This is a genomic window from Streptomyces sp. MS191, assembly GCF_008042125.1.
In the GTDB taxonomy this organism is placed as follows: Bacteria; Actinomycetota; Actinomycetes; order Streptomycetales; family Streptomycetaceae; genus Streptomyces.
The window spans coordinates 308,638-350,367 of sequence record NZ_RDBI01000040.1; the positions used below are offsets into that span (position 1 = coordinate 308,638).

The following is a 41,730-nucleotide window of genomic DNA, read 5'->3' on the forward strand; positions in this document are numbered from 1 at the left end:
GCCACCCTGCGCCAGGTCGAGCGGGCTTGTCCTGGGGCGTGGCGGGTCCCGCCGCGGGCTTCTCGGCCTGCTGCTCGGGCTTCGCGGCGGAGAGTGGCTGGGCCTCGTCTGGCAAGAGCGCTCCTCGTGCGGTACCGGGTCCCCGGTCAGGCCCGGAAAGCCCATGGTATCGACCCGGGAGCCGCCGTGCTCACGCGCGCGGTCCGTGAGACGCCCGCCACGTACGGGAAGGCCGCACACCGGGACGAACCGGGCGAACGACAGGGGCGCCCCGGGAGATCTCCCGGGGCGCCCCGTTCCGTACGGCGTCGCCGCCGCACGGTGTCAGACCGTGATCAGCGCCTCGAGCGGGGCACCGCGCAGGGCCGGTTCCAGCCGGGCCCGGCCGGGCAGGAAGCCGAGCTCCATGAGGACCGCGACACCCGCGACCTCGGCGCCGGCCCGCCGGATGAGCTCGATGGACGCCTCCGCCGTGCCACCGGTGGCGAGGACGTCGTCGATGACCATGACGCGGTCGCCCGCCGCCAGGTCCTCGGCGTGCACCTCGATCTCGGCGGTGCCGTACTCCAGCTCGTACGCCTGCTTCAGCGTCGCGCCCGGCAGCTTGCCGGCCTTGCGGACCGGGATGAAGCCCAGGCCCGCGCGGACGGCGACGGGCGCGGCGAGGATGAAGCCGCGTGCCTCCAGGCCGACGATCTTCGTCGCACCGTGCGTGGCGCACAGCGTGGCGAGGGTGTCGGTCAGGAGCGTGAACGCCTCCGGGTCCGCGAGCAGCGGCGTGATGTCCTTGAACAGCACACCCGGCTTCGGGTAGTCGGGGACGTCACGGATCCGGCTGAGCAGCAGTCCGGCGGTGTCCTGGAGACCGGCGGTCATCCGCGGTGCTCCGGGGCGCGGCCGCCGCGACGGGCGCGCTGGCCCACGACCGCGGCCTCGTCCTCGAAGTCGTCGCGCTCGTCGACGTCCAGGGGCTCGCCCTTGGCCGCGGCGTTCGCGCGCTTGGCGAGCACCCGCTTCTTGAGCGCCTTCATGGCCGGCTCGCGCTCCTTGAGGTCGGCGACGAGCGGGGTGGCGATGAAGATCGAGGAGTAGGCACCGGCCGCGAGGCCGACGAACAGCGACAGCGAGATGTCGTTCAGCATGCCGGCGCCCAGGACGCCGCCACCGATGAACAGCAGGCCGGCGACCGGGAGCAGGGCCACGACCGTCGTGTTGATCGAACGGACCAGGGTGCCGTTGATCGAGCGGTTCGCGATCTCGCTGTACGTCCAGCGGGTCTGCTTGGTGATCCCCTTCGTCCCCTCCTTGAGGGAGTCGAAGACGACCACCGTGTCGTAGAGCGAGTAACCGAGGATGGTCAGCAGACCGATCACCGTGCCGACCGTGACCTCGAACCCGACGAGCGAGTAGATGCCGACGGTGATGGTGATGTCGTGGATGAGCGCGACGAGCGCCGCGACCGCCATCCGCCACTCGAAGGCGATGGCGAGGTAGATCACCACGAGGATCATGAAGACCGCGAGGCCCGTCCACGCCTTGGCGGCGATCTGCTCGCCCCAGCTGGGACCGACCAGCTCCGCGGCGATCTTGTCCTCGGTGACGCCGAGGTCCTTGGCCAGCTCCGTGCGGACCTGGTCGGACTTCGCGGTGTCCAGGCCGCCGACCTGGATGCGCAGGCCGCCGTTGCCGAGTCCCTGGACGATCGCGTCGTGGCCGGAGGCCTCTTCCGCGTACTCCTGGGCCTGGGAGACCGAGACGGAGGTCTTCGGGGTGGTGAAGACCGCGCCGCCCTGGAACTCGATGCCCATGTTCAGACCGCGCACCGTCAGGCCGAGGATGGCCGTGATGGTGATCAGGATCGACAGGCCGTACCAGATCTTGCGGTTCCCGATGAAGTCGTAGCCGACCTCACCACGGTGGAGCCGGGCGCCGAGATTGCCGAGCTTCGACATCTCACGCCTCCTTCGGGTCGATGGGGGCGGAGGCACGGCGGGCGCGACGCAGCGGCGGCTTGGCGCCGAGCCGCTTCGGGTCCAGGCCGGACCACGCGTGGCCGTTGCCGAAGAACTTGGTCCGCGCCAGCAGCGTCATGACCGGCTTGGTGAACAGGAACACCACGACCACGTCGAGCAGGGTGGTCAGGCCGAGCGTGAACGCGAAGCCCTGGACCTTGCCGACGGTGACCACGAAGAGCACGGCGGCGGCGAGGAACGACACGAAGTCGGAGACCAGGATCGTGCGACGGGCACGCGGCCAGGCGCGCTCGACGGCCGGGCGGAGCGTGCGGCCCTCGCGGATCTCGTCGCGGATGCGTTCGAAGTAGACGATGAACGAGTCCGCGGTGATACCGATGGCCACGATGGCGCCGCAGACGGCCGGCAGGTTCAGCGCGAAGCCGATGGCCGGGCCGAGCAGGGCCATGATCACGTAGGTGAGGATCGCCGAGACCAGGAGGCTGAGCAGGGCGATCAGCGACAGGCCGCGGTAGTAGACCACCAGGTACAGGACGACCAGGGCCAGACCGATCGCACCGGCGATCAGACCCGCCTCGAGCTGCTCGCCACCGAGGGCGGCGGTCACGGTCGTGACGCTCTGGGTGTCGAAGGACAGCGGCAGGGCGCCGTACGACAGGATGTTGCCCAGGTCCTGGGCGGACTTCTGGGTGAAGCTGCCGGAGATCTCGGCGCTGGCGCTCAGCGTCTGGCGCACCGAGGGCGCGGAGACGACCTCGCCGTCCAGGACGATCGCGAACTGGTTCTGCGGCTCCTGCTGCTGCGAGAGCTTGCCGGTGATCTTCTGGAACTTCTTCGAGCCGCTGCTCGTGAAGTCCATGTTGACGATCCACATGCCGCGCTGCTGGTCGAAGACGCCCTTGGCGTCGTCGACGTCCTTGCCGTCCACCTCGGCCGGGCCGAGGATGTACTTCTCCCACTGGCCGGCGCTGTTCTTGCCACAGGCGACCGTGGTGTCGGTCGGCAGGACGCCCTCACCCGCGGCAGCGCGCTGCTTGGGGTCGAGGCAGTTCAGGGTCGCGAACTTCTGCTGGAGAGCCGCGGTCGCGGGGTCCGCCGGGGGCGTGGCCTCGGGGCTCGCGGAGGTCTTCGGCTTCGACGAGGCGGACCCGCTCGGCGTCGGCGTGGGGCTCGGGGCCTTGAGGGCCTCGGAGACCGCGCGGCCCTGGGTGGAGGCGCTCGACGAGGGAGTGGCGGACTTCTCGTCCTTCTTGCCGTCGTCCTTGCCCTTGTCCGCGGTCGCACCGGAAGCCGTGGGCTTCGGGGACGCGGAGGAGCTCGCGCTCGGCGCCGGCTGCTCGGACGGCGCGTAGGTCAGGACGGGCCGGAAGTACAGCTGGGCGGTGGTACCGACCTGCTCACGGGCCTGCTTCTCGTCGACACCCTTGGGGATGTTGACGATGATGTTCTCGAGGCCCTGGGTCTGGACCTCGGCCTCGGAGACGCCCAGACCGTTGACACGGCGCTCGATGATGCCGACCGCGGTGTTCATGTTGGTCTCGTTGACGGCGCTTTCCTTGCCGGGCTCCGCCTTCGCCTTGAGCGTGATCGAGGTACCGCCCGCGAGGTCGATGCCCAGACGCGGCGTGGTGTGACCCGACCAGAACATCCCGCCCGTGAGCGCGACCATGGCGATCAGGATCAGTGCCAGGGCACGCCCCGGCCTCCCCTGTCCCCCCGCCGGCCTTCGGCCCTTCTTCGGTGCTGCCACCTTGTCGTTTCTCCCTGTCCAACCGGACCGCGCCGGGTGTGCGCGGTGCGGCCACTGAGTATGTGTGGGGACCTGCCCCCGCAGACGTGGAACCGTCCCGGGGATCGCGGACGCCGGTGGGCGTTCACCGCGATCCCCGGCCGCGACTACTTCGCGTCGGTCTCGCCGTCGGCCTTGCCGTCCTTCTTGACCTCGGTGTCGGCCTCGGCCGCGTCCACCTTCTTGGTCAGGTCGGCCTTGGCGGTCTCGTCCGTGGCGGCGGCCTCGGCCGCCTCGTCGGTCTCGTCCGCCTCGGTCAGCGAGGAGGCGTCGTCCGGGACGACGGTGTCGTCGTCGCCGTGGACGATGCGGTTGTACTCCGCGTCCTCGAGGACCGCGCCGATCGCGTTCTTGGCGTAGACCGCGTGCGTGCCCGGCGCGATCTCGAGGAGGACGGTCTCGTCGCCGATCTCCTTGACGGTGGCGTACATCCCCCCGATCGTCCGTACGCCGGTGCCGGGCTGCATCTCATTGCGCATCTGCGCCGCCTGCTGCTGCTTCTTCTTCGCAGAGCGGGTCATCAGGAACATGGCCCCGATGAGGACGATGAAGGGGAGGAGGGTCACGATGCTCACGGGACGGGTTTCCTTCGCACGGTCGCGGAGAAACCGCGGCCTGATCTTCGGGGGTGGGCGCGCCGACCGGAAAGGGCGGCATCGGCGGAGTCTAGGCGAGTCCGCATCGATGGAACAACGTCCAGGATCGCACCGTGGTTCCTCCCCCGGCGAGTATGCGCGCCGTCACGCCCCGAAGAGCCCCTGTTGTCCGCTTCCCGACGCTCCCGTGCCCCCGGCCTGCGGCGGAACGAGTCCGAGATGCGCCCATGCCGCGGGAGTGGCGACCCGGCCACGGGGCGTACGCGCCAGTAGTCCCTCGCGTACGAGGAAGGGTTCGGCGACCTCCTCGACCGTCTCGCGCTCCTCCCCGACCGCGACCGCGAGGGTGGAAAGACCGACCGGTCCGCCGCCGAAGAGCTTGAGGAGTGCCTGCAGGACGGCACGGTCGAGCCGGTCGAGTCCGCGCCCGTCGACCTCGTACACGCCGAGGGCGGCGGCGGCGATCTCGCGGGTGATCACGCCGTCCGCCTTGACCTGGGCGTAGTCCCGGACGCGGCGCAGGAGCCGGTTGGCGATGCGGGGCGTTCCCCGGGAGCGGCCGGCGATCTCGGCGGCGCCGGCCGTGTCGATCTCGACGTCGAGCAGTCCGGCGGAGCGGTGGACGACCCGTTCGAGTTCGGCGGGCTCGTAGAACTCCATGTGGCCGGTGAAGCCGAAGCGGTCGCGCAGCGGGGGCGGCAGGAGGCCGGCCCGGGTGGTGGCGCCGACCAGGGTGAAGGGCGGGAGTTCCAGGGGGATGGCGGTGGCGCCGGGGCCCTTTCCGACGATCACGTCGACCCGGAAGTCCTCCATCGCCATGTAGAGCATCTCCTCGGCGGGCCGGGACATGCGGTGGATCTCGTCCAGGAAGAGGATCTCGCCCTCCTGGAGGGAGGAGAGGATCGCGGCGAGGTCGCCGGCGTGCTGGATGGCGGGGCCGGAGGTGATCCGGATCGGGGCGTTCATCTCGGCCGCGATGATCATCGACAGGGTGGTCTTGCCGAGGCCCGGGGCACCGGAGAGCAGCACATGGTCGGCGGTGGCGCCGCGCTGGCGGGCGGCCCTGAGGACCAGGTCGAGCTGCTGGCGGACCTTCTCCTGGCCGACGAACTCGTTGAGGTCCTTGGGGCGCAGAGCCGCCTCGACGGCCTGGTCGTCGCCTTCGGCCGAGGCGCCGACGATCCGGTCCTCGGCTGCCGGTGCCGTCTCGTCGTCCCAGTTCACGGTGTCTGCCTTCTCGGTGTCGTGCGGTGGTCTGTCGGCGGTCGTGGGGGCGCGCGGCGCCGCCCGTCGCGCGTTCCGCCCGGTCGGCGGGTGGCGCGGGCCGTCGAGGCTATCGGGCGCGGTTGAGCGTCTGCAGGGCCGCGCGCAGCAGCTGCGGGACGGGCGCCGACCCGGACTCGGCGAGGGCGGCCTCGGCCTGCGGGGTCACGGCCGTCACCGCCTCCTCCGCCTCGCGGGAGGCGTACCCGAGCCCGATCAGGGCGGCGGTCAGCTGTTCGGTCCACGGCGGCGGGCCGGAGGCGGCGGCCCGCTGGGTGCCGACCAGGCCGCTGCTGCCCAGCGGGGCGCCGAGCTTGTCCTTGAGCTCCAGCAGCAGCTTCTGGGCGCCCTTCTTGCCGATGCCGGGGACGGTGGTCAGCGCCTTCTCGTCGCCGGTGGCGACGGCGAGGCGGAGGGCGTCGGGGCTGTGCACGCCGAGCATGGCCTGGGCGAGGCGGGGGCCGACGCCGCTGGCTGTCTGGAGGAGTTCGAAGACCTGCCGCTCGTCGTCGTCCGCGAAGCCGTAGAGGGTGAGGGAGTCCTCGCGGACGACCAGCGAGGTGGCGAGGCGCGCCTCCTGACCGATCCTCAGCTCGGCGATGGTGTTCGGCGTGCACTGCACGGCCATGCCCACGCCGCCGACCTCGATCACGGCGGTGGTGGGGGCGAGGGCGGCCACCGGGCCGCTCACAAAGGCGATCATCGGGTGCGGCCTTTCAGTGCGGAGGCGTGCTGGGCGACCGCCTGCTGGAGGCGGTTCTGGGCGGGGGCCCGCCAGATGTGACAGATGGCCAGGGCGAGCGCGTCGGCGGCGTCGGCCGGCTTGGGCGGGGCGGAGAGCCGCAGGATGCGCGTCACCATGGCGCCGACCTGGGCCTTGTCGGCCCGTCCGCTGCCGGTGACGGCGGCCTTGACCTCGCTGGGGGTGTGCAGGGCGACCGGGATGCCGCGCCGCGAGGCGCAGAGCATCGCGACGGCGCTGGCCTGGGCCGTGCCCATGACCGTACGGACGTTGTGCTGGCTGAACACCCGCTCCACGGCCACCAGTTCGGGCGAGAAGCGGTCGAGCCACTCCTCGATGCCGCGCTCGATGCCCACCAGCCGGACGCCGATGTCCGCGTCCGCCGCGGTCCGCACCACGCCGACGCCGAGCATGGCCAGGGGCCGGCCGGCGACGCCCTCGACGACGCCGACACCGCACCGGGTCAGGCCGGGGTCCACCCCGAGAACGCGCACGCTGCCCCTCCCTGGACCCGTCTTCGCTGATCTGTTCGTGCAGGCTATCGGCTCGCACCGACAATGCCGCACGAACGGCGACGGGCCGACGGGGGTGTGTCCCCGTCGGCCCGTGGTGGCCGGCCTCCGGATCGGGCGTCGAGGCCCGGATCCGGTGTCGATCCCCGGATCAGGCGTCGACCTTCTCCATGACCTCGTCGCTGACGTCGAAGTTGGCGAAGACGTTCTGCACGTCGTCGCTGTCCTCCAGCGCGTCGATCAGCTTGAAGATCTTGCGCGCGCCCTCTTCGTCGAGCTCGACCTGCATGGTCGGGACGAAGTTGGAGTCGGCGGAGTCGTAGTCGATCCCGGCCTCCTGGAGGGCGGTGCGGACCGCGACCATGTCGGTGGCCTCGCTGATGACCTCGAAGCTCTCGCCCAGGTCGTTGACCTCCTCGGCGCCCGCGTCGAGCACGGCGCCGAGGACGTCGTCCTCGCTCAGCTCGCCCTTGGGCAGCACGATGACGCCCTTGCGGTTGAACAGGTACGAGACCGAGCCCGGGTCGGCCATGGAGCCGCCGTTGCGGGTCATGGCGACGCGGACGTCGGAGGCGGCGCGGTTGCGGTTGTCGGTGAGGCACTCGATGAGGACCGCGACACCGTTCGGGCCGTAGCCCTCGTACATGATCGTCTCGTAGTCGACGCCGCCCGCCTCGAGACCACCGCCGCGCTTGACCGCGGAGTCGATGTTCTTGTTCGGGACGGAGCTCTTCTTCGCCTTCTGGATGGCGTCGAAGAGCGTCGGGTTGCCGTCGATGTCGGCACCACCGGTACGCGCGGCGACCTCGATGTTCTTGATCAGCTTCGCGAAGAGCTTGCCGCGCTTGGCGTCGATCACGGCCTTCTTGTGCTTCGTCGTAGCCCATTTAGAGTGGCCGGACATCTGCCTGTCTCCTTCGCGTAACCCATTACTGAACGAACCCCAGAGATCCTACCGGGGCCGAGTCACCCTGCCGCGCGCACCATGTCGACGAAGAGTGCGTGAATGCGGTGATCGCCGGTGAGTTCCGGGTGGAACGAGGTCGCCAGGGCGTTGCCCTGCCGCACGGCGACGATGTGGCCGCCGTGCTCGGCGAGCACCTCGACCGTGGCGCCGACGGACTCCACCCAGGGGGCGCGGATGAACACGCCCTCGACGGGTCCGTCCTCGATCCCGGCGACGGAGACGCCGGCCTCGAAGGACTCGTTCTGCCGCCCGAAGGCGTTGCGGCGGACGATCATGTCGATGCCGCCGAAGGTCTCCTGACCCGAGCGCGGGTCGAGGATCTTGTCGGCGAGCATGATCAGGCCCGCGCAGGTGCCGTAGACCGGCATGCCGGCGGCGATGCGCTCACGCAGCGGCTCCATGAGGCCGAACAGCTCGGCCAGCTTGGAGATGGTGGTGGACTCGCCGCCCGGCAGGACGAGGCCGTCGACCTCGGCCAGCTCCTCGGGGCGCCGGACCGGCCTGGCCACGGCGTCGGCCGCGGCCAGGGCGATCAGGTGCTCCCGTACGTCGCCCTGGAGTGCCAGGACCCCGATCACGGGAGTGGTCATCACCAGCCCCGGTTGGCGTAGCGCTCGGTCTCGGGGAGGGTGTCGCAGTTGATGCCGACCATGGCCTCGCCCAGGTTGCGCGAGGCGTCCGCGATGATCTTCGGGTCGTCGTAGAAGGTGGTGGCCTTCACGATGGCGGCGGCGCGCTTGGCCGGGTCGCCCGACTTGAAGATGCCGGAGCCGACGAAGACGCCCTCGGCACCGAGCTGGCGCATCAGCGCGGCGTCGGCCGGGGTGGCGACACCACCGGCGGAGAACAGCACGACCGGCAGCTTGCCGAGCTCGGCGACCTCCTTGACGAGCTCGTACGGGGCGCGCAGCTCCTTGGCGGCGGCGTACAGCTCGTTGTTGTCGAAGCCGCGCAGCTTGGCGATCTCGTTCTTGATCTGGCGCAGGTGGCGGACGGCCTCGACGACGTTGCCGGTGCCGGCCTCGCCCTTGGAACGGATCATGGCCGCGCCCTCGGCGATGCGGCGCAGGGCCTCGCCCAGGTTGGTGGCGCCACAGACGAAGGGGGTCGTGAACGCCCACTTGTCGGAGTGGTTGACCTCGTCGGCCGGGGTGAGGACCTCGGACTCGTCGATGTAGTCGACACCGAGGGACTGCAGGACCTGGGCCTCGACGAAGTGGCCGATGCGGGACTTGGCCATGACCGGGATGGACACCGCGCCGATGATCTCTTCGATCATGTTCGGGTCGGACATGCGGGCGACGCCGCCGTCCTTGCGGATGTCGGCGGGGACGCGCTCCAGGGCCATGACGGCCACGGCGCCAGCGTCCTCGGCGATCTTCGCCTGCTCGGCGTTGACCACGTCCATGATCACGCCGCCCTTGAGCTGCTCGGCCATACCGCGCTTGACGCGCGAGGTGCCAATCGCCGAGGACTCTGCGGACTGCGGGCTGTTGGGAAGCGTGGTGGACACGACTGCGACCTCACTCGGGAAAGCGGTGCTGAGACAAGAGAGAGGAAACAGGGCGCCGGCAGTCCACAGCAAGGGCCAATATTCAGCCGGTGGATCGTTTTCCCAGGCCGGGCGGCTCAGGCGGGACGATCGGCAAGGGCCACGGGCGGTTCGTCGTCCATTTCGAAGGCCAGCGGGAACGGCGCGTGTCCCGCGAGCCGGAACCAGCGCACCTTGCGGTGGCGCCGCAGCGCCCGGGCGGCGCGCACCGCGTCGTTGTGGAACCGGCGGGCCATGGGGACCCGGCGGACCGCCGCCGCCAGTTCCCCGGCGGCCTCCTCGCCGCCGGGCGCCCGCCGTACGGCTTCGACCTGCTCGGGCTCCCCGAAGACGGCCCGCAGCGCCTGGCTCAGCTCGCTCTCGGCCACCTCGCGGTGGTCCTCCTCGGACTGGCGGGCCGCGTGCGCGGCCTCGTACAGCACGATCGAGGCGGCGGGGTCGAGCACGCCGGAGGTGGCCAGTTCCTGGGCGACCGAGGCCCGTCGCAGCAGCTGGGCGTCGAGTGCGGCGCGGGCGGCGTCGATGCGGGAGTGCAGCCGGTCGAGCCGTCCTGCGGTCCAGCTGAGGTACATGCCGATCGCGATGAGCGCGACGACGGTCCAGATCAGGGTTTCGGTCACGGGCGCACAGGCTACCGGGGCGGTGGCAGCACGCCTTCGCGGCGGGCACGGTCGTGCGCGAACAGGACGGACGCGGGCCGGCCGTCGGCGAGCTCGGCGAGCCGGTCGAGCCAGGGGTGGTGCGGGACGCCGAACTCGTGGGCGAAGTCGTACGCCTGCCCGGCGAGGACGGTCACCCGGTCGCCGTGGTCGACGAGGAGGGACTGGTGGCCCTCGGTGTGGCCGGGAGTGGGCACGATCCGGATGCCGGGCGCGATCTCGTGCTCGCCGTCGATCTCCTCGTGGTCCACGCCGTCCAGCAGCGCGTCGATGGTGTGGCCGCCGGCCCGGGCGGTCGCCAGCTCCTTGCGCTGGACGAGGACGGGCGTGCCGGCGAGGGCGGGGTTGCCGCCGATGTGGTCGAAGTGCAGGTGGCAGTTGACGACCAGGTCGACGTCACCGGGGCGCACGGGCAGCGGCCTGCGGACGGGCCGGTAGTGCGCGTCCGTCTCCGGGGATCCGGCCCCGATCCCGGTGTCGAAGAGGAGGGTGCCCCGGGCGTGGCGCACGAGATAGGCGAGCACGGGCTCCACGCGCCCGTGGGCGCCGCCCCACTCGTGCGCGGGCCGGGTGAGGTGGCCGAGGTCGAGGAGTCGCACGGTCGTCGTGGTCATGCCCCGYGCCTGCCAGGCCCGGGGGCCGGCCGCGGCCGGCCCCCGTCGTTCGCGCCCCGGCTCAGTCGCGGGCGGCCAGGCCGAACCGCGCCCGCAGGCCGGTGCGTTCGTCCGCGGCCACCGAGGCCGCGCCGTCGGTGACGGTCTCGTACACCGCCAGGATGTCCGCGCCCACGGTCGACCAGTCGAACCGCCGGACGTGCGCGCTGCCCCGCGTCCGCAGCTCCGTCCGCCGCTCCTCGTCGCCGAGCAGCCGGATCGCCGCGTCGGCCAGCGCGTCGGCGTCCTCGTTGGCGAACAGCTGGCCCGCCGCGCCCTGGTCCAGGACCTGGGCGAACGCGTCGAGGTCGGAGGCGAGGACGGGCGCGCCCGCCGACATCGCCTCGACCAGGATGATCCCGAAGCTCTCGCCGCCCGTGTTGGGCGCGACGTACACGTCGACGCTGCGCAGCAGCCGTGCCTTGTCCTCGTCGCTGACCATCCCGAGGAACTCGACCCGGGCCCGCATCTCGGCCGGCAGCGAGGCGACCGCCTCCACCTCGTCACCCCGGCCGGCGATGAGGAGCCGGGCCTCCGGCCGCTCCGTGAAGATCTTCGGAAGGGCGCGCATCAGCACCGGCAGGCCCTTGCGGGGCTCGTCGATGCGTCCGATGAACCCGAGCGTCTCGCCCTGCCACTCCTTCTTGGGTTCGGCCCGCGCGAAGAAGTCGACGTCGACGCCGTTGGGGATGACGACGGCGTCGCCTCCCAGGTGCTCGACGAGCGTGCGGCGCGCGTACTCGCTGACCGCGATCCGCGCACTGATCTTCTCCAGCGCCGGCTGGAGGATCGGGTACGCGGCGATCATCGCCCGGGAGCGCGGGTTCGAGGTGTGGAAGGTGGCCACGATCGGCCCGGACGCCGCCCAGCAGCTCAGCAGACCGAGCGAGGGGGAGGCCGGTTCGTGGATGTGGATGACGTCGAAGGTGCCGTCGTGCAGCCAGCGCCGCACCCGGGCGGCCGACAGGAAGCCGAAGTTCAGCCGGGCGACGGAGCCGTTGTACGGCACGGGCACGGCTCGGCCGGCGGAGACGACGTACGGCGGCAGCGGCGTCTCGTCGTCGGCGGGAGCGAGGACGGAGACCTCGTGCCCCAGCCGGATCAGGTGCTCGGCCAGGTCGCGGATGTGGAACTGGACGCCGCCCGGCACGTCCCAGGAGTAGGGGCAGACGATGCCGATCCTCACGCCGGTCCGTCCTCCCCGCGCGGCTCCAGGTCCGCGAGCCACAGTCGTTGCAGCATGTGCCAGTCCTCCGGGTGGTCGGCGATGCCGGTGGCGAAGGCGTCGGCCAGCGCCTGTGTCATCACGGACGTCTTCTCGGCCCGCGTCCCTGTCTCGGGGACGTCGACGGGAGCGTGGATCCGGCCCTTCATGACCGGGGAGTCGTCGTACCAGAGCGTCACGGGGAGCAGCAGCGCGCCGGTCTGCTGGGCGAGTATCGCCGGCCCCGCCGGCATGCGCGCCGTGTCGCCGAAGAAGGTGACCTCCGTGCCGTTCGCCGACAGGTCGCGGTCGGCGACCAGGCAGATCAGGCCGCCGGCCCGCAGCCGCCGGGCCAGGGTGCCGAAGGCGGAGCCCCCGGTGTGCGGCAGGACCTCCATGCCCAGGGACTCGCGGTAGGCCACGAACCGGTCGTAGAGCGTCTCCGGCTTGAGGCGCTCGGCGACGGTGGTGAAGGGCACGCCGAGCGAGCGGGTCACCCACACGCCCGCCAGGTCCCAGTTGGCCAGGTGCGGCAGCGCGAGGATGACGCCCCGGCCGGAGGCGAGACCCTCCTTGAGGTAGTGGACGTCCTTGATGTCGATGCCGTCCTCGACGCGTTCCCTGCTCCAGGTGGGGAGCCGGAAGGACTCCATCCAGTAGCGCATGTACGAACGCATGCCGGCCTGCGACAGCTCGGCCAGCCGCTCGGGCGTGGCGTCCGGCACCACGCGCGCGAGGTTGGACTCCAGGCGCAGCACGCTCTTGCCGCGCCGCTTCCAGGCGAGGTCGGCGATCCGCCGGCCGAGGCCGACCGCGACCGGTTCCGGCAGCTTCTTGACGGTCGCCCAGCCCAGCCCGTACAGACCGTCGGTCAACCGGTCCCTGATCCCGCTCATGACGTCGCCTCGCTCCCCCGGGCGGCGGCCGCGTCGGCCTCCGCGGCCTCACGCCGTACCGTCACGACACGCTGTCCCAGCGTCACCGCGGAGCCCACCGCGACGATCCACAGGGCGATCGGCAGCAGGATCTGGATCCCGGGCACGCCGAACGCGTGCAGTCCGGCGAGTCCGGCCGCCACCAGCGAGATCACGAGCCGCTCGGCCCGCTCGACGAGGCCGTTGACCGCGACGGGCAGGCCAATCGATTCGCCACGCGCCTTCGTGTACGAGACGACCTGGCCGCTGGCCAGGCAGAAGATGGAGACCGCGCACAGGATGTCGTTGTCGCCCGTTCCCGCGTACCAGAGAGCGAAGCCGCCGAAGATGGCGCCGTCGGCGACCCGGTCGAGCGTCGAGTCGAGGAACGCGCCCCAGCGGCTGGAGATCCCGGCCTGCCGGGCCATGTTGCCGTCGACGAGGTCGGAGAAGACGAAGAGGGTGATGACGATCGTGCCCCAGAAGAACTCGCCCCTGGGGAAGAAGACCAGCGCCCCCGCCATCACTCCGGCCGTGCCCACGAGCGTGACCGCGTCCGGGCTGACGCCCCTGCGGAGCAGAAACGCGGCGAACGGTGTGAGGACACGCGTGAAGAATGCACGCGCGTACTTGTTCAGCATGGCCTTCCCGAGGTTCGGTGGCCGCGCGGCCCCTATGACCACCGGCTCACCCATCGTAGCCAGGACCACCCCGCCGCACCGTCGGCACCCGCCCCGCCGCGTCGCGACCCCGCCGGACGCCCTCGCACGTACGACGTATGGACGCACCGTGACGACGGTGCAAAGCTCGAAGGACCACCGCGGGCACCGCCGGAGCCCTCCGCGACACGCCGCCGCCACTCCCCCGCGCCCGCGCCCCCACCTCACCGTGCAAGCGATCGGGAGGAACATCATGGGCGACAAGGCGAACACCCACCCCGGAGCCGCCGGCAGGGCCCCGACGGCCGACCGGCCCTCGGACGTACGGAACGTGGTACTGGTCGGCCACAGCGGATCGGGCAAGACGACGCTCGTCGAGGCACTCGCGCTGACCGCGGGAGCGGTCAACCGGGCCGGCCGCGTCGAGGACGGCGGGACGCTCTCCGACTACGACGAGATCGAGCACCGCCAGCAACGTTCCGTACAGCTCTCCCTCGTCCCGGTCGAATGGGGCGGATGCAAGATCAACATTCTCGACACACCCGGATACGCCGACTTCGTCGGCGAGCTGAGGGCCGGTCTGCGCGCCGCGGACGCGGCCCTCTTCGTCGTCTCGGCCGCGCAGGAGGCCGACGCCGTCGCCGGCGCGACCCGCATGGTCTGGGAGGAGTGCGCGGCCGTCGGCATGCCCCGCGCGATCGTGGTGACCCACCTGGACACCGCCCGGACCGACTTCGCCGAGCTCACGGCCGTCTGCGGCCGGATCTTCGGGGGCGACGACCCCGACGCCGTGCTTCCCCTCTATCTGCCCGTGCACGGTCCCGAGGCGCCCGACGGGCACACGCACACCACCGGCCTCGTGGGGCTGCTCTCGGAACGGATCTTCGACTACTCCACGGGCACCCGGCAGGAGAACCCGCCGGACGAGGCGCAGCGCCCGCTCATCGCGGAGGCCCGCGCCCGGCTCATCGAGGGGATCATCGCCGAGAGCGAGGACGAGTCCCTGATGGACCGCTACCTCGGCGGCGAGCAGATCGACGTCAAGACCCTCGTCGACGACCTCGAGAAGGCGGTCGCCCGGGGCACCTTCCATCCCGTCCTCGCCGCGGCCCCGGCCGCCGACGGCGGGAAGCAGGGCCTCGGCACCGTGGAACTCCTGGAACTGATCACCGGAGGCTTCCCCACACCCCTGGAGCGCCCGGCCCCCGCGGGCCGGGCGCTCCAGGGGTGTGGGGAAGCCTCCGGTGATCAGTTCCAGGAGTTCCACGGTGCCGAGGCCCTGCTTCCCGCCGTCACCACACCGGACGGCACCCCCCGTCCCCCGCTCACCTGCGACCCGGACGGCCCGCTCGTCGCCGAGGTCGTCAAGACCGCCTCGGACCCCTACGTCGGCCGGATCTCCCTGGTCAGGGTCTTCTCCGGCACCCTGCGTCCGGACGAGACCGTCCACGTGTCCGGGCACGGCCTCACCGACCGGGGCCACGAGGACCACGACATCGACGAACGCGTCGGCGCGCTGACCTCGCCCTTCGGCAAGCAGCAGCGCTCGCTCGGCCACTGCATCGCCGGCGACCTCGCCTGCGTCGGCAAGCTCGGTCACGCGGAGACCGGGGACACGATCTCCGCCAAGGACGATCCGCTGCTCATGGAGCCGTGGCCGATGCCCGACCCGCTGCTGCCACTGGCCATCGAGGCGCACAGCAAGGCGGACGAGGACAAGCTGTCGCAGGGCCTGGCCCGGCTGGTCGCCGAGGACCCGACCATGCGTCTCGAACAGAACCCGGACACCCACCAGGTCGTCCTGTGGTGCCTGGGCGAGGCCCACCGGGAAGTCGCCCTGGAGCGGCTGCGCAACCGCTACGGCGTCCAGGTCGACGCCGTGCCGCACAAGGTGGCGCTGCGCGAGACCTTCGGCGGGCCGTCGGCCGGGCGCGGCCGGCACGTCAAGCAGTCCGGCGGCCACGGCCAGTACGCCATCTGCGAGATCGACGTCGAACCGCTCCCGGCGGGCAGCGGCATCGAGTTCGTCGACAAGGTGGTGGGCGGTGCCGTGCCGCGCCAGTTCATCCCGTCCGTCGAGAAGGGCGTACGGGCCCAGGCGGCGCGCGGGGTTGCCGCCGGGTACCCGCTGGTCGACGTGCGGATCACGCTGCGCGACGGCAAGGCCCACTCGGTCGACTCCTCGGACGCGGCCTTCCAGACGGCGGGCGCGCTGGCCCTGCGCGAGGCGGCGGCCGAGGCGAGCATCCAGCTCCTCGAACCGGTGGCCGAGGTGCAGGTGCTGGTGCCGGACGAGTACGTGGGACCGGTGATGAGCGACCTGTCCGGCCGGCGGGGCCGGGTCGTCGGCACCGAGCAGGCCGGGCCGGGGCGCACGGTGGTCCGCGCGGAGGTGCCCGAGATCGAGATCGGCCGGTACGCGGTCGACCTGCGGTCCGTGTCGCACGGGACCGGGCGGTTCGACCGCGCGTACGCCCGGCACGAGGCCATGCCGCCGCACCTGTCGGACCGGATCCGCGAAAAGGCCGAAAAAGGATCGTAGTTGACGGACCGACAGCGACTGCCGCCCCTCGACTCCCGTTCGACGGGGCGGCATTCGGTCGTACCGTGACGCATCCACCGGTACCCGGTTACGCTGTGGTGCCCAGTTCGGAAGGTGTGCGGGGCGCGATCGTGGGGAACAGCCCGCAGAGGGACACCCGGTGACCCCGCGGGCAGGCGGCGATGGGGGCGGCAGTGAGCATCGGCAGTTTTGGACCCGGGGCGCAGATCCCCCTCCAGGGCTCGGACGGACAGACGGCGGCGACCCATGCCCTCGCCTCCGCCGCGTACCGCGACAGCCCGGTCGAGGAGATCCTCAAGGCGAACAACGAATGGCACCAGTCGAGCGTCAAGGAGGGCAAGTGGTTCTCCCTCTTCAAGCCCGACCTCGGTGAGGCCTTCTCCCGGGCCGTCCAGGTGCGGATGCTCGGCGGCGCCCGCAAGGCGCTGATCCAGTCCTTCGGCACCGAACCGCAGCCCGTCGTGGAGCACTGCCTGGCCGCCACCCGGATCCGCAAGCAGCGCGACGTCCGGCTCACCCTGATCACCCTGGTGTTCGGCCTGCTCTTCCTGCCCGGCCTGCTCCTGTGGCTCGCCGTCATCAAGCTGCGCCGCGTCCTCGCCGGCACCGACAACAGGCGCGCGAGCCTGCTGGGCACGGCACTCCTCGTCGGCGTGGGCCTCCTCGCCGTGCTCGTCCTGCTCAAGCTGCCGTTCGGCGGCTTCCTGTCGATCTACCTCCGCGCCATGATCGTCGCCCCCGTCGTGGGCTGGCTGCTGGCCAAGCGCGTCTGCGAGTCCACCGCCCGGGACCTGCGCACCCGCTGGGACTCCCTGCTCAGCGGCGGCGGCATCGGCGCCAAGATCCCCGAGGCGGTCCCGCAGGACCCGGGCCAGACGGCCGCCGAGGAGCTGCGGCAGTCCCTGGAGAAGCTCAGCGCCGAGCAGCAGTCCAACGTCGTCTTCTACGCCGGCCCCAAGGGCATACTCGGCATGGGCACCCGCTGGGGCAGCTGGACCATGGCCGAGGAGCTCGTCCCGAAGGAGGGCCGGGAGATCCACGACTTCCGCGCCTGGGACGTCGTCCGGCAGATCCACGACCAGCTGAAGCTGATCGAGCGCGGCTCGCTGAAGACCGGCTTCCCGAAGCCGACGGTCAAGCACTGGATCGTCTCCCCCGTCGGCGAGGGCGCCGACGAGGTGGCCCGCCCGGAGGGCGAGAACATCGTCGCCTTCCAGGTGAAGCCGCACGAGATACAGCGCATCTGCAACGACCAGCAGTTCGGCAGCGGAAACCGCCACTACCTGGGTGTCCAGTTCACCCTCTGGGACGGCCAGCTCGTCCTCACCATGATGATCACGGTCACCTCGCTGCTGCACACGCTGCGGGTCGAGGTCACCGGTCACGCCCTGGGCCCGGTGCACTCGCTCTTCACGACGAAGCCCAAGGCGAAGACCAGGGAGGTCTCCAAGACCGTGCGCTTCTGGGAGACGCGGGAGATCACGCTGCCGCTCCTGGAGGACGACGAGGTCGTCCGCAAGGCGCTGCGCGCGCCGCTCACGTGGTTCCCGCCGGTCCTGGACTTCCTCGGCGGCAAGCTCAACCTGCCGGAGCCCTTCGGCCTGCGGCACGCCTGGGCGGCGCAGCCCTGGCGTCACCGCTTCATGGCGGACGACGCGATCCGCGCGGCCACCCCGGTGATGCGCGCGGTCCACGCCGCCACCATCAAGGTGCTCGACGAGCACGGCGTGGACACGGAACGCTTCACCAACCGCTCGCTGATCCTGAGCGGCACCGTCCAGGAGCCGGGCCCCAAGAAGGCGGACGTCTACGACGCCTGAGCCGCCGCCCGGCCGGTGCCCTCCGACACCGGCCAGGCGTCGGCGAGCATCTTGCGGGTGTCGGCGAGCAGCTGCGGCAGCACCTTGGTGTGGCCGACGACGGGCATGAAGTTGGTGTCGCCGCCCCAGCGGGGGACGACGTGCTGGTGCAGGTGAGCGGCGATGCCGGCACCCGCGACCGTTCCCTGGTTCATGCCGATGTTGAAGCCGTGCGCTCCGGAGGCGGCCCGCAGGGCGATCATGGCGCGCTTGGTGAACGCGCCGAGCTCGGCCGTCTCGGTCTCGTCCAGCTCCGTGTAGTCGGCGACGTGGCGGTAGGGCACCACCATCAGGTGCCCGCCGTTGTACGGGTAGAGGTTCAGTACGGCGTACACGCGCTCACCGCGCGCGATCACGAGACCGTCCTCGTCCGACATCGACGGAATCGAGCAGAACGGACAGCCGTCCTCGGCCCCCGGCCCGGTGGGCTTGTTCTCGCCCTGGATGTACGCCATCCGGTGAGGCGTCCACAGGCGCTGGAACGCGTCCTGCGTCCCCACTCCGATCTGCTGCTCCGGCTCAATCGTCATGCTGTGCAGCATATTGCTTAGCCCGTTCGGATCGTGTCGCCGGGGCGCGGATCTCCTCGGTCCGGCGATGCTGATCGGATGGACGAGAAGCCGCCGGAGATGGACCGCTGGGACGAGCGGATGGAGGTGCCGCTCGCCGTCGCGTCCGCGGTCTTCCTCGGCGGGTACGCGGTCCTGATCCTGGGGTCCGGCCTCCCGCAGGGCTGGCGGGACCTCTGCCTGGCGTTCACCCTCGCCGCCTGGGCCCTCTTCGCCGTGGACTACGCGGTCCGTATATGGCTGAGCGGCCGGCGGCCGCTGCGCTTCGTCCGCACCCACCTGCTGGACACGGTGGTGCTGATCCTGCCCATGCTGCGCCCGCTCCGGGTGGTCACGGCCTACGACAAGGTGCAGCGCCGCCAGGACAAGCCCCGGCTCACGCTCTACACCCGGGTGATGGCGTACTCCGGTCTCACGTCGATCCTGCTGGGCTTCGCGGCCGCACTGACCGTGTACCAGTTCGAGCACGCGGCCCCGGGCGCCACGATCGTCACCTTCGGGGACTCGGTCTGGTGGGCGTGCTCGACGCTCTCGACGGTCGGGTACGGCGACGTGACCCCGGTGACCCCGATGGGCCGGGTCACCGCCGTCGGGCTGATGGCCTGCGGCCTGGCGCTGCTCGGAGCGGTGACCGGCTCGTTCTCGTCCTGGCTGATCCAGACGTTCCGGCGGGAGGACGAGGGCGGGCCCCCGGGTGACGACCCGGGGGCCCGCTGAGCCTGGGCGGTCAGACCTGGACGCGGCGCTCCACCACGTCGACCAGCTTCGCCAGCGCCTCGTCGCGGGCGATGCCGTTCTCCTGCGAGCCGTCGCGGTAGCGGAAGGAGACGGTGCCCGCGGCCATGTCCTCGTCACCGACGATGATCATGAACGGGACCTTCTGCTTCTGCTGGTTGCGGATCTTCTTCTGCATGCGGTCGGAGGAGGCGTCCACCTCGACCCGCAGGCCCTTCTTCTTCGCCTCGGCGGCGAACTCCTGCAGGTAGTCGACGTGCGCGTCGCCGATCGGGATGCCGACCGCCTGGACCGGGGCCAGCCACGGCGGCATGGCGCCCGCGTAGTGCTCCAGGAGCACGGCGAAGAAGCGCTCGATGGAACCGAACAGGGCGCGGTGGATCATGACCGGGCGCTGCTTGGTGCCGTCGGGGCCGGTGTACTCCAGGTCGAAGCGTTCCGGCAGGTTGAAGTCGAGCTGCACGGTCGACATCTGCCAGGTGCGGCCGATGGCGTCCCGCGCCTGCACCGAGATCTTCGGGCCGTAGAAGGCCGCGCCACCCGGGTCGGGGGTCAGCGGGAGGCCCTGCTTCTCGGCGACCTGCTGGAGGACCGCGGTGGCCTCCTCCCAGACCTCGTCCGAGCCGACGAACTTCTCCGGGTCCTTGGTGGACAGCTCCAGGTAGAAGTCGGTCAGACCGTAGTCGCGCAGCAGGTTCAGGACGAAGGTGAGGGTGCGGTCGAGCTCCTCGGCCATCTGCTCACGGGTGCAGTAGATGTGCGCGTCGTCCTGGGTGAAGCCGCGGGCCCGGGTCAGGCCGTGCACGACGCCGGACTTCTCGTACCGGTACACGGTGCCGAACTCGAACAGGCGCAGCGGCAGTTCGCGGTAGGACCGGCCGCGCGCGTCGAAGATCAGGTTGTGCATCGGGCAGTTCATGGGCTTGAGGTAGTAGTCGGTACCACCGTCGAGCTGCATGGGGGGGTACATGCCCTCCGCGTACCAGTCGAGGTGGCCGCTCTTCTCGAAGAGGGCGCCCTTGGTGGCGTGCGGGGAGTAGACGAACTCGTAGCCCTCCTCCTCGTGCCGGCGGCGCGAGTAGTCCTCCATGGTCCGGCGGATGATGCCGCCCTTGGGGTGGAAGACGGCGAGGCCGGAGCCGATCTCGTCCGGGATGGAGAAGAGGTCGAGCTCGTTGCCGAGCTTGCGGTGGTCGCGCTTCTCGGCCTCGGCGAGGAAGTCGAGGTGGGCCTTCAGCTCCTCCTTCGACGGCCACGCGGTGCCGTAGATGCGCTGGAGCATCGGGTTCTTCTCGCTGCCGCGCCAGTAGGCGGCGGCGTTGCGCATCAGCTTGAACGCGGGGATGTTCCGGGTGGTGGGCAGGTGCGGACCGCGGCAGAGGTCCTTCCAGCACAGGTCGCCGGTCTTGGCGTCCAGGTTGTCGTAGATGGTCAGCTCGGCGCCGCCCACCTCGACGTCCGCGCCGTCGTCGCTGGAGGCGGAGCCCTTGATGCCGATCAGTTCCAGCTTGTAGGGCTCGTCGGCGAGCTCCTCGCGGGCGGCCTCGTCGGTCACCACACGGCGGGAGAAGCGCTGGCCCCGCTTCTGGATCTCCTGCATCTTCTTCTCGACGGCCTTGAGGTCCTCGGGGGTGAACGGCTTCTCGACGTCGAAGTCGTAGTAGAAGCCGTCCCGGACCGGCGGGCCGATGCCGAGCTTGGCCTCGGGGAACAGTTCCTGGACCGCCTGGGCCATCACGTGCGCGGTCGAGTGGCGCAGGATGTCGAGGCCGTCCGGGGAGGAGATCTCGACGGGCTCGACGACCTCGCCGTCGGCGACGACGTAGGTGAGGTCCTTCAGCTCACCGCCGACGCGGGCGGCGATCACGGACCGGTCGTCGGCGAACAGCGCGCCGGCGGTGGTGCCCGCGCTCACCGCCCGATCCTCGGCTCCTGAGGCGGACTGGACGGTCACACGGACTTCAGACACTGGTGCTCTTCTCCATTGGGGCGCGGGCAGATACGAAGTGCCGGCGTCGACGGTGCGCGGCAGAGACGAGGTGCCGCGTCGCCGTCGATCGTACCGAGCCCGGGGGGCCGCCCGCGAAACGTGCCCGCGGTCAGTCCCCCGGCCCGCACGCCTCCTCGAAGTAGTCGAGGTTCTCGTGGAGCGACTTCATCAGCCGGTCCCGCTCGGCCTCGTCCACCTGCACCGGCACGACCGCGGAGGCCTCGGTGAGCCGCCGGAAGCCGCCCCGGCTCTCCAGCCGGCCCACGACCCGGATCGGCAGACCCACCAGGTGGGCGTGGCCGGCCGTCCGGTAGGACTCCTCGTCCAGGCTCACCCGGACGTGCGGCACCTCGGCTCCGGCCAGCACCCGCAGCCGTACGGTGCCCTCGCCGCGCGCGCCGGAGCGGCGCATCCGGACGACCGCCCCGGTGATCCGTACCGGCACGGACGGCTCGTCGGTCAGGTAGCGGGCGCCGGCCTCGCGCAGGGCGGGCAGGTCGCCGGCCGAGAACTCGACGGGCTCGGGCCGCGCCGCGCAGCCCGCCGGGGTCCCCGCGGCGGGCGCCCATTCCAGGGCGATCCGGGCCCCTTCGCTGCCGCGGACGAGAGCGACCAGGGCCTCGGTCAGCTCCCGGCTCACGCCGGCCGTCACCGCGGCGTCGAAGGCCTCCATGCCTCCGGTGGCCCGCTGGTAGTCGGCGGCCTCCCGGGCCGCGTACAGCGCGTGATAGAGGCGTACGGCGATCGACCGGCCGTTCTCCACGGGGACGAAGGCGGTCAGGCCCCGGCCGTCGGGGGCGGCGCCGACGACGACCGTCCCGAGGGACGCCTGGGCCTGCCGGCGGTGCCGGGCCCCGTAGTAGCCGGCCCGGCCGCGCACGGCGAGCGCGCCCGCGAGGAGGAGCTGGCGGGCGGCCGACCGGAACTGTTCCTGCACCGCCCAGGGGACGGCGCCCGAGGGCCCCGGCGGCACGTCGCGCCACCAGCGGATCTCGTCGCTGGGCACGGTCAGCCCGACCAGCACCTCGCGGGCCGAGGGCACGGCGCTGCGGGCGAGCGCGGTGAGGGCCTCCCCGAGGAGGTCCTCGCAGTCGGGGAAGGCGCGGCTCTCGGGCACGAGCAGGCTTCCGGTGGCGGTGGCCGGCCCGGGCGGCGTCCAGCGGCTGTAGCGGCCCGGGGCGCCGCCGCGCCGCCGCCAGCCGTGGCGCGCCAGCAGCGCGCCGAGGACGAGCGGGTCGACGCGGCCGGGGTCGGGCGGACCGCCGGCGTCGCTCCAGGGGCCGGTGGGGCGGGCCGCTCCGGCGCTCCAGGAGCCCGGGAGTTCGGCGAAGGTGGGGTGGGGCCGGAAGGACGGGGACGCCGGGCCGTGGCCCGTCCCGCCCTCCGGCTCGTCGATCGGCCGGTGCATCAAGGTCTCCCTCCCACGCCGACCCGGGCCATGATCTCGCACAGCGCCCGGTCGTCGAAGATCCGTGCCGTCGGGATGCGCACGGTGGTCCTGCGCCGTCCCGTGACCGGATGGCCGGCCAGGTTGATCCAGTAGCAGCAGTGCCGCAGGTCGAGCCCGTCGTGCCCGGCCCGCAGCCAGTCCTCCCGGGAACGCGGTACGAGCATCACGACCAGGATCTTGTGCACCGAGACCGGGGTCCGCGCGAGCTTCACCAGGTGCTCGTTGTCGAGGGTGAACGCGAACGTCGCGGACGCGGGTCCGGGCACTCTCGGCGGTAGCTGGTAGGTGCACTTGAGCTGCACCTTGATGGTCACTTCGTCGTCCACGGTGTGGTCGGCAGCGCCGTGGCTCACATGCCAGTCGATGCCGTTGTCCGGAAACGGCTGCGACAGCGAACAGCCCGCCGCCGCCGCGACCGCGTGCAGGTACCCCACCTGAAGCGTCTCCATACAGGCGGTGGTGGCGAGCGAGCCACGGAGCGGTGCTGTCCGCTGGGTCGGCAGCCCTCCCGATTCGGGCTGGGCGAGCGCCATGTCGATTTCCTTCCCCGTCATGTGTGTTGTCACCGGCCCGCGTACGGCGCAAACAGCCCGGGTATCACCGATTCGGGCAGGGGGATCGCCATCTGCCGCACAGGTGCGAGGAGTTCGGGGATGACGCACTGGTACGAGGGGCCCCTGGCCTCATTCGACACGGAAACCACAGGAGTCGACGTCGAGGAGGACCGGATCGTCTCGGCCGCCCTCGTCGTCCAGGACACGGCGGGCGGGCGGCCGCGGGTGACGCGCTGGCTCGTCAATCCGGGCGTGCCCGTGCCCGAAGGGGCCACCGCGGTGCACGGGCTGACGGACGATCATCTGCAGCGGTACGGGCGCTGGCCGGCTCCGGTGATGGAGGAGCTGGCGCGCGCCCTCGCCGAGCAGTGTGCGGCCGGCCGGCCGCTGGTGGTGATGAACGCGCCCTTCGATCTGACGATCCTGGACCGCGAGCTGCGCCGCCACCGTGCCTCGTCGCTGGGCGGGTACCTCCGGAACGCCCCGCTGTGCGTGCTGGATCCGCGGGTGCTCGACAAGCATCTGGACCGGTACCGCAAGGGCCGCCGGACGCTGACGGACCTGTGCGAGCAGTACGGGGTGGAGCTGGACGGCGCGCACGACGCGGCGGCGGACGCGACCGCCGCGCTGGACGTCGTGCGGGCGGTGGCGCGGCGCTTCGCGTCCCGGCTGGAACGGCTGTCGCCGGCGGAGCTGCACACCCTGCAGGCCGTGTGGCACGCGGCACAGGCGCGTGGGCTGCAGGCGTGGTTCGCGCGCAACGGGACGCCGGAGGCGGTGGATCCCGCCTGGCCGCTCCGTCCGGAGCTGCGGACGGCGGCGTAGGGGCCCGCCGAGGCGCGGGATCCGCGACAGGGTCCCGGCATGCGGAAGGCCGGTCCGTCTTCTGACGGACCGGCCTCTCCCGGTGGGCGATACTGGGATCGAACCAGTGACCCCTTCGGTGTGAACGAAGTGCTCTCCCGCTGAGCTAATCGCCCGGGAACGGGTTGAACCATACAGGTCCCGGCGGGTTTCGTTCAAACCGCGCGAAGCCGTGCCGCGAGACCGCGCCGTCCGCCGCGCATCATCAGGGCGTGGTTGGCCAGGAAGAGCGGCCTCCCCGGGACGGCGAACCGGCGCATCAGCGGGTTGCGGACCTCGACCTCCTGCTCGTAGACGGCCCGCGTGCCGGCCCGGTGGCCGGTCAGGGTCCAGCGGGCCCAGCCCTCCAGGTCACCGCCCAGGCCGACCTCCAGGACGCGGGCCGCGGGTTCGCGGCGCCGGGTCGCGAGGGTGACGACGAGGTCGTACGGGAGGACCGAGCGGAACCGGGCGGTGCCGGTGACCTCGTCGACGGGCACGACCTCGCGGACCTGGGGCCACCAGCGCGGGTAGCCCCCGGCGTCCTCGAGCACGGCGTAGACGGCGTCGGGCGGAGCGGCCAACTGCCAGACGCTGCGGAAGCGGTAGCGGCACCAGTCCATGCCCCCAGTGTGCCCCGCGGGTACGTACTCAGGGCCGGAGATGAGTACCCGCGCGCATGCCTCGCGGTGTGTCCGGGGACACACTCCGCATATGGAGAACGCCCTGCCACCCGCGGACGAGCTGGTGCTCGTCGACCGCGAGCTGGCCCAACTCGACACCCGACGGTCCCAGTTGCTGGCCCGCCGGGCCTGGCTGCTGCAGGTCCTCGCCGCACCCGCGGCGCCGGCCGCCGCACGGCCGGCCGGCCCGCCCGCCCCTTCGCGCCCGCTCGCGGACTCGACGCCGCGCAGTGCGCAGAACGTCCTGCTGACGCTGGGCGGCGCCCTGCTGACGATCGCGGCGGTCGCCTTCACCCTGGTGAGCTGGGGCTCGATGGGGATCGGCGGCCGGGCGGCCGTGCTCGTCGTGGTGACCTCGGCGGCGCTGGCCGCGCCGGTGGCGCTGCTGCGCCGCGGCCTGGCCTCCACGGCGGAGGCGGTGGCGGCGCTGGGGATGGCGCTGATGGTGCTCGACGCGTACGCGCTGCACCGGGTGGCGCTGGCGGACACGGACGGCGTGGGCTACGCGGCGGTGGCGTCGGCCGTGCTCGCCGGGGCGTGGGCGGCGTACGGCCGAGGGCGGCTGCGGGGTCCGCTGCCGGTGGCGGTGGCGACGGCCCAACTCCCCTTGGTGCTCGGCGTGGTGGCGGCGGGCGGCGGCCCGTCGGCGCTGGCCTGGGCGGCGCTGGCGACGGCCGCGGCGGATGTGGCGGTGGCCCTGCGGGCGACCTCGGCCGCGGTGCGGATCACGGCGGGCGCCGGTGGCGTGACCCTGGGCGGCTGGGCGCTGCTGACGGGCGGCTGGCTGTCGCTGTCGTCGCCGATCCCGGGCGGCGCGCTGCTGCTCGCCGGCGCGGCGGTGGCGCTGTACGTGGCGTGGCGGGTGGCCCCGCTCGCGGAGGCGGCGGCCGTGGTGGCCGGTCTCGCGGTGGTCGCGGCGGCCGGCGGCGTGCTGCGCGCGGTCACCCCCGAGGTCTGGACGGTGCCGGGGTACGTGCTGTGCGCGGCCGCCCTGGCGGCGGCGCTGCGGTCGGCGGCGCCGCGTGCGGTGCGGCGGGGTCTGGCGGGTGCGGGGGCGGGCGTCCTCGCCCTGGGCGTGGCCTGGGCGCTGCCCCCGGTGGTGGCGGGGCTGCTGGCACCCGCGGCACGGTCGACGGAGGTGTGGTCGGACGCGCACGCCGAGCCGGTGCTCGCCTCGTACCCGGCGACGGCCCCGCTGGTCCTGCTCATGGGCACGGCCGCCCTGGCGGCGGTGCCGCGGCTGTGGGCCCGATGCGGCGCCCTCTTCCTGGCGTGGGCCCTGCTGACGTCGCTGCCCGTCATGCCGGGGCTCCCGTACGGCGCGACGCAGGCACTCCAGCTCCTGACCACCGCGGCGGCGCTGCTCGTCGCGGTCCGCCCGGGCGCGGCGACCCGGGGGCTCCGCGCCTCGGCCCACGCGCCGGACACCACGGGCACCGCCGGTCCGGCGGGCGGGTCCGCGGACGGTACCTCCGCGGCGGGCTCTCCGGGCACGGCGGCCGGCCCTTCGGGCTCCCCGGGCACGGCGGCCGGTTCCGGCGGCGCGGGCAGCGGCCCGGAGGCGTCCCGGCCGGGCTGGGGGCCCCGCCCCGTTCCGGTGGCCACCGCGCCGGTCCCGCCGCGCGAGGTCCTCGCGTGGTCCGCGTTCTCCTGCGGCCTCGCGTCCGCGCTGAGCGCGACGGCGGCGGCGCTGGACACCCGTGCCGCGACCTTCGCCGCGCTGGGGCTCCTGACGGCGCTCTTCGCGGTCACCGCGTTCCTGGCCGAGGACGTCCGCAGGGCCGMGGCCGCCTGTGCGGCGGTCGTGACGGCGACCGGGCTCGTGGCGGCCGGTACCGCCGCCGCGGAACTGCCCGCCCACCTGGCGGCCCCGGCCCTGCTCGTGGTGCCGGCGGCCACCGCCGCCGTCGGCGCGCGGCTCCGGCGTCATCCGGTGGCCCTCCCGGTGGAGCTGACCGGCGCCCTCGCGGGGCTGCTCGCGGTCGGCCTCGCGGTCTCCCGGCCGGCGGTGCTCGCACTGGTCCTCGCGCTCGCCGGTGTGATCGCGGCGGCGACGGCGGTCCGGCCCGAGCGGCGCCCGGCGGCCTCGTGGACGGCGGCGGCGCTGTTCCTGCTCGCCACCTGGGTGCGCCTCGCGGTGTGGGACGTGACGACCCCGGAGGCCTACACGCTGCCGGTCACCGTCCCCGCCCTCGTGGTCGGCGTGCTGCGGCGGCGCCGGGACCCGGAGGCCTCCTCCTGGACGGCGTACGGACCGGGCCTGGCGGTCACGCTGGTACCGAGCCTCCTCGCCGCCTGGACGGATCCCGACTGGCCGCGTCCGCTGCTCCTCGGGGTGGCCTCGCTGGCGGTGACCCTGCTCGGAGCACGCTTCCGGCTCCAGGCGCTGCTGGTGCTCGGCGGTACGGTCCTGGCCCTCGACGGACTGCACGAGCTGGCCCCGTACGTGGTGCAGGCCGTGGGGGCGCTGCCCCGCTGGCTGCCGCCGGCGCTGGCCGGACTGCTGCTCCTGGGGGTCGGCGCGACGTACGAGCAGCGGCTGCGGGACGCCCGCCGGCTGCGGGAGCGGCTGGGCCGCATGCGGTAGCCGGGCGGGTCCCCCGAGCCCGGCCGCGGACACCGCGGCCGGGGAACGCCGAAGGCCCGGAGACGTGATTCCGTCTCCGGGCCTTCGGTCCGGGTGGTGGGCGATACTGGGTTCGAACCAGTGACCTCTTCGGTGTGAACGAAGCGCTCTCCCACTGAGCTAATCGCCCGGGCGCACCCCAAACATTACCCCATGTCAGCGGGTCCCCCGGACCAGCGTCCGGGTCACCGGTCGATCTTCCACGGCATGACGAAGCCGTACTTCCAGAGGTAGATCCCGACGAGTACGCCGATGATCACCAGGCCGATCGTCGTGAGGATGATGTTGCGCCGGCGGACCTTCGGGTCGAGGGCGCGCTGGGCGGCCTCGGTGACCTTCCGCTTCGTCCACCGCAGCACGAGCTGGGCCCAGACGAACTCGGTCGCCCAGATCGCCATGCCGCCGAAGATGACCAGCCAGCCGGGGCCGGGCAGGGGCAGCATCACGATGCCGGCGCCGACGACCGCGAGCCCCACGATGAAGACGCCGACCTGCCAGCTCAGGTGCAGGCTCCGGCGGGCCTTGATGAAGGCCGGGGCCCGGGAGCCGAGCTCGGCCTCGCCGTCGGCCGCGGGCTCCCCGGACCGCTCGTCACTCTCCGCATTCATGCCTCAAACCTACCGGATTCCGGACGGTCACCGGAATGGGGGTATTACCCGAGGTCACGGACCCCCATACGAGCTACCTGAACGATCACAAAACAGACAGAGGGGTTTACAACGGCACCGTAGGTGGCATGTCGATTTCGCCGACGTGCGAATCCCCGAGCGCACACTGAGCGAAAGGCCCTGGCGCTTATGAACACCACGGTCAGCTGCGAGCTGCACCTGCGCCTCGTTGTGTCGAGCGAGTCCTCACTGCCTGTACCCGCGGGCCTGCGGTATGACACGGCCGATCCCTATGCCGTGCACGCCACCTTCCACACCGGAGCCGAGGAGACGGTCGAGTGGGTCTTCGCCCGCGACCTTCTCGCCGAGGGGCTGCATCGGCCCACCGGCACCGGCGACGTCAGAGTCTGGCCGTCGCGCAGCCACGGTCAGGGCGTCGTCTGCATCGCGTTGAGTTCTCCCGAGGGCGAAGCCCTGCTCGAGGCCCCGGCGAGGGCCCTGGAGTCGTTCCTGAAGCGGACCGACGCCGCCGTGCCACCGGGCACCGAGCACCGTCACTTCGATCTCGACACGGAGCTCTCCCACATCCTGGCCGACAGCTGAGCCAGGCAGAGAGCCGCACGGCGCCGTCCGACTCGGGGAGACGGCGCCGCGCGGACAACCGCATACGGCAGACATCGGCGTCCTCACCGCGCAGCCGGCGCGGCGGAGGGCGCCGTTGCCGTTCCACGGGCCGTGCGCGGGCCGGGGCCGGTCCGGGGCCCCGCCCCCGCGCCGACCCCGTCCGGTTCCGGACCGCTCCCGGCAGGCCGCGGCGGAGCCGCTAGAGTCAGCGCAATTCCGCGGGCGCCCGCCCGCGGCCTGCCAGGGAGCGAATCGTGCTGATCCCCCACGACACCCGGATCGCCCTCGACACCGTCGTCGATCTGATGAACACCGCGCCGCAGGGCGACCGTGACGACGAACTCGCGGACCTCGAGGCGCTGCGGACCTTCGTGCGCGCGCACGACATCAGCGACGTGGGCGTGCTCGACGAGCGCGACCTGCGCGCCGTGCGGGACGTACGGGGCAGGTTCACCGCCGTCTTCGGAGCGCCGGACGCCCGGATCGCGGCGACGCTGATCAACCAGCTGGTCGCCGCCGCGGGCACGACCCCGCAGCTCACGGATCACGACGGCTACGACTGGCACGTGCACTACTTCGCGCCGGGCGCCTCGGTCGCCGACCACCTCGGAGCCGACTGCGGCATGGCCCTGGCCTTCATCGTGGTGGCCGGGGAGCAGGAGCGGCTGCGGCGCTGCGAGGCGCCGGACTGCGGCCGCGCCTTCGTCGACCTGTCGCGCAACCGTTCGCGCCGCTACTGCGACAGCCGCACCTGCGGCAACCGGCTGCACGTGGCCGCCTACCGGGCGCGCCGCAAGGAGGCCGCGGGCTGACCGGTCGCCGGTGCCGGACAGGGCCTAGCCGTCCCGGGGGCGTCGACGCGGTCACGTGGACCCGCCTCACAGCAGGAAGAGGTCGTGCACGGCGGCCATCAGGAGAAGACAGCCGATCACCGCCAGGAAGATCATCAACGGTGGCTGGGAGAGCGCGAACAGACAGCCGCGCGGCTCCTTCGTGGGGGCGGGGACTCGGTCCCGCGAGGTATCCGGCATCTCGGGGGGATGATGACGCAGGAGTGCGTCACAGCCCGCCGCAACACGCCCCACGAACGCGGGAGTTCATCCCATTCCGTGGATACTCCGGTCGCCCCGCCGACCGCGCGGGCGTCAGATTCCGTGCTTCTTCAGAATCGCCTCGATGTCACTGAAGTCCTCGGCGGGGGCGGCCGTCTTCGGCTTCGGGGCGGCGCCACGCTGCCCCTGACCCAGTGAGGGCGCGGACGCGGCGGGCGCGACGGGGTCCTGACGGCCCCCCTGGTCCGCGGCCTTCCGGTCACCACGGCGACGGTCGACGGCGCGGGTCGACAGGAAGAGCAGCCAGGCCGCGCCCAGCACACCGAACCCGGCCCAGGCCATCGGGCTGAAGGCGGTGTCGAAGGCCCACTGCACCGCACCGGTCATGACCAGACCGAGCGGCACCAGGGCGTAGGCGGCGATCCGGGCCGCGGCCCGGTACCGCTTGCGGTACGCCGTGATCGCGGCGATGCCCAGGCCCGCCGCGGCCACCGCGGAACAAATGGTCTCGGCAAGCATGCGATCCTCCTGGCGCGGGGGCGATACGTCCCTTCCATCCTGCACCGGGTGTGCCGTCCGGGGCCATGGCGCGGGGCCGACCTCAGGGAGATCTCCGGGTCGACCCGGGGGTGATCTCCTCCTCGGGGCCCGGTTGGGCCGGGCCGCGCGGGGCTGGGAGACTGCTCCCATGAGTGACTCCACCACCGCCTCCGCCTCCCCCGTCGTCCTGGAGGCCTGGTTCGACCTCCAGTGCCCGGACTGCTTCCAGGCGCTCGACGACGTCCGCGCGCTGCGCGAGAAGTACGGCGACCGGATCGACGTACGGCTGCGGCACTTCCCGCTGGAGAAGCACAAGCACGCGTACGCCGCCGCCCAGGCCGCCGAGGAGGCGGCCGAGCAGGGCAAGGGCTGGCCGTACGCGGAGGCGCTGCTGGCCAGGACGGCGGAGCTGGACGGGCGCGGGGAGCCGGTACTGGTCGAACTGGCCGGCGAACTCGGCCTGGACGCCGAGGAGTTCGACACCGCGCTGATCGACGGCCGGCACCTCCTGGTGGTCGACGCCGATCAGGCCGAGGGCAAGGCGATCAAGGTCACCGGCACCCCGACCTACGTGATCGACGGCGAGCGCCTGGACGGCGGCAAGAGCCAGGAGGGGCTCCGCGCCCGCATCGAGGAGATCGCGGACCGCCTGCTCGCCGGCTGATCCCCGGGACCCGCGATGCCCTGCCGGGTCCCGGCCTGATCGGCAAGACGCGCCCCAGGGCGTGTAGCGAAAGTCCCGCCTGCCCCGCCCTCCGGGCGGACGGCGCTCCTTCGCAACGCGCCCTAGAGCAGCCGCTTGAAGCCGTTGACGTGGGTCGTGCGGTAGCCGAGCGACTCGTAGAGCCGGAGGGCCGGGGTGTTGCCCGCGAAGACGTGCAGTCCGAGCAGGCTCTCCCCGGCCTCGATCGCGACCCGTTCGGCGAGCAGCATGAGGGCGCGCCCGTAGCCCCGGCCACGCTGGGCCGCGTCTACCTCGATGTCGTAGACGAAGGCCGCCATGGTCCCGGGTTCGAGGGCCATCCGGCCGGTCCAGAGGTGGCCCACGACCTGCCCGTCCCGCACGACGACGCTGATCCGGACGCCGGGGGTGGCGAGACCCCGCGGGAGATGGGTGCGGTGGCTGTCCTCGGCCTTGGCCCGCGCCTGGTCCTCCGGCACGCCCCGGTCGATCCAGCTCTGTGCGAAGCCCTCCCTGGCCCGTGCCTCCCAGACCACGTACTCGGCCTCGGTCATGGGGCGGATCTCGACGCCCTCCGGCAGCGCCGGGGGCTCGGCCGGCAGTTCCTTGACCATGTTCCGGCTGCGTTCGGTGTAGCCGAGGGCGGTGGTCATCCGCAGCGCCGCCTCGGCTACGGCGGGGACGGAGACATGGACCTGGCCGCAGCCCCAGCCGCGCAGGATCTCCTCGGCGGCCAGCGCCGCGACCGTGCCGCGGCCCCGGCGGCGGTCCGGCTCGTCGATGCCGAGGGCCGTGATCTCTCCGGCACCGGGGCCGAAGCCCGGCGCGGTGGCGAGGTGGACGGAGCCGACGCGACGGCTGTTCACACAGACGTCGTAGGTGCGGGATCGGCCGCCGTCGGGCGTCTGCTGAAGCGGCTCGACCGGCCGCAGGGTGGTGGTCATCACCGGTGTTGTACCCACCCCACGGCCGTCCGTCATCCGCTTTTACGCGAGGCGCGGGTCCCGGTCGGCGGCGGAGCGCTCGTCGAAGACGCGCATCGCCTTGGCTGTCACGGGCCCCGGGGCGCCGGCGAAGTCACGGCCGTCGACCCGGTGGACGGCCTGGAGGTCCCGCAGCGTCGAGGTCAGGAAGATCTCCTCGGCGCTCTCCAGGACGTCCAGGGGAAGGTCGGTCTCCTGCGCCCCGGTCCACTCGACGGCGAGCGCCCGGGTGATCCCGGCCAGGCAGCCGGAGGAGACCGGCGGTGTGTGGATCCGGCCGTCGATCACGACGAAGACGTTGGAGCCGGTGCCCTCACAGAGCTGCCCGACGGTGTTGGCGAACAGCGCCTCCGAGGCGCCCTGTTCGCGCGCCCTGGCCAGGGCCACGACGTTCTCGGCGTACGAGGTGGTCTTCAGGCCGGTGAGCGCGCCGCGCTCGTTGCGGGTCCACGGCACGGTGATCACGGCCGTGGAGTCGGGGCGGCGGCCGGTCTCGCCCAGCGCCACGACGAGCCCGGTCCCGGCGTCACCGCGCTCGGAGCCCAGCGGGGAGACACCGCCGGTGTACGTGATGCGGAGCCGGCCGAGCTCCATGGGGTTGGCCTCCAGGACGGCGGCGCACGCCCGCCGCACCTCGTCGAGGTCGGGGTCGGGCAGGCCCAGGCCGCGGGCGGATCGGGTCAGGCGCTCCAGGTGGAGGGTGAGAGCAAAGGTTTCGCCTCGCTCCGCCTTGACCGTTTCGAAGATCCCGTCGCCGACGGTCAGCCCGTGGTCCAGGACGGACACCCGGGCTTCCTCCACGTCGTACAGTCCGCCGTTGACCCAGAGTTTCATCGAGAGATGGCCTTTCCGCTCGCCTCGTACGTGCCAGACGCTACCGCGAGGAGCCGCTCGGCCTTGAGTTCGGTCTCCGCCCATTCGCGCTCGGGGTCGGATCCCCACGTGATCCCGGCGCCGGTGCCGAAGCGGAGCACCCCCTCGGCGCGGTCGATCCAGAAGGTGCGTATGCCGACGGCCAGCTCCCCGGTGCGCCGGTCGGCGTCGACCCAGCCGACACCTCCGCAGTAGGGGCCGCGCGGGGCGGTCTCCAGCGCCTCGATGATCCTCAGGGCGCTGGACTTGGGGGCGCCGGTGACGGAGCCGGGCGGGAAGGTGGCGTCGAGGAGCCCGCGCCAGCCGGCCCCCTCCGCGAGCTCGCCGCGGACGGTGGAGACGAGGTGGACCAGGCCGGGGTGCGCCTCGACGGCGCAGAGCTCGGGGACGGAGACCGATCCGGTGGCGCAGACCCGGCCCAGGTCGTTGCGGACGAGGTCCACGATCATCACGTTCTCGGCGTGGTCCTTCTCCAGGAGGTCCTCCGCGGTGCGACCGGTCCCCTTGATGGGGCCCGAGGTGACGACCTCACGGTCGCGGCGCAGATAGAGCTCGGGCGAGGCGGTGGCGATCTCCACGCCGTGCGCGGGCAGCCGGATCGTCCCCGCGTAGGGGGCCGGGTTGCCGCGGGCCAGAAGGGCGGTCAGGGCGTCGACGTCGGCTCCGGACGGGTCCGGAAGCGGCGCGGACAGGACGCGGCAGAGGTTCGCCTGGTAGACCTCGCCGCGCGCGATGTGGGCCCGGATCCGGCGCACGCCCTCGGTGTACGCGGCCCGGTCGAGCGAGGACGTCCAGTCGCCGGCGGCGGGGCCGCGCCAGGCGCCGGGGACCGGCGCGGGAACGGGGTCCTGGCGCACCTCGCCGAAGCGTGCGCAGGTCAGACGGCCTTCGAAGTCGGCGGAGACGGCCCAGAAGCCCCGCGAGTCCAGGGCCTCGGGGTCGCGGGTGACGTCCCGCAGATCGGTGGCGACGAGGCCGCCGAAGCGGGCCATGGGAGCGAGGGAGTGCACGGATGTGAGTCTAGGACGCCCCGGAGGAGGGTGCCGGGGTCGCGGCCGGGGGCCGCGGCGAGCCACCCGGAGGACACGGGGAGTGAACGCCGCGCGAACGCTCCCGCGCGACGGGCCGGGCGCTCACCTCCGCACGCACGTCAGCACGCTGCGGAAACGCGTTTTTGTGCTGGCCCAGGAATCCGCTAGAGTTCAACACGTCGCCGGGACGCGCAAGCGGAACGGAAACGACAAGCGGACGTGGCTCAGTTGGTAGAGCATCACCTTGCCAAGGTGAGGGTCGCGAGTTCGAATCTCGTCGTCCGCTCGATGTGGGGGATCTTCCCGACCCCCCGTATTCACTCCTGGTGGAGTGGCCGAGAGGCGAGGCAACGGCCTGCAAAGCCGTCTACACGGGTTCAAATCCCGTCTCCACCTCCAAGGACGATTAGCTCAGCGGGAGAGCGCTTCCCTGACACGGAAGAGGTCACTGGTTCAATCCCAGTATCGTCCACTGATCCGTAAGGATCTGGTCCGCAAGGATCCCCGCGCGATTAGCTCAGCGGGAGAGCGCTTCCCTGACACGGAAGAGGTCACTGGTTCAATCCCAGTATCGCGCACGCAGCAACCACCTGGTCCTGTATGGTTTGGGACCGACCCGCGCGATTAGCTCAGCGGGAGAGCGCTTCCCTGACACGGAAGAGGTCACTGGTTCAATCCCAGTATCGCCCACCGGGAGAGGCCGGTCCGTCAGAAGACGGACCGGCCTTCCGCATGCCGGGACCCTGTCGCGGATCCCGCGCCTCGGCGGGCCCCTACGCCGCCGTCCGCAGCTCCGGACGGAGCGGCCAGGCGGGATCCACCGCCTCCGGCGTCCCGTTGCGCGCGAACCACGCCTGCAGCCCACGCGCCTGTGCCGCGTGCCACACGGCCGGATCGCTCCTGCGGAACGCGCCGAGGGCCGCGGCATCGTGCTGGCCGTCACCGAGTTCCTCACCCAACGCCTCGTGGGCACCGTCCGGTTGCGCGGCACCCACTGGGACTCCAGCCGGGTCAGGGCCTCCAGCTCGCCGTAGTCCAGGAATATCCCGCGGCAGCCGCTGCACTGCTCGATCTGGACGCCGTTGCGGTTGTACGTGTGCATCGCTGCATGGCACTTGGGACACTGCATGCTCGGCTCAACTCCCTGCCGTTCGAAATGGTGCCTTCACCCTATGCGGACGCGGGCGGGGCCAACTCGGTTCGGAGGGAGCCGATTCGGGAGCAGGTGTCGATCATCACTTCCTCCACCTCGTCGAGGGGGCGGCCCTCCGCGGTGGACTTGGCCAGCGCGAGCGCCGCGGTCTGCACGGTCAGGGCGCGCGCGGGGACGTCGAGCCGGACCCAGGGGTCGTCTGCCCCGGAGGCCGGTGCGGCGACCGGCAGCGGGCCGGGTCCGGCCGGGGTGACCGCGGGGCCGCCGGCCGTGCGGTAGGCGTCCAGGAATCGGGACCAGACGTCCGGCGGCAGGATGCCCGCGGCGTACCAGGCGGCGGGGCGGGCCAGGTCCCACGCGGGGTCGCCCCGGCCGAGGTCGTCGACGTCGATCAGGAGCCAGCGTCCGGTGCCGGCGGCCCCGTCCCGGACCAGCTGGCCGAGATGGAAGTCGCCGTGGCAGAGGTGGCCGGTGTCCGCGATCGCCCCCGGCACGGTGCGCCAGGCCCGCAGGACGGCGTCGACGGCGGGAGCGGGGGCGCCGGAGCGGCGCATGCGGTCCACGGCGAGGGCGGCCTTGGCGGGCGCGCGCATCGCCGGGAGGCGCGGCGGCGGCGGGGTCAGGTGCAGCCGCGCGAGGAGCCGGGCGGCCTCCTCCCAGGGGGCCGCGTCCGGGTCCGCGGGGTCCACGGGGCTTCCGTACGGCCAGGCGGTCGGGATGCGCTCGGAGACGGCCCGGTCCGGCAGCGAGAGGGGGCGCAGCAGGATGCCGTCCGTGTCCGGGTGGGCGGCGACGTCCATCCGGGCCCGGTGCTCCGTGGGGTCGGTGCCCGGCGCGTGGGCCTTGACGACGACGGCGCCGTGCCGCACGACGGTCCCGTCGTCCCGGTCGGCGAGGACGCCGGTGGCACACGAGCAGGCACCACCGGGGCCGGCGTGGGCGGCGTCGCGGGCGAGCGCGTGGAGCAGGTCGAGGTCGTCAGGCAGCACCCGGGGAGCGTACGCCGCCGGGGGCGGCGAGGTGGCGGGCTCCCCCGGCGGCCGGGCGGGGGCCTCCGCCGTGCGCGCCGGTGCCGGAGGCGGGCCTCGGCGTGCGGCGGGTACCGGCGAGAGGGCGGGTCGGCCGGGGAGGCTCGCGGATGCCCGGGGCGCGGCGGGCACACGCGGCAGGAGAGAGGCGAGGAGCGGGCGATGCCGCGGCGGACATGCGCGATGGCCGGTCAGCTCCCCAGCTGACCGGCCACACGCTGTCGTCCGCCGCACCCCCGTCCCCACGGGGTTGTCGGCCGGATGTCCCCGACCCGGGCCGCTCTCCCGGATCCAGGGCGCCGCTCAGCGCCCCAGCATCACGCCCACGGACGACGCCTGAGTGACCACCGCGTCCCAGCCGCCGAAGACGACCACGAGCAGGGCCGCGAGCGGGAGAACCATGGCGGTCGCCACGAGGGGGTGACGGCGGCCCGAAGGACGGGTGTTCATCCGCGATGCCGTGTACGCCATGGGTCCTCTCCCGTTCGAATCCTGGGGCGGCGGGTGCGTGACCTCGGGGGACGAGTGCTGCCCCCGCCGCTTGATTCAAGACTAGGGAGCGGGAGACGCCCGGACGTCATGCCCGCGTACCGACTTCCGGGCCTCCCGGAGGATGACCCCCGCCCTCATGGCGTACTCCCCAGGGTGGAGGCGCCGGTCTAGGACTGAGGGTCTTCCCGGAGGGGTACCGGCTGCTCGACCAGGGCCAGCACGCGGCTCGCCATGAAGCGGGCGGTCCGGACGACCACTCCGGTACGCGTGACTTCGCTCACTTCCACCACCCCGCGACGGACCGCCGTCTCGACCCTTCGACCCGCCCGGCTTGCCACCACTTCGTACGTCCGTGTCGTGTCCCCCGCATCCACGACAATCTCCACGCGATCACCCTTCATCGATCCAATCCCCCTTCTGTGACCGGACATTGGGAAATCCCGCGGTCTCGACGCCCGGCGACGGCGGCGTCCTGACCACTCTTCAATTGTCCTCCTCAGCACTGACAATCGATGCGGCCGCGAGGGCGCGGCCTATGAGCGCGCGGAGGCGCCAATACGTAAGCTGTGCCACGTCGAACGGACGAGGGGACGGACATGGCGATGATGCGGCTCCGGCGCGAGGATCCGCGGATCGTCGGGTCGTTCCGGCTCCACCGGCGGCTCGGCGCCGGCGGGATGGGGGTCGTCTACCTGGGGTCCGACCGGCGCGGGCAGCGGGTGGCGCTGAAGGTGATCCGGCCCGATCTGGCCGAGGACCAGGAGTTCCGCTCGCGGTTCGCCCGCGAGGTGTCCGCCGCCCGGCGCATCCGGGGCGGCTGCACGGCCCGGCTGGTCGCCGCCGACCTGGACGCGGACCGCCCCTGGTTCGCCACCCAGTACGTGCCCGGCCCCTCGCTGCACGACCGAGTCGCCGAGGAGGGCCCGCTGCGGGCCGCCGACGTCGCCTCCATCGGGGCGGCGCTCTCGGAGGGGCTGGTCGCCGTCCACGAGGCCGGGGTCGTGCACCGGGACCTCAAGCCGTCGAACATCCTGCTCTCCCCCAAGGGCCCCCGGATCATCGACTTCGGCATCGCCTGGGCCACCGGCGCCAGCACCCTCACGCACGTGGGCACGGCCGTCGGCTCCCCCGGGTTCCTCGCGCCCGAGCAGGTACGGGGCGCCGCCGTCACCCCGGCGACGGACGTGTTCTCGCTGGGCGCCACCCTCGCGTACGCGGCGATGGCGGACTCTCCCTTCGGGCACGGCAGTTCCGAGGTCATGCTCTACCGGGTGGTGCACGAGGAGCCGCAGCTGCACGGTGTTCCCGACGCGCTGGCCCCGCTCGTGCGGGCCTGTCTGGCGAAGGATCCCGAAGAGCGGCCCAGCACCCTGCAGCTGTCCATGCGGCTGAAGGAGATCGCCGCCCGCGAGGCCCAGGGGCTGCCGGCCGCACGGCCGCCGGCGCAGCGGGAGCGGACCGAGCAGGCGGCGGAGAACCGGCCGACGGAGCGGTACACCGAACGCACCACCCAGGGCCGGACCCAGGGCCAGGGACCCGCGTCCCGGCCGTCCGCCCCGCGCACGGGCGGCGGGTCGCGTGCCGCCCAGTCCCGCACGAACGGACGGCCCGCGCCCTCCCGCCCGGGGGTACGGAGCACGTCGACGGGGCGCCGGCCGGCCAATCCCCGCCTGCTGCGCCAGCGGCTCTTCGTCTTCGTCGTGGTGACGCTGGTCGTCGCGCTGGGCATCGCGGCGGCCCAGGCGCTTCAGGGCTGATCGACCACCGACCGGGCGGTGCCCGCGCGGCCGGTGCGGGCGTACCGGCCCGGCGTGATGCCCCAGACGCGCTTGAAGTGCCGGGTGAGGTGCGCCTGGTCGTAGAAGCCGGCGGCGAGGGCCACGTCTCCCGGTGGCCGGCCGTCGAGCAGCAGCCTGCGGGCGAGGCCCACCCGGCGGGACGTCAGGTACTGATGCGGCGCGATGCCGAAGGCCGCGCCGAACGCGCGGACGAGGTGCGCGGGATGGGCGTGGAGGACAGCGGCGGCTTCCTGGAGGGTGGTCCCCTCGCGGAGGCGCGCGTCCAGCAGGTCGCGCAGGTCGTGCGCGACACCCCCGCCCCGGACAGGCCTGCCGGGCACGGAGCCGGGCCCCGGTGCGGGACGCAGGTGCGTCCGCAGGCGCTCGCCGATGAGGGCCAGCCGGCTCTCCGCCTCCAGCTCCTCGCCCGGGCGGGCGAGGGCGGTGTGCAGCTGCCCGACGCGTCGGCGCAGGACGGGGTCGACGAGGTCGGGGCTGTCGACCGCCGGCCCGATGAGGCTCTCGTCCAGCTGGGTCGTGTCGAGGTAGAGCACCCGCTTGCGGAAGCCGTGGGCGGTGGCGGGTGAGCCGTTGTGGGGCACGTACGGCGGGAGGAGGCTGACGGTGCCGTCCGGGGTGCCGCGCTCGTGGCGGTCCAGGTCGTAGCGGACCGCGCCGTCGTCGACGATCAGCAGCGTCCAGTCGTCGTGGACGTGCAGCGGGTAGGCGTGCTCGGTGAAGCGGGCGTGGAAGACCTCGGTGACGCCCGGGACCGACGGGCGCCACGCGGAGATCTCCTCCGGAGGCGTCATGCGAAGAACGTACAAGACGGCGACGGGGTGGCTCCCGCAGTCTCGAACCATGAGAACGACGGACGAGAACGAAGCGACGGCGACGGCGACGGCGACGGACGGCACGGCGGGCGCGGGCGCGCCGGTGCGCTTCGACACCAAGATCGCCGTGCTGCTGCGCGAGGACCTGGAGCCCTGGCAGCGGCTGAACGTGACCGCCTTCCTGGTCAGCGGGCTCGGTACGGCGTCACCCGAGGTGATCGGGGAGCCGTACGAGGACGCCGACGGCACCGCCTATCTGCCGATGTTCCGGCAGCCGGTGCTCGTGTTCGAGGGCACGAAGGAGGTGATCACCGCCGCGCACGCCCGCGCGCTGTCGCGCGGGCTGCCGGTGGCCGTGTTCACCGCCGACCTGTTCGGCACGGGCAACGACCGGGACAACCGGGCGGCCGTCCGGGCCGTGGGCCGGGACGCGCTGGACCTGGTGGGGACGGCCGTGTACGGACCGCGCAACGCGGTGGACAGGGTCCTCAAGGGGGCACGCATGCACCCGTGAGTCAGTCCTGGGGCCGACCGGAGGCGACCGCGTAGAAGGCGACGGCCGCCGCCGCGCCGACGTTGAGGGAGTCGACGCCGTGGGCCATCGGGATACGGACCCATTCGTCGGCGGCACGCAGCGCCTGCGCGGACAGGCCGTCGCCCTCGGCGCCGAGCATCAGCGCGGCCCGCTCCAGCCGGTGCGGGGCCGCGACGTCGATCGGGGACGCCTTCTCGTCGGGGGTGAGCGCGAGGAGCTTGAAGCCCGCCTCCCGGACGGCCTCCAGGCCGCGGGGCCAGGTCTCCAGACGGGCGTAGGGCACGGAGAAGACCGCGCCCATGGAGACCTTCACCGAGCGGCGGTACAGCGGGTCGGCGCAGTCCGGGGAGAGCAGCACCGCGTCCATGCCGAGCGCGGCGGCGCTGCGGAAGATGGCGCCGATGTTGGTGTGGTCGTTGACGGACTCCATGACGGCGACCCGGCGCGCCGTGCCGAGGAGTTCCACGGCCGTCGGCAGCGGCTTGCGCTGCATGGAGGCGAGGGCGCCCCGGTGCACGTGGTAGCCGGTGACGCGCTCGGCGAGGTCCGGCTGCACCGCGTACACGGGCGCCGGGACCTCGTCGATGACGTCGCGCATCACGTCGACCCACTTGGCGGAGAGCAGCATCGACCGCATCTCGTAGCCGGCCTGGCGGGCCCGGCGGATGACCTTCTCGCCCTCGGCGATGAACAGCCCCTCGGCGGGCTCGCGTCTGCGGCGGAGCTCCACGTCGGTCAGGCCCGTGTAGTCGCGCAGGCGCGGGTCGTCGGGATCGTCGATGGTGATGAGTTCGGCCACGAGGTGATACTGCCTTGTCCGGGGTGTGGTGCCAATGTGTGGGGCGGGGTTCGGTTACCCCTGGTTACTGCCGGAGGCTCCCGGGGCGAGCTTGCCGGGGCCCTCGCCGACCACGTCTCCGATGACGATCACGGCCGGCGGCCGGACGTCCTGCGCCACCACTGTCTCGGCGACCGTGGCCAGGGTGGCGTCCACCCGGCGCTGGGCGGCCGTGGTGCCCTCCTGGATCAGGGCGAGGGGCGTGCCGGGGTCCTTCCCGTGGGCGACGAGCGCCTCGGCGATCTTGCCGATCTTGTCGACGCCCATGAGGACGACCAGCGTGCCGGTGAGCTTGGCCATCGCGGCCCAGTCGACCAGCGAGCGCGGGTCGTCGGGCGCGACGTGGCCGCTCACCACGGTGAACTCGTGGGCCACGCCGCGGTGGGTGACCGGGATGCCGGCCGCGCCAGGCACGGAGATCGAGCTGGAGATGCCGGGGACGACGGTGCAGGCGATGCCCTCGGCGGCCAGCGCCTGGGCCTCCTCCATGCCGCGGCCGAAGACGTAGGGGTCGCCGCCCTTGAGGCGGACGACGGACCTGCCGGCCCTGGCGTGCTCGACGAGCGCGTTGTTGATGGCCTCCTGGGCCATGAACCGGCCGTACGGGATCTTCGCCGCGTCGATGACCTCGACGTGCGGGGGGAGTTCGTCGAGGAGGTCGCGCGGGCCGAGCCGGTCGGCGATCACGACGTCCGCCTCGGCGAGCAGCCGGCGTCCGCGGACGGTGATCAGGTCCGGGTCGCCGGGTCCGCCGCCGACCAGGGCGACGAAGGGCGCGCGGGAGCGGTGCTGCGGGGCCGCGATCGAACCGTCCCGCAGTCCCTCGACGATCGCGTCGCGCACGGCGGCGGAACGGCGGGGGTCGTGGCCGGTGAGCACGGCGACGGTCACGCCCTCGCTGCGGCCGGTCGCCGGGGTCCACGCGGTGGCGGCCTCGGCGTCGTCGGAGCGCACGCACCACGTCTTCGTCCGCTCGGCCTCGGCGGAGGCGGCGGCGTTGGCGACCGGGTCGCTGGTCGCGACGAGGGCGTACCAGGCGTCGGCGATGTCGCCGTCCTGGTAGCGGCGCCTGACCCAGGTGATCTCGCCGGCTTCCGCCATGGCCTCGACGGAGGGGGTGGCGGACGGGGAGACGAGGGTGATGTCGGCGCCCGAGGCGATCAGCGTGGGAAGACGGCGCTGGGCGACCTGGCCACCGCCGAAGACGACGACGCGGCGGCCGGAGAGGCGCAGGCCGACGGGGTAGGCGGGGTGCTCGACGTGCTCGGCGTGTTCGGCCATGGGCGTGCGGCTCCTCGGAGGGGCGGGGCGTGTGCGGGGGCCGC

At 72.7% G+C, this 41,730-nt stretch carries 43 protein-coding genes, 7 tRNA genes and 2 pseudogenes; 16 read left to right on the forward strand and 36 right to left on the reverse strand.

From position 1 onward, the window contains the following. Positions 1-324: 324 nt before the first annotated feature. The 15 genes from EAO71_RS08250 to pgsA form a co-directional block, all read right to left on the reverse strand. Positions 325-876: an adenine phosphoribosyltransferase gene (locus EAO71_RS08250; RefSeq protein ID WP_147977118.1), complete on the reverse strand. Its 552-nt coding sequence runs from the start codon at positions 874-876 to the stop codon at positions 325-327. Beyond that, positions 873-1,952: a protein translocase subunit SecF gene (gene secF / locus EAO71_RS08255; protein WP_147977119.1), complete on the reverse strand. Its 1,080-nt coding sequence runs from the start codon at positions 1,950-1,952 to the stop codon at positions 873-875. The genes EAO71_RS08250 and secF overlap by 4 nt, the downstream gene beginning before the upstream one ends. Before the next feature lies 1 nt (position 1,953). Next, positions 1,954-3,723 carry a protein translocase subunit SecD gene (gene secD / locus EAO71_RS08260; protein WP_187282603.1) on the reverse strand — a complete coding sequence of 590 codons (1,770 nt, stop codon included), beginning with the start codon at positions 3,721-3,723 and terminating at the stop codon, positions 1,954-1,956. A 146-nt stretch (positions 3,724-3,869) separates the two neighbouring features. Then, positions 3,870-4,337, reverse strand: a complete 468-nt coding sequence (gene yajC, locus EAO71_RS08265) for a preprotein translocase subunit YajC (RefSeq protein WP_147977120.1) — start codon at positions 4,335-4,337, stop codon at positions 3,870-3,872. Between the two features lie 165 nt (positions 4,338-4,502). Then, positions 4,503-5,582, reverse strand: a complete 1,080-nt coding sequence (gene ruvB / locus EAO71_RS08270) for a Holliday junction branch migration DNA helicase RuvB (RefSeq protein ID WP_147977121.1) — start codon at positions 5,580-5,582, stop codon at positions 4,503-4,505. Between the two features lie 109 nt (positions 5,583-5,691). Continuing rightward, entirely contained in the window at positions 5,692-6,324 is a 633-nt protein-coding gene (gene ruvA / locus EAO71_RS08275) for a Holliday junction branch migration protein RuvA (protein ID WP_147977122.1), read from the reverse strand. Further along, a complete protein-coding gene (gene ruvC, locus EAO71_RS08280) occupies positions 6,321-6,857 on the reverse strand; it encodes a crossover junction endodeoxyribonuclease RuvC (RefSeq protein ID WP_147977123.1) in 537 nt (178 codons plus the stop codon). Before ruvC ends, ruvA begins: the two co-directional genes overlap by 4 nt. A gap of 169 nt (positions 6,858-7,026) precedes the next feature. Then, the gene (locus EAO71_RS08285) at positions 7,027-7,779 is read right to left on the reverse strand and encodes a YebC/PmpR family DNA-binding transcriptional regulator (RefSeq protein ID WP_147977124.1); all 753 of its coding nucleotides are present in this window, start codon (positions 7,777-7,779) and stop codon (positions 7,027-7,029) included. A gap of 62 nt (positions 7,780-7,841) precedes the next feature. Continuing rightward, positions 7,842-8,435 carry a pyridoxal 5'-phosphate synthase glutaminase subunit PdxT gene (pdxT, locus tag EAO71_RS08290; RefSeq protein WP_147977125.1) on the reverse strand — a complete coding sequence of 198 codons (594 nt, stop codon included), beginning with the start codon at positions 8,433-8,435 and terminating at the stop codon, positions 7,842-7,844. Continuing rightward, positions 8,432-9,355 (reverse strand): pyridoxal 5'-phosphate synthase lyase subunit PdxS, encoded by a 924-nt coding sequence (gene pdxS, locus EAO71_RS08295; RefSeq protein ID WP_147977126.1) that lies wholly within the window; start codon positions 9,353-9,355, stop codon positions 8,432-8,434. Before pdxS ends, pdxT begins: the two co-directional genes overlap by 4 nt. A 116-nt stretch (positions 9,356-9,471) precedes the next feature. Further along, positions 9,472-10,014 carry a hypothetical protein gene (locus EAO71_RS08300; protein WP_147977127.1) on the reverse strand — a complete coding sequence of 181 codons (543 nt, stop codon included), beginning with the start codon at positions 10,012-10,014 and terminating at the stop codon, positions 9,472-9,474. A gap of 11 nt (positions 10,015-10,025) precedes the next feature. After that, a complete protein-coding gene (locus EAO71_RS08305; protein WP_147977128.1) occupies positions 10,026-10,667 on the reverse strand; it encodes an MBL fold metallo-hydrolase in 642 nt (213 codons plus the stop codon). Positions 10,668-10,728: 61 nt separating this feature from the next. Beyond that, entirely contained in the window at positions 10,729-11,892 is a 1,164-nt protein-coding gene (locus tag EAO71_RS08310) for a glycosyltransferase family 4 protein (RefSeq protein WP_147977129.1), read from the reverse strand. After that, positions 11,889-12,806, reverse strand: a complete 918-nt coding sequence (locus tag EAO71_RS08315; protein WP_147977130.1) for a phosphatidylinositol mannoside acyltransferase — start codon at positions 12,804-12,806, stop codon at positions 11,889-11,891. The genes EAO71_RS08310 and EAO71_RS08315 overlap by 4 nt, the downstream gene beginning before the upstream one ends. Beyond that, entirely contained in the window at positions 12,803-13,519 is a 717-nt protein-coding gene (gene pgsA, locus EAO71_RS08320; RefSeq protein ID WP_147977131.1) for a phosphatidylinositol phosphate synthase, read from the reverse strand. The genes EAO71_RS08315 and pgsA overlap by 4 nt, the downstream gene beginning before the upstream one ends. A gap of 217 nt (positions 13,520-13,736) precedes the next feature. On the opposite strand from pgsA, the gene EAO71_RS08325 reads away from it, so the two are divergent. Then, a complete protein-coding gene (locus tag EAO71_RS08325; RefSeq protein WP_147977132.1) occupies positions 13,737-16,025 on the forward strand; it encodes an elongation factor G in 2,289 nt (762 codons plus the stop codon). Between the two features lie 182 nt (positions 16,026-16,207). After that, a complete protein-coding gene (locus EAO71_RS08330) occupies positions 16,208-17,866 on the forward strand; it encodes a hypothetical protein (protein ID WP_147977133.1) in 1,659 nt (552 codons plus the stop codon). On the opposite strand, the gene EAO71_RS08335 is transcribed toward EAO71_RS08330, so the two are convergent. Next, complete coding sequence (locus EAO71_RS08335; RefSeq protein WP_147977134.1) at positions 17,854-18,447, reverse strand: HIT family protein; 594 nt, start codon at positions 18,445-18,447, stop codon at positions 17,854-17,856. The two genes, EAO71_RS08330 and EAO71_RS08335, sit on opposite strands and share 13 nt — an antisense overlap. A gap of 66 nt (positions 18,448-18,513) precedes the next feature. On the opposite strand from EAO71_RS08335, the gene EAO71_RS08340 reads away from it, so the two are divergent. After that, positions 18,514-19,191, forward strand: coding sequence for a potassium channel family protein (locus EAO71_RS08340; RefSeq protein WP_147977135.1), 678 nt, complete (start codon positions 18,514-18,516; stop codon positions 19,189-19,191). Positions 19,192-19,201: 10 nt separating this feature from the next. On the opposite strand, the gene thrS is transcribed toward EAO71_RS08340, so the two are convergent. From thrS to EAO71_RS08355, 3 genes are all read right to left on the reverse strand, one after another. Beyond that, positions 19,202-21,178: a threonine--tRNA ligase gene (gene thrS, locus EAO71_RS08345; RefSeq protein ID WP_147977136.1), complete on the reverse strand. Its 1,977-nt coding sequence runs from the start codon at positions 21,176-21,178 to the stop codon at positions 19,202-19,204. A gap of 130 nt (positions 21,179-21,308) precedes the next feature. Next, entirely contained in the window at positions 21,309-22,607 is a 1,299-nt protein-coding gene (locus tag EAO71_RS08350; RefSeq protein WP_147977137.1) for a hypothetical protein, read from the reverse strand. Beyond that, the gene (locus tag EAO71_RS08355; RefSeq protein WP_147979176.1) at positions 22,607-23,182 is read right to left on the reverse strand and encodes a DUF4365 domain-containing protein; all 576 of its coding nucleotides are present in this window, start codon (positions 23,180-23,182) and stop codon (positions 22,607-22,609) included. The genes EAO71_RS08350 and EAO71_RS08355 overlap by 1 nt, the downstream gene beginning before the upstream one ends. Positions 23,183-23,302: 120 nt before the next feature. Here EAO71_RS08355 and EAO71_RS08360 point away from each other — a divergent pair, with 120 nt between their 5' ends. After that, positions 23,303-24,028, forward strand: coding sequence for a 3'-5' exonuclease (locus tag EAO71_RS08360; protein ID WP_147977138.1), 726 nt, complete (start codon positions 23,303-23,305; stop codon positions 24,026-24,028). Positions 24,029-24,111: 83 nt separating this feature from the next. On the opposite strand, the gene EAO71_RS08365 is transcribed toward EAO71_RS08360, so the two are convergent. Both EAO71_RS08365 and EAO71_RS08370 read right to left on the reverse strand, forming a co-directional pair. Next, positions 24,112-24,183 (reverse strand) — tRNA-Val (locus tag EAO71_RS08365). A 39-nt stretch (positions 24,184-24,222) separates the two neighbouring features. Then, positions 24,223-24,669 (reverse strand): SRPBCC family protein, encoded by a 447-nt coding sequence (locus EAO71_RS08370; RefSeq protein WP_147977139.1) that lies wholly within the window; start codon positions 24,667-24,669, stop codon positions 24,223-24,225. Between the two features lie 91 nt (positions 24,670-24,760). Here EAO71_RS08370 and EAO71_RS08375 point away from each other — a divergent pair, with 91 nt between their 5' ends. Beyond that, positions 24,761-27,316 (forward strand): SCO7613 C-terminal domain-containing membrane protein, encoded by a 2,556-nt coding sequence (locus EAO71_RS08375; RefSeq protein WP_147977140.1) that lies wholly within the window; start codon positions 24,761-24,763, stop codon positions 27,314-27,316. A gap of 94 nt (positions 27,317-27,410) precedes the next feature. Here the strand turns inward: EAO71_RS08375 and EAO71_RS08380 are convergent. Then, a tRNA-Val gene (locus EAO71_RS08380) sits at positions 27,411-27,485 on the reverse strand. Between the two features lie 55 nt (positions 27,486-27,540). Further along, positions 27,541-27,963 (reverse strand): TIGR02611 family protein, encoded by a 423-nt coding sequence (locus EAO71_RS08385; RefSeq protein ID WP_147977141.1) that lies wholly within the window; start codon positions 27,961-27,963, stop codon positions 27,541-27,543. A gap of 189 nt (positions 27,964-28,152) precedes the next feature. Here EAO71_RS08385 and EAO71_RS08390 point away from each other — a divergent pair, with 189 nt between their 5' ends. After that, complete coding sequence (locus EAO71_RS08390) at positions 28,153-28,566, forward strand: SsgA family sporulation/cell division regulator (protein ID WP_015032345.1); 414 nt, start codon at positions 28,153-28,155, stop codon at positions 28,564-28,566. 275 nt (positions 28,567-28,841) lie between these two features. Continuing rightward, complete coding sequence (locus EAO71_RS08395) at positions 28,842-29,399, forward strand: CGNR zinc finger domain-containing protein (RefSeq protein WP_147977142.1); 558 nt, start codon at positions 28,842-28,844, stop codon at positions 29,397-29,399. Positions 29,400-29,465: 66 nt separating this feature from the next. Here EAO71_RS08395 and EAO71_RS37550 read toward each other — a convergent pair whose 3' ends face one another. Together EAO71_RS37550 and EAO71_RS08400 are read right to left on the reverse strand one after the other, a co-directional pair. Beyond that, on the reverse strand, positions 29,466-29,618 hold the full coding sequence (locus EAO71_RS37550; protein ID WP_187282606.1) for a hypothetical protein: 153 nt from the start codon (positions 29,616-29,618) through the stop codon (positions 29,466-29,468). 114 nt (positions 29,619-29,732) lie between these two features. After that, positions 29,733-30,158, reverse strand: coding sequence for a hypothetical protein (locus EAO71_RS08400; protein WP_147977143.1), 426 nt, complete (start codon positions 30,156-30,158; stop codon positions 29,733-29,735). Positions 30,159-30,327: 169 nt separating this feature from the next. Here EAO71_RS08400 and EAO71_RS08405 point away from each other — a divergent pair, with 169 nt between their 5' ends. Continuing rightward, the gene (locus EAO71_RS08405) at positions 30,328-30,843 is read left to right on the forward strand and encodes a DsbA family protein (protein ID WP_187282607.1); all 516 of its coding nucleotides are present in this window, start codon (positions 30,328-30,330) and stop codon (positions 30,841-30,843) included. A gap of 122 nt (positions 30,844-30,965) precedes the next feature. Here the strand turns inward: EAO71_RS08405 and EAO71_RS08410 are convergent, their stop codons facing one another. The 3 genes from EAO71_RS08410 to EAO71_RS08420 are packed head-to-tail and all read right to left on the reverse strand — an operon-like array spanning position 30,966 to position 33,727. Then, on the reverse strand, positions 30,966-31,805 hold the full coding sequence (locus EAO71_RS08410) for a GNAT family N-acetyltransferase (RefSeq protein ID WP_147977145.1): 840 nt from the start codon (positions 31,803-31,805) through the stop codon (positions 30,966-30,968). A 42-nt stretch (positions 31,806-31,847) separates the two neighbouring features. Continuing rightward, positions 31,848-32,678 (reverse strand): aminotransferase class IV, encoded by an 831-nt coding sequence (locus tag EAO71_RS08415; protein ID WP_147977146.1) that lies wholly within the window; start codon positions 32,676-32,678, stop codon positions 31,848-31,850. Next, entirely contained in the window at positions 32,675-33,727 is a 1,053-nt protein-coding gene (locus tag EAO71_RS08420) for a chorismate-binding protein (protein ID WP_147977147.1), read from the reverse strand. The genes EAO71_RS08415 and EAO71_RS08420 overlap by 4 nt, the downstream gene beginning before the upstream one ends. A gap of 234 nt (positions 33,728-33,961) precedes the next feature. On the opposite strand from EAO71_RS08420, the gene EAO71_RS08425 reads away from it, so the two are divergent. The 5 genes from EAO71_RS08425 (at position 33,962) to EAO71_RS08445 (ending at position 34,438) form a co-directional block, all read left to right on the forward strand. Beyond that, positions 33,962-34,034, forward strand: a tRNA-Gly gene (locus tag EAO71_RS08425). Positions 34,035-34,073: 39 nt separating this feature from the next. Further along, positions 34,074-34,147, forward strand: a tRNA-Cys gene (locus tag EAO71_RS08430). Position 34,148: 1 nt separating this feature from the next. Further along, positions 34,149-34,220: transfer RNA gene (locus EAO71_RS08435), tRNA-Val, on the forward strand. A gap of 34 nt (positions 34,221-34,254) precedes the next feature. Then, positions 34,255-34,326: transfer RNA gene (locus EAO71_RS08440), tRNA-Val, on the forward strand. Between the two features lie 42 nt (positions 34,327-34,368). Next, a tRNA-Val gene (locus EAO71_RS08445) sits at positions 34,369-34,438 on the forward strand. Between the two features lie 83 nt (positions 34,439-34,521). Here EAO71_RS08445 and EAO71_RS08450 read toward each other — a convergent pair. Beyond that, positions 34,522-34,638, reverse strand: a pseudogene (locus EAO71_RS08450) (3'-5' exonuclease); the annotation flags it as partial. Here EAO71_RS08450 and EAO71_RS37555 point away from each other — a divergent pair. Further along, on the forward strand, positions 34,627-34,782 hold the full coding sequence (locus EAO71_RS37555; protein WP_187282771.1) for a hypothetical protein: 156 nt from the start codon (positions 34,627-34,629) through the stop codon (positions 34,780-34,782). The pseudogene EAO71_RS08450 and the gene EAO71_RS37555 overlap by 12 nt on opposite strands. Here the strand turns inward: EAO71_RS37555 and EAO71_RS08455 are convergent. From EAO71_RS08455 to EAO71_RS08465, 4 genes and pseudogenes are all read right to left on the reverse strand, one after another. Continuing rightward, positions 34,740-34,877, reverse strand: a pseudogene (locus EAO71_RS08455) (TFIIB-type zinc ribbon-containing protein); the annotation flags it as partial. The gene EAO71_RS37555 and the pseudogene EAO71_RS08455 overlap by 43 nt on opposite strands. Positions 34,878-34,918: 41 nt before the next feature. Next, positions 34,919-35,890 carry a phosphotransferase gene (locus EAO71_RS08460; RefSeq protein ID WP_187282608.1) on the reverse strand — a complete coding sequence of 324 codons (972 nt, stop codon included), beginning with the start codon at positions 35,888-35,890 and terminating at the stop codon, positions 34,919-34,921. 342 nt (positions 35,891-36,232) lie between these two features. Next, a complete protein-coding gene (locus EAO71_RS37560) occupies positions 36,233-36,400 on the reverse strand; it encodes a hypothetical protein (RefSeq protein WP_187282609.1) in 168 nt (55 codons plus the stop codon). Positions 36,401-36,588: 188 nt separating this feature from the next. Then, positions 36,589-36,822 (reverse strand): hypothetical protein, encoded by a 234-nt coding sequence (locus EAO71_RS08465; protein ID WP_137990476.1) that lies wholly within the window; start codon positions 36,820-36,822, stop codon positions 36,589-36,591. A 195-nt stretch (positions 36,823-37,017) separates the two neighbouring features. Here EAO71_RS08465 and EAO71_RS08470 point away from each other — a divergent pair, with 195 nt between their 5' ends. Further along, positions 37,018-38,178 (forward strand): serine/threonine-protein kinase, encoded by a 1,161-nt coding sequence (locus tag EAO71_RS08470; RefSeq protein ID WP_147977148.1) that lies wholly within the window; start codon positions 37,018-37,020, stop codon positions 38,176-38,178. Here EAO71_RS08470 and EAO71_RS08475 read toward each other — a convergent pair. Continuing rightward, positions 38,169-39,011 carry a helix-turn-helix domain-containing protein gene (locus tag EAO71_RS08475; RefSeq protein WP_147977149.1) on the reverse strand — a complete coding sequence of 281 codons (843 nt, stop codon included), beginning with the start codon at positions 39,009-39,011 and terminating at the stop codon, positions 38,169-38,171. The two genes, EAO71_RS08470 and EAO71_RS08475, sit on opposite strands and share 10 nt — an antisense overlap. A 49-nt stretch (positions 39,012-39,060) precedes the next feature. Between EAO71_RS08475 and EAO71_RS08480 the strand changes: the two genes are divergently transcribed. Continuing rightward, a complete protein-coding gene (locus EAO71_RS08480) occupies positions 39,061-39,546 on the forward strand; it encodes a DUF2000 domain-containing protein (protein ID WP_147977150.1) in 486 nt (161 codons plus the stop codon). Between the two features lies 1 nt (position 39,547). Here the strand turns inward: EAO71_RS08480 and EAO71_RS08485 are convergent, their stop codons facing one another. Next, the gene (locus EAO71_RS08485; RefSeq protein ID WP_147977151.1) at positions 39,548-40,366 is read right to left on the reverse strand and encodes a TrmH family RNA methyltransferase; all 819 of its coding nucleotides are present in this window, start codon (positions 40,364-40,366) and stop codon (positions 39,548-39,550) included. A 54-nt stretch (positions 40,367-40,420) separates the two neighbouring features. Continuing rightward, positions 40,421-41,686, reverse strand: a complete 1,266-nt coding sequence (cobA, locus tag EAO71_RS08490; RefSeq protein ID WP_147977152.1) for a uroporphyrinogen-III C-methyltransferase — start codon at positions 41,684-41,686, stop codon at positions 40,421-40,423. Positions 41,687-41,730 lie beyond the last annotated feature (44 nt).

Coding starts and splice junctions, on each gene's coding strand:
- EAO71_RS08250 (WP_147977118.1), bottom strand. CDS start 876: ATGACCGCCGGTCTCCAGGACACCGCCGGACTGCTGCTCAGCCGGATC.
- secF (WP_147977119.1), bottom strand. CDS start 1,952: ATGTCGAAGCTCGGCAATCTCGGCGCCCGGCTCCACCGTGGTGAGGTC.
- ruvA (WP_147977122.1), bottom strand. CDS start 6,324: ATGATCGCCTTTGTGAGCGGCCCGGTGGCCGCCCTCGCCCCCACCACC.
- EAO71_RS08285 (WP_147977124.1), bottom strand. CDS start 7,779: ATGTCCGGCCACTCTAAATGGGCTACGACGAAGCACAAGAAGGCCGTG.
- EAO71_RS08305 (WP_147977128.1), bottom strand. CDS start 10,667: ATGACCACGACGACCGTGCGACTCCTCGACCTCGGCCACCTCACCCGG.
- EAO71_RS08315 (WP_147977130.1), bottom strand. CDS start 12,806: ATGAGCGGGATCAGGGACCGGTTGACCGACGGTCTGTACGGGCTGGGC.
- pgsA (WP_147977131.1), bottom strand. CDS start 13,519: ATGGGTGAGCCGGTGGTCATAGGGGCCGCGCGGCCACCGAACCTCGGG.
- EAO71_RS08325 (WP_147977132.1), top strand. CDS start 13,737: ATGGGCGACAAGGCGAACACCCACCCCGGAGCCGCCGGCAGGGCCCCG.
- EAO71_RS08330 (WP_147977133.1), top strand. CDS start 16,208: ATGGGGGCGGCAGTGAGCATCGGCAGTTTTGGACCCGGGGCGCAGATC.
- EAO71_RS08335 (WP_147977134.1), bottom strand. CDS start 18,447: ATGCTGCACAGCATGACGATTGAGCCGGAGCAGCAGATCGGAGTGGGG.
- EAO71_RS08340 (WP_147977135.1), top strand. CDS start 18,514: ATGGACGAGAAGCCGCCGGAGATGGACCGCTGGGACGAGCGGATGGAG.
- EAO71_RS08350 (WP_147977137.1), bottom strand. CDS start 22,607: ATGCACCGGCCGATCGACGAGCCGGAGGGCGGGACGGGCCACGGCCCG.
- EAO71_RS08355 (WP_147979176.1), bottom strand. CDS start 23,182: ATGGCGCTCGCCCAGCCCGAATCGGGAGGGCTGCCGACCCAGCGGACA.
- EAO71_RS08360 (WP_147977138.1), top strand. CDS start 23,303: ATGACGCACTGGTACGAGGGGCCCCTGGCCTCATTCGACACGGAAACC.
- EAO71_RS08370 (WP_147977139.1), bottom strand. CDS start 24,669: ATGGACTGGTGCCGCTACCGCTTCCGCAGCGTCTGGCAGTTGGCCGCT.
- EAO71_RS08385 (WP_147977141.1), bottom strand. CDS start 27,963: ATGAATGCGGAGAGTGACGAGCGGTCCGGGGAGCCCGCGGCCGACGGC.
- EAO71_RS08390 (WP_015032345.1), top strand. CDS start 28,153: ATGAACACCACGGTCAGCTGCGAGCTGCACCTGCGCCTCGTTGTGTCG.
- EAO71_RS37550 (WP_187282606.1), bottom strand. CDS start 29,618: ATGCCGGATACCTCGCGGGACCGAGTCCCCGCCCCCACGAAGGAGCCG.
- EAO71_RS08400 (WP_147977143.1), bottom strand. CDS start 30,158: ATGCTTGCCGAGACCATTTGTTCCGCGGTGGCCGCGGCGGGCCTGGGC.
- EAO71_RS08405 (WP_187282607.1), top strand. CDS start 30,328: ATGAGTGACTCCACCACCGCCTCCGCCTCCCCCGTCGTCCTGGAGGCC.
- EAO71_RS08410 (WP_147977145.1), bottom strand. CDS start 31,805: ATGACCACCACCCTGCGGCCGGTCGAGCCGCTTCAGCAGACGCCCGAC.
- EAO71_RS08415 (WP_147977146.1), bottom strand. CDS start 32,678: ATGAAACTCTGGGTCAACGGCGGACTGTACGACGTGGAGGAAGCCCGG.
- EAO71_RS37560 (WP_187282609.1), bottom strand. CDS start 36,400: ATGGCGTACACGGCATCGCGGATGAACACCCGTCCTTCGGGCCGCCGT.
- EAO71_RS08465 (WP_137990476.1), bottom strand. CDS start 36,822: ATGAAGGGTGATCGCGTGGAGATTGTCGTGGATGCGGGGGACACGACA.
- EAO71_RS08470 (WP_147977148.1), top strand. CDS start 37,018: ATGGCGATGATGCGGCTCCGGCGCGAGGATCCGCGGATCGTCGGGTCG.
- EAO71_RS08475 (WP_147977149.1), bottom strand. CDS start 39,011: ATGACGCCTCCGGAGGAGATCTCCGCGTGGCGCCCGTCGGTCCCGGGC.
- EAO71_RS08480 (WP_147977150.1), top strand. CDS start 39,061: ATGAGAACGACGGACGAGAACGAAGCGACGGCGACGGCGACGGCGACG.
- cobA (WP_147977152.1), bottom strand. CDS start 41,686: ATGGCCGAACACGCCGAGCACGTCGAGCACCCCGCCTACCCCGTCGGC.